The organism is Nonomuraea basaltis (assembly GCF_005893125.1).
Taxonomy (GTDB): Bacteria; Actinomycetota; Actinomycetes; order Streptosporangiales; family Streptosporangiaceae; genus Nonomuraea; species Nonomuraea basaltis.
This window is the reverse complement of record NZ_VCJS01000018.1, coordinates 1-54,705: the sequence shown is the minus strand read 5'-3', so window position 1 is coordinate 54,705 and position 54,705 is coordinate 1. Positions and strand designations below refer to the sequence as shown.

General features: G+C 70.5%; 58 protein-coding genes and 1 pseudogene. 26 read left to right on the top strand and 33 right to left on the bottom strand.

The window, feature by feature from the left end; genetic code table 11:
* Positions 1–299 precede the first annotated feature (299 nt).
* Positions 300–1,403 (top strand): sialidase family protein, encoded by a 1,104-nt coding sequence (locus tag EJK15_RS11335; protein WP_138710334.1) that lies wholly within the window; start codon positions 300–302, stop codon positions 1,401–1,403.
* On the opposite strand, the gene EJK15_RS11330 is transcribed toward EJK15_RS11335, so the two are convergent.
* On the bottom strand, positions 1,389–2,453 hold the full coding sequence (locus EJK15_RS11330) for an STAS domain-containing protein (RefSeq protein WP_240776901.1): 1,065 nt from the start codon (positions 2,451–2,453) through the stop codon (positions 1,389–1,391). The two genes, EJK15_RS11335 and EJK15_RS11330, sit on opposite strands and share 15 nt — an antisense overlap.
* A 107-nt stretch (positions 2,454–2,560) precedes the next feature.
* Positions 2,561–4,285 carry an IucA/IucC family protein gene (locus EJK15_RS11325; protein WP_138710332.1) on the bottom strand — a complete coding sequence of 575 codons (1,725 nt, stop codon included), beginning with the start codon at positions 4,283–4,285 and terminating at the stop codon, positions 2,561–2,563.
* Between the two features lie 77 nt (positions 4,286–4,362).
* Between EJK15_RS11325 and EJK15_RS11320 the strand changes: the two genes are divergently transcribed.
* Positions 4,363–5,937 (top strand): IucA/IucC family protein, encoded by a 1,575-nt coding sequence (locus tag EJK15_RS11320; protein ID WP_171074239.1) that lies wholly within the window; start codon positions 4,363–4,365, stop codon positions 5,935–5,937.
* Positions 5,938–5,990: 53 nt separating this feature from the next.
* A complete protein-coding gene (locus EJK15_RS11315) occupies positions 5,991–6,818 on the top strand; it encodes an alpha/beta fold hydrolase (RefSeq protein WP_138710331.1) in 828 nt (275 codons plus the stop codon).
* A gap of 1 nt (position 6,819) precedes the next feature.
* On the opposite strand, the gene rfaE2 is transcribed toward EJK15_RS11315, so the two are convergent.
* On the bottom strand, positions 6,820–8,253 hold the full coding sequence (gene rfaE2 / locus EJK15_RS11310) for a D-glycero-beta-D-manno-heptose 1-phosphate adenylyltransferase (protein ID WP_138710330.1): 1,434 nt from the start codon (positions 8,251–8,253) through the stop codon (positions 6,820–6,822).
* 94 nt (positions 8,254–8,347) lie between these two features.
* Between rfaE2 and EJK15_RS11305 the strand changes: the two genes are divergently transcribed.
* The 6 genes from EJK15_RS11305 to EJK15_RS11280 all read left to right on the top strand — a co-directional run bounded on the left by EJK15_RS11305 (position 8,348) and on the right by EJK15_RS11280 (position 12,974).
* Positions 8,348–9,430, top strand: a complete 1,083-nt coding sequence (locus EJK15_RS11305) for a glycosyltransferase family 9 protein (RefSeq protein WP_138710329.1) — start codon at positions 8,348–8,350, stop codon at positions 9,428–9,430.
* On the top strand, positions 9,423–9,686 hold the full coding sequence (locus EJK15_RS11300; protein ID WP_138710328.1) for a hypothetical protein: 264 nt from the start codon (positions 9,423–9,425) through the stop codon (positions 9,684–9,686). The genes EJK15_RS11305 and EJK15_RS11300 overlap by 8 nt, the downstream gene beginning before the upstream one ends.
* A 52-nt stretch (positions 9,687–9,738) precedes the next feature.
* Positions 9,739–10,251, top strand: a complete 513-nt coding sequence (locus EJK15_RS11295) for a SigE family RNA polymerase sigma factor (RefSeq protein WP_138710327.1) — start codon at positions 9,739–9,741, stop codon at positions 10,249–10,251.
* The gene (locus tag EJK15_RS11290) at positions 10,248–11,453 is read left to right on the top strand and encodes a hypothetical protein (protein ID WP_138710326.1); all 1,206 of its coding nucleotides are present in this window, start codon (positions 10,248–10,250) and stop codon (positions 11,451–11,453) included. Before EJK15_RS11295 ends, EJK15_RS11290 begins: the two co-directional genes overlap by 4 nt.
* Before the next feature lie 160 nt (positions 11,454–11,613).
* Positions 11,614–12,192 (top strand): TetR/AcrR family transcriptional regulator, encoded by a 579-nt coding sequence (locus tag EJK15_RS11285; RefSeq protein ID WP_138710325.1) that lies wholly within the window; start codon positions 11,614–11,616, stop codon positions 12,190–12,192.
* Positions 12,193–12,212: 20 nt separating this feature from the next.
* Positions 12,213–12,974, top strand: a complete 762-nt coding sequence (locus EJK15_RS11280) for an SDR family NAD(P)-dependent oxidoreductase (RefSeq protein WP_138710324.1) — start codon at positions 12,213–12,215, stop codon at positions 12,972–12,974.
* On the opposite strand, the gene EJK15_RS11275 is transcribed toward EJK15_RS11280, so the two are convergent.
* From EJK15_RS11275 to EJK15_RS11260, 5 genes are all read right to left on the bottom strand, one after another.
* Entirely contained in the window at positions 12,938–13,162 is a 225-nt protein-coding gene (locus EJK15_RS11275; protein ID WP_138710323.1) for a hypothetical protein, read from the bottom strand. The genes EJK15_RS11280 and EJK15_RS11275 overlap by 37 nt on opposite strands.
* 179 nt (positions 13,163–13,341) lie before the next feature.
* Positions 13,342–13,479 carry a hypothetical protein gene (locus EJK15_RS70440; RefSeq protein WP_171074238.1) on the bottom strand — a complete coding sequence of 46 codons (138 nt, stop codon included), beginning with the start codon at positions 13,477–13,479 and terminating at the stop codon, positions 13,342–13,344.
* 124 nt (positions 13,480–13,603) lie between these two features.
* A complete protein-coding gene (locus EJK15_RS11270) occupies positions 13,604–13,846 on the bottom strand; it encodes a hypothetical protein (protein ID WP_206060792.1) in 243 nt (80 codons plus the stop codon).
* A 21-nt stretch (positions 13,847–13,867) separates the two neighbouring features.
* Positions 13,868–14,080, bottom strand: coding sequence for a hypothetical protein (locus EJK15_RS11265; RefSeq protein ID WP_138710322.1), 213 nt, complete (start codon positions 14,078–14,080; stop codon positions 13,868–13,870).
* A gap of 7 nt (positions 14,081–14,087) precedes the next feature.
* Complete coding sequence (locus EJK15_RS11260; protein WP_138710321.1) at positions 14,088–14,501, bottom strand: ATP-binding protein; 414 nt, start codon at positions 14,499–14,501, stop codon at positions 14,088–14,090.
* 206 nt (positions 14,502–14,707) lie between these two features.
* On the opposite strand from EJK15_RS11260, the gene EJK15_RS11255 reads away from it, so the two are divergent.
* The gene (locus EJK15_RS11255; protein WP_138710320.1) at positions 14,708–15,508 is read left to right on the top strand and encodes a helix-turn-helix domain-containing protein; all 801 of its coding nucleotides are present in this window, start codon (positions 14,708–14,710) and stop codon (positions 15,506–15,508) included.
* Positions 15,495–15,719: a DUF397 domain-containing protein gene (locus EJK15_RS11250; RefSeq protein ID WP_138710319.1), complete on the top strand. Its 225-nt coding sequence runs from the start codon at positions 15,495–15,497 to the stop codon at positions 15,717–15,719. The genes EJK15_RS11255 and EJK15_RS11250 overlap by 14 nt, the downstream gene beginning before the upstream one ends.
* A 10-nt stretch (positions 15,720–15,729) precedes the next feature.
* On the opposite strand, the gene EJK15_RS11245 is transcribed toward EJK15_RS11250, so the two are convergent.
* Positions 15,730–16,569 (bottom strand): PhzF family phenazine biosynthesis protein, encoded by an 840-nt coding sequence (locus EJK15_RS11245; protein WP_138710318.1) that lies wholly within the window; start codon positions 16,567–16,569, stop codon positions 15,730–15,732.
* Between the two features lie 88 nt (positions 16,570–16,657).
* On the opposite strand from EJK15_RS11245, the gene EJK15_RS11240 reads away from it, so the two are divergent.
* The gene (locus EJK15_RS11240) at positions 16,658–17,647 is read left to right on the top strand and encodes an ABC transporter substrate-binding protein (protein ID WP_138710317.1); all 990 of its coding nucleotides are present in this window, start codon (positions 16,658–16,660) and stop codon (positions 17,645–17,647) included.
* A gap of 49 nt (positions 17,648–17,696) precedes the next feature.
* On the opposite strand, the gene EJK15_RS11235 is transcribed toward EJK15_RS11240, so the two are convergent.
* Positions 17,697–19,211 carry a golvesin C-terminal-like domain-containing protein gene (locus tag EJK15_RS11235; protein ID WP_138710316.1) on the bottom strand — a complete coding sequence of 505 codons (1,515 nt, stop codon included), beginning with the start codon at positions 19,209–19,211 and terminating at the stop codon, positions 17,697–17,699.
* A 188-nt stretch (positions 19,212–19,399) separates the two neighbouring features.
* Here EJK15_RS11235 and EJK15_RS11230 point away from each other — a divergent pair, with 188 nt between their 5' ends.
* Together EJK15_RS11230 and EJK15_RS11225 are read left to right on the top strand one after the other, a co-directional pair.
* Entirely contained in the window at positions 19,400–21,343 is a 1,944-nt protein-coding gene (locus EJK15_RS11230; protein WP_138710315.1) for a family 10 glycosylhydrolase, read from the top strand.
* Positions 21,344–21,394: 51 nt separating this feature from the next.
* On the top strand, positions 21,395–22,483 hold the full coding sequence (locus EJK15_RS11225) for a sensor histidine kinase (RefSeq protein ID WP_138710314.1): 1,089 nt from the start codon (positions 21,395–21,397) through the stop codon (positions 22,481–22,483).
* A 4-nt stretch (positions 22,484–22,487) separates the two neighbouring features.
* On the opposite strand, the gene EJK15_RS11220 is transcribed toward EJK15_RS11225, so the two are convergent.
* Together EJK15_RS11220 and EJK15_RS11215 are read right to left on the bottom strand one after the other, a co-directional pair.
* Complete coding sequence (locus EJK15_RS11220) at positions 22,488–22,868, bottom strand: YbaB/EbfC family nucleoid-associated protein (RefSeq protein ID WP_138710313.1); 381 nt, start codon at positions 22,866–22,868, stop codon at positions 22,488–22,490.
* A gap of 13 nt (positions 22,869–22,881) precedes the next feature.
* Positions 22,882–23,271 (bottom strand): YbaB/EbfC family nucleoid-associated protein, encoded by a 390-nt coding sequence (locus EJK15_RS11215; protein WP_138710312.1) that lies wholly within the window; start codon positions 23,269–23,271, stop codon positions 22,882–22,884.
* A 137-nt stretch (positions 23,272–23,408) separates the two neighbouring features.
* Here EJK15_RS11215 and EJK15_RS11210 point away from each other — a divergent pair, with 137 nt between their 5' ends.
* From EJK15_RS11210 to EJK15_RS11200, 3 genes are read left to right on the top strand one after another with little or no spacing between them, the layout of a single operon-like run.
* Positions 23,409–23,723 carry a hypothetical protein gene (locus tag EJK15_RS11210; protein WP_138710311.1) on the top strand — a complete coding sequence of 105 codons (315 nt, stop codon included), beginning with the start codon at positions 23,409–23,411 and terminating at the stop codon, positions 23,721–23,723.
* Positions 23,723–24,829: a WXG100-like domain-containing protein gene (locus EJK15_RS11205; protein WP_138710310.1), complete on the top strand. Its 1,107-nt coding sequence runs from the start codon at positions 23,723–23,725 to the stop codon at positions 24,827–24,829. Before EJK15_RS11210 ends, EJK15_RS11205 begins: the two co-directional genes overlap by 1 nt.
* A 5-nt stretch (positions 24,830–24,834) precedes the next feature.
* Complete coding sequence (locus tag EJK15_RS11200; RefSeq protein WP_138710309.1) at positions 24,835–25,521, top strand: hypothetical protein; 687 nt, start codon at positions 24,835–24,837, stop codon at positions 25,519–25,521.
* Here EJK15_RS11200 and EJK15_RS11195 read toward each other — a convergent pair.
* Positions 25,518–25,730, bottom strand: coding sequence for a hypothetical protein (locus EJK15_RS11195; RefSeq protein WP_138710308.1), 213 nt, complete (start codon positions 25,728–25,730; stop codon positions 25,518–25,520). The genes EJK15_RS11200 and EJK15_RS11195 overlap by 4 nt on opposite strands.
* A 250-nt stretch (positions 25,731–25,980) precedes the next feature.
* Here EJK15_RS11195 and EJK15_RS11190 point away from each other — a divergent pair, with 250 nt between their 5' ends.
* Positions 25,981–27,123, top strand: coding sequence for a monooxygenase (locus EJK15_RS11190; protein ID WP_138710307.1), 1,143 nt, complete (start codon positions 25,981–25,983; stop codon positions 27,121–27,123).
* A 158-nt stretch (positions 27,124–27,281) separates the two neighbouring features.
* Here the strand turns inward: EJK15_RS11190 and EJK15_RS11185 are convergent, their stop codons facing one another.
* Positions 27,282–27,641, bottom strand: a complete 360-nt coding sequence (locus EJK15_RS11185) for a DUF1801 domain-containing protein (RefSeq protein ID WP_138710306.1) — start codon at positions 27,639–27,641, stop codon at positions 27,282–27,284.
* 29 nt (positions 27,642–27,670) lie between these two features.
* Positions 27,671–28,321, bottom strand: coding sequence for a DUF998 domain-containing protein (locus EJK15_RS11180; RefSeq protein WP_138710305.1), 651 nt, complete (start codon positions 28,319–28,321; stop codon positions 27,671–27,673).
* A 130-nt stretch (positions 28,322–28,451) separates the two neighbouring features.
* On the opposite strand from EJK15_RS11180, the gene EJK15_RS11175 reads away from it, so the two are divergent.
* The gene (locus tag EJK15_RS11175; protein ID WP_138710304.1) at positions 28,452–28,769 is read left to right on the top strand and encodes a YciI family protein; all 318 of its coding nucleotides are present in this window, start codon (positions 28,452–28,454) and stop codon (positions 28,767–28,769) included.
* Positions 28,766–30,703, top strand: coding sequence for an RNA polymerase sigma factor (locus tag EJK15_RS11170; RefSeq protein ID WP_240776898.1), 1,938 nt, complete (start codon positions 28,766–28,768; stop codon positions 30,701–30,703). Before EJK15_RS11175 ends, EJK15_RS11170 begins: the two co-directional genes overlap by 4 nt.
* A 61-nt stretch (positions 30,704–30,764) precedes the next feature.
* Here EJK15_RS11170 and EJK15_RS11165 read toward each other — a convergent pair whose 3' ends face one another.
* On the bottom strand, positions 30,765–32,186 hold the full coding sequence (locus EJK15_RS11165) for a pyridoxal phosphate-dependent decarboxylase family protein (RefSeq protein WP_138710303.1): 1,422 nt from the start codon (positions 32,184–32,186) through the stop codon (positions 30,765–30,767).
* 41 nt (positions 32,187–32,227) lie between these two features.
* Positions 32,228–32,650: a hypothetical protein gene (locus EJK15_RS11160; RefSeq protein ID WP_138710302.1), complete on the bottom strand. Its 423-nt coding sequence runs from the start codon at positions 32,648–32,650 to the stop codon at positions 32,228–32,230.
* A gap of 105 nt (positions 32,651–32,755) precedes the next feature.
* Here EJK15_RS11160 and cpt point away from each other — a divergent pair, with 105 nt between their 5' ends.
* On the top strand, positions 32,756–33,286 hold the full coding sequence (gene cpt / locus EJK15_RS11155; RefSeq protein ID WP_240776900.1) for a chloramphenicol phosphotransferase CPT: 531 nt from the start codon (positions 32,756–32,758) through the stop codon (positions 33,284–33,286).
* Between the two features lie 51 nt (positions 33,287–33,337).
* Here the strand turns inward: cpt and EJK15_RS11150 are convergent, their stop codons facing one another.
* The 11 genes from EJK15_RS11150 to EJK15_RS11100 form a co-directional block, all read right to left on the bottom strand.
* On the bottom strand, positions 33,338–34,516 hold the full coding sequence (locus EJK15_RS11150) for an ABC transporter permease (RefSeq protein ID WP_138710301.1): 1,179 nt from the start codon (positions 34,514–34,516) through the stop codon (positions 33,338–33,340).
* On the bottom strand, positions 34,516–35,193 hold the full coding sequence (locus tag EJK15_RS11145) for an ABC transporter ATP-binding protein (protein WP_138710300.1): 678 nt from the start codon (positions 35,191–35,193) through the stop codon (positions 34,516–34,518). Before EJK15_RS11145 ends, EJK15_RS11150 begins: the two co-directional genes overlap by 1 nt.
* Positions 35,186–36,907 (bottom strand): peptidoglycan-binding protein, encoded by a 1,722-nt coding sequence (locus tag EJK15_RS11140; protein ID WP_138710299.1) that lies wholly within the window; start codon positions 36,905–36,907, stop codon positions 35,186–35,188. Before EJK15_RS11140 ends, EJK15_RS11145 begins: the two co-directional genes overlap by 8 nt.
* Positions 36,908–36,913: 6 nt before the next feature.
* Entirely contained in the window at positions 36,914–37,810 is an 897-nt protein-coding gene (locus EJK15_RS11135; RefSeq protein WP_138710298.1) for a hypothetical protein, read from the bottom strand.
* A 33-nt stretch (positions 37,811–37,843) separates the two neighbouring features.
* A complete protein-coding gene (locus tag EJK15_RS11130) occupies positions 37,844–38,755 on the bottom strand; it encodes a hypothetical protein (protein WP_138710297.1) in 912 nt (303 codons plus the stop codon).
* Entirely contained in the window at positions 38,752–39,075 is a 324-nt protein-coding gene (locus EJK15_RS11125) for a PadR family transcriptional regulator (RefSeq protein WP_138710296.1), read from the bottom strand. Before EJK15_RS11125 ends, EJK15_RS11130 begins: the two co-directional genes overlap by 4 nt.
* Before the next feature lie 67 nt (positions 39,076–39,142).
* Positions 39,143–41,653, bottom strand: coding sequence for a glycoside hydrolase family 9 protein (locus EJK15_RS11120; protein ID WP_138710295.1), 2,511 nt, complete (start codon positions 41,651–41,653; stop codon positions 39,143–39,145).
* Between the two features lie 166 nt (positions 41,654–41,819).
* Complete coding sequence (locus EJK15_RS11115) at positions 41,820–42,953, bottom strand: alkaline phosphatase PhoX (RefSeq protein ID WP_138710294.1); 1,134 nt, start codon at positions 42,951–42,953, stop codon at positions 41,820–41,822.
* Between the two features lie 123 nt (positions 42,954–43,076).
* Complete coding sequence (locus tag EJK15_RS76245; RefSeq protein ID WP_206060790.1) at positions 43,077–43,667, bottom strand: GNAT family N-acetyltransferase; 591 nt, start codon at positions 43,665–43,667, stop codon at positions 43,077–43,079.
* Between the two features lie 19 nt (positions 43,668–43,686).
* Positions 43,687–45,159, bottom strand: a complete 1,473-nt coding sequence (locus tag EJK15_RS11105; protein WP_138710293.1) for an APC family permease — start codon at positions 45,157–45,159, stop codon at positions 43,687–43,689.
* A gap of 29 nt (positions 45,160–45,188) precedes the next feature.
* The gene (locus EJK15_RS11100; protein ID WP_138710292.1) at positions 45,189–45,821 is read right to left on the bottom strand and encodes a GOLPH3/VPS74 family protein; all 633 of its coding nucleotides are present in this window, start codon (positions 45,819–45,821) and stop codon (positions 45,189–45,191) included.
* A gap of 182 nt (positions 45,822–46,003) precedes the next feature.
* Here EJK15_RS11100 and EJK15_RS77490 point away from each other — a divergent pair, with 182 nt between their 5' ends.
* Complete coding sequence (locus EJK15_RS77490; RefSeq protein ID WP_420847048.1) at positions 46,004–46,129, top strand: alpha/beta hydrolase; 126 nt, start codon at positions 46,004–46,006, stop codon at positions 46,127–46,129.
* A gap of 72 nt (positions 46,130–46,201) precedes the next feature.
* Positions 46,202–46,990, top strand: a complete 789-nt coding sequence (locus EJK15_RS11095) for an N-acetylmuramoyl-L-alanine amidase (protein WP_138710291.1) — start codon at positions 46,202–46,204, stop codon at positions 46,988–46,990.
* Here the strand turns inward: EJK15_RS11095 and EJK15_RS11090 are convergent.
* The gene (locus EJK15_RS11090; RefSeq protein WP_138710290.1) at positions 46,971–47,615 is read right to left on the bottom strand and encodes a TetR/AcrR family transcriptional regulator; all 645 of its coding nucleotides are present in this window, start codon (positions 47,613–47,615) and stop codon (positions 46,971–46,973) included. The two genes, EJK15_RS11095 and EJK15_RS11090, sit on opposite strands and share 20 nt — an antisense overlap.
* A 100-nt stretch (positions 47,616–47,715) precedes the next feature.
* Between EJK15_RS11090 and EJK15_RS11085 the strand changes: the two genes are divergently transcribed.
* Entirely contained in the window at positions 47,716–48,816 is a 1,101-nt protein-coding gene (locus tag EJK15_RS11085; RefSeq protein WP_138710289.1) for a serine hydrolase domain-containing protein, read from the top strand.
* A 54-nt stretch (positions 48,817–48,870) separates the two neighbouring features.
* Here EJK15_RS11085 and EJK15_RS11080 read toward each other — a convergent pair whose 3' ends face one another.
* Complete coding sequence (locus tag EJK15_RS11080; protein ID WP_138710288.1) at positions 48,871–49,056, bottom strand: hypothetical protein; 186 nt, start codon at positions 49,054–49,056, stop codon at positions 48,871–48,873.
* A gap of 296 nt (positions 49,057–49,352) precedes the next feature.
* On the opposite strand from EJK15_RS11080, the pseudogene EJK15_RS74370 reads away from it, so the two are divergent.
* Both EJK15_RS74370 and EJK15_RS11070 read left to right on the top strand, forming a co-directional pair.
* Positions 49,353–49,490 (top strand): annotated as a pseudogene (locus EJK15_RS74370) (HTH domain-containing protein); the annotation flags it as partial.
* Positions 49,491–49,686: 196 nt separating this feature from the next.
* The gene (locus tag EJK15_RS11070; protein ID WP_138710287.1) at positions 49,687–50,505 is read left to right on the top strand and encodes an SAM-dependent methyltransferase; all 819 of its coding nucleotides are present in this window, start codon (positions 49,687–49,689) and stop codon (positions 50,503–50,505) included.
* Here EJK15_RS11070 and EJK15_RS11065 read toward each other — a convergent pair.
* The 3 genes from EJK15_RS11065 to EJK15_RS11055 all read right to left on the bottom strand — a co-directional run bounded on the left by EJK15_RS11065 (position 50,495) and on the right by EJK15_RS11055 (position 54,574).
* Complete coding sequence (locus EJK15_RS11065; protein ID WP_138710286.1) at positions 50,495–51,070, bottom strand: hypothetical protein; 576 nt, start codon at positions 51,068–51,070, stop codon at positions 50,495–50,497. The genes EJK15_RS11070 and EJK15_RS11065 overlap by 11 nt on opposite strands.
* Before the next feature lie 33 nt (positions 51,071–51,103).
* Positions 51,104–52,246 (bottom strand): FAD-dependent monooxygenase, encoded by a 1,143-nt coding sequence (locus tag EJK15_RS11060; RefSeq protein ID WP_138710285.1) that lies wholly within the window; start codon positions 52,244–52,246, stop codon positions 51,104–51,106.
* Between the two features lie 87 nt (positions 52,247–52,333).
* The gene (locus EJK15_RS11055; protein ID WP_240776897.1) at positions 52,334–54,574 is read right to left on the bottom strand and encodes an ATP-binding protein; all 2,241 of its coding nucleotides are present in this window, start codon (positions 54,572–54,574) and stop codon (positions 52,334–52,336) included.
* Between the last annotated feature and the right edge of the window lie 131 nt (positions 54,575–54,705).

The window sequence follows — 54,705 nt, the reverse complement described above, 5'->3', positions numbered from 1 at the left end:
CACTCGTCCGTAGACATGCACTCTTTCACGCTGGGGCGGTCTCATGGCAGAACCCCCCGCCCGGCGGCCTGTGCCCGCCGGGCGGGGCGGTGCTCAGGAGGCGGGCACGGCGGGCTCGTCGTCGGTCCAGCCGGACGGTCGCGTCGTCGGCCTCTTTCGGTGGGTCGTCCACCTCTGGAGGAGCGGTCATACGACGTGTCCCTTCTGTCGCCTACACCCCTACTCCACCGTCGGTCACATTCGCCTTCACGTAGGTCGTATGTCGGGCTCCGTTAACCGTGGGGCCGTAGCGTGCCCGCATGGCGGATCGTTACCCCACGTCGATGCCGTACCGGCAGTCGACGGATGGCTATCACACGTACCGGATCCCCGCGGCGGTGGTGACCCGGGCGGGCACCGTGCTGGCGTTCGCCGAGGGGCGGCGCGGCTCAGCGGGTGACTCCGGCCACATCGACCTGGTGCTCAAGCGGTCCACCGACGGCGGCCGGACCTGGGGTGACCTGCAGGTGGTCGCCACCGAGCCGCGCCGCGGCACCGCGGGCAACCCGGCGCCCGTCGCGCTGGCCGACGGCAGGATCGTCCTGGTCCACGTCCGGCAGGGGCCGTCGGCCACCGAGGCGAAGATCAGGCGCGGCGAGGTGACCGCGGCCGAAGGGCGGAAGGTGTTCGTGCAAGTCAGCACGGACGACGGGGTCACCTGGACGGCTCCGAGCGAGATCACCGGCAGCGCGAAGCGGCCGGAGTGGCGCTGGTACGCGACAACGCCGGGGCACGCGATCGAGCTGCGCCAGAGCGCGCACGCCGGCCGCATCGTGATCCCCGCCAACCATTCGCTGCCGCCGACCGGCTCCGACAACGGGACCGAGGGCAAGTACAACGGCGGCCACTCGGTGCTGAGCGACGACGGCGGCCAGACCTGGCGCATCGGCTACGTCGACGACAACCCCGACGGCTACGTCAACGTCAACGAGACCACGGCCACCGAGCTGCCCGACGGGCGCGTCTATTTCAACACCCGTACCGACTCCACAGCCCCCGGCACCAGGGCCGACGCCTACTCCGCCGACGGCGGCCAGCAGCTGGAGCTGCCATTCCGCCCGCAGGCGGGGCTGGTCGGCCCGGTGGTGGAGGGCAGCGTGCTGTGGTGCGAGTCGCCGGACGTGCTGCTGTTCTCGGGGCCGGCGGCGCCCGACGCACGGGCGCTGATGACAGTGCGCGCCAGCGACGACCTCGGCGTCACGTGGCGCGTCGCGCACACGGTGTCGGGGCTGCCCGCGGCCTACTCCGACCTGGTCAGGGTGGACGGTGACACGGTGGGGCTGCTGTTCGAGACGGGCGACTTCGCCCCGTACGAGCGGATCGCGTTCCGCCGCATCCCCGTCGCCGAGCTAGCGAGCTCGTGACGAGTCCGGGCCGTCGTCGACCTCGCTCGTGCGGGCCGTCAGCGCGTCGTTGAGCCGCCGCAGCTCGTCGTACGCCTGCTCCAGCCGCCTGTTGGCCTGCTCCAGCTCGTCCCTCAGCCTGCGGTGGCGGGTGACCTCGGTGAAGTGGATGCCCATCCCCACCAGGCTTCCCGAGGCCAGCAGCGGGACGACGGAGACGTCGAAGACGCTGCCCTCCGGCAGGCCGGCGCGGTGCCAGGTGACCTCCCGCAGCTCGATCGGGCGCAGCTCGTGGCGGGCCCGCTCGATGATCGAGCACAGCTCGACGGGCCGGTAGGACGCCTCCAGGTCATGGAAGGGACGGCCGACGTCGCGCGGATCGAGCTCGAACAGGGCCTCGGCCCTGGCATTGGCCAGCGCCAGGTTGCCGGACAGGTCGAGGACGATCTGGGCCACCGGCCCGGCGGCCAGCGCCACGGACGCCAGCGCGGGCGTGCGCGAGGCCAGGTCGGATCCGCTCGTGACCTGCGGCTCGCGGGTGGTGCGCGGGCGCAGGGTGCGTGACTGGACGATGGCCTGACCCGGCGCGGCGGGGCCCGGCTCGTCGTGCTGCGGCTCCCGGCGGGCTCGTGGCCGGTCGCGCTCGACGCTTGGCACGTTCCGCAGGCGCGGCAGGTGACGGCTCAGCGGGGTCGGCGGCGCCGGCATCTCGTAGATCTCGACGTCGGTGTCCGCGAGGGCCTCCGGCATGCTGACGTACACGGGGATCGCGGGCCTGGCGTGCTCCGTCATCAGGGTGATGAGGCGGCGCAGCGGCGGCTGGGCCTCCGCCACGGCCAGGTGGCCGCCTTTCGCCTGCATGGCCCGATGGGTGATCGCGAACTGCTCGAGCCCGTTCAGATCGCAGAACCAGAGGTCCGAGGCCGCCACGACCACGTACTTCACCTGGGACCGCGGCAGCGGGTCGAGGAACGCGGCCAGCACGGGTCTGGTCGTCGAGTCGAGTTCGCCCGTCAGCGCGATGACCAGGGTGGTCTCGCCGACGGGAACGAGCCGTACGGAAAGTTGCATCACCGCACGACCTCCCTCCCCCTCACCTGACGCGATCGGCCCGGCGGCAGATGCGCGGCCAGCCCATCTTCCTCCTCCATCGCAGGTTGGGCCAGGCACTTTCCGGGTCAGATCGGTGTGGTGAGCGGGTTGGGCAGGCGCGTCCAGCTGTCGCCCGGCGGGGCACCCTCGAGCTGCGCGACCAGGTGCGCCTTCACGGTGATGTGCGGACCGAAAAGGGCGTTGCGGTCGGCCCGCGCGTCGGGTCCCCGGGGGAGTCCGTCGAACGCCTCTCGCGCGGCGGCGGCCACGACCGCCCACAGGCGCGACTCCTCGGCGCGCTCGCCCCGGCAGAAGAGCGAGATCAGACTGCCGAACGTGGTGCCGATGAGCGAGCCGAACAGCTTGGCGTGCAGCACCCCGGGGTCGTCGCTGAGCAACCTGGCGCTGACCGGCGGGACCTCGACGCCGTTGCGGGCCAGTCTGGCGGGGCTGAGCCGGACGTCGGCCAGGTCGCGGTAGATCAGCCGGGACGGGCGGCCGTCGCCGTCGAGCACCACCAGCAGGTTCTGGCCGTGGGCCTCCAGCGCCGCGCCGAGCGCCAGCAGGCCCAGGGCGTCCGTCAGAGCCAGGCGGGCGAACGCCGCCAGCCACCCGGCGGGGTTGCCGATCATTTCGCGGGTGACCGCCGCGACGGGCAGTACGGTCGCGGACCCGGCGACGGGCAGTACGGTCGCGGACCCGGCGACGGGCAGCACGGTCCCGCTTCCGGCGACGGCGGACGTCGGCTCGCGCAGCATGACCGACAGGTCGGCGCTGTGTTCGCCCTTCGCCGCGGCGGCGGCGCCGGCCAGGTAGCGCGCGACGCGCAGGCGGCCGCCGAGCCGGGTGGACAGCTCCGTGAGCAGGTGCGACAGGGCGACGCAGTCACGGATCGAGCCGGGCGAGATGTCCCTGACGTCCGAGGTCATCCGGGTGCTGAACGCTGTTTTGAGGTGCGGGCCGCCGTCGAGAGGGGCGAGGGTGCGTACGGACATGAGCGGGCGGGCCGGGATCGCCCCCGTCACGTACGGGCGCAGGCCCAGGGCGGGCAGCACGTGCCGGGTCTGCCAGGGGTGCACGGGCAGGAGCAGCCGGTCGCCGTCGGTGAGCGCGGCCGGCCACGCGCCCGAGACCAGGCAGTCCGCGGCCGGCACCGCGACCAGGTCGAGGGTGACCATGGGGCGGTGCTCCGGCATGTATGCCAGCTGCTCGGCCACGGAGACGCCCGGCCGGTTGCGGCAGCACGGGTGGTAGGGATGCCCGTCCACCACGCTCTGCTCGTAGTCCTCCGGGGTGGAGATGTCAGTGCGTGCGGCGGTGGCGTTCGCGCGGGACAGGGCCAGGGAGGCGACGCTGTTGTCCAGGTCCTCGACCAGCCGGCCGGTGCCGGGCAGTCTGAGGGCGGCCAGCAGCTCGGCGGGGTGCGTCCAGGGACGGTCGTCCAGCCACAGGGCAGACTCGCCGCAGAGGTCGTACGGCAACCGCGCCCGCCCGGTCAGGCGACGCCCGTCGCACAGCAGCACAACGGCCTCCCCTCGCCCGGTCGGCCCAGGAGGCGCGGCCGGGCCAGGCGCGGCCGGGACAGGAGGCGCGCCGGCCCGCTCGGTCTGGTCGAGAGGCGCGCCGGCCGGTCCTGGGCAGGGCAGGCCCGGAGACGCGGCCACGCCGGGCAGGGGTTCGTAGAGGAGGCTGCGCCACAGGCGGCCCAGGACGGCGGCCTGCGCACCCGGCAGCGCCGCGGCGTAGGCCGCGGAGAGGTCGGGTCGCACGGCGGCCAGTTCCGCCGCGAACGCGTCCGCCATTCGTCCCATAGCTCCCACTATTTCCAGAATCATCAGGTAGCTACCCTGTGGGCACCGATGGGTACAACAGGCAGGAGCAGGTCGCCATGGCATCCACCGACGGCCTCCTCCCGCCCCCCGGGCCGGAGCGAGAGGCATGGACAGACGCCGAAGCCCTCGCGGTGACGGCGCTGCTCAACTGCCTGCTGCGCGAGGTGGCCCACCCTCACCCGGACCCCGGAACGTTCCTGTTGCCCGCGACCGGCCACGTGCTCCGGACCTGTGGCGAACGCTTCCCGGCCGCCCCCGCGCTCCGCACGCCCGACGGCTGGTGCCCACTGTCCCTGGCCGACCTGCTCGCGCTGACGGCGGCCGAGCTGCGCGCGGGCACCGGGACGGCCAACGACGCACTGCTCGCCGAGATCCTGCACAGCCGGGACGTCACGGCCACGCTGCTGGCGGCCAGGCGGACCGCCGCGCCGCCCGCGGACCCGTACCTGCGCTCCGAGCAGGCTCTCGTCGCCGGGCACCGCTACCACCCGGCCCCCAAGGCGCGCGGTGGGGCGGGGCCTGAGGAGTGGCTGCGGTACTCGCCGGAGGCGCACGCGAGCTTCGCCCTGCCGCTGCTCGGCGTGCCCGCGGGGATCCTGGTGGAGGAGGGCGACACGGGCGCGCTGGACGGGCTCGGCCCGCCGCCGGGCGACGGCCTGGCGCTGCTGCCGGCCCACCCCTGGCAGGTGGAGCTGCTCGGCGGCCTGCGTGACGGCCCGCTGCGCCACTTGGGAGAAACAACGGTCGCGGCCGCGCCGACCTCGTCGATCCGCACGGTTTACCTGCCAGGGCCGGACCTGTTCTGCAAGTTCAGCCTGGACGTGCGGGTCACGAACGACATCCGCCGGCTGTGGCTGCGCGACCTGCGCCGGCTGGGCGTGGTCGCCGACCTGGTGGACGGGGCCTTCGACGACCTGCCCGGCCACGTCCCGCGGCCCGCCGTGCTGCGCGACCGCGGCTACCGCAGCGCGGAGCTGGGCGGGGACGGGGGCGAGGCGCTGGCCGTCATCGTTCGCGACGGGCTCGGCGAGCACCTGCGCCCGGGGCTGACGGCGCTGCTGGCGGCGGGGATCAGCGAGGGCTTTCCCGGCAATCCGCTCGACCGGCTGGACGAGTACGGGGCGCTGGTGTGGTGGGAGCGCTATCTGGAGCATGTGGTGCCGCCGGTGCTGCACGCGTACCTGCGGCACGGCGTCGTGCTCGAATGCCACCTGCAGAACGTGCTGATCGGGGTGGACGAGTACGGCAGCCCCGGCCAGGCCGTCTTCCGCGATCACGAGGGCGTCAGGATCGTCGCGGAGCGGCATCCGCGGCTCTCGGGGACGGCCGTGGTGAGCGGTGCCTACGGGTGGGAACGGCTGGTCTACTGCCTGGTGACCAACAACCTCTTCGAGATCGCCGGAGCCGTCGCCGTACGCCATCCGCGGCTGCGGGCCGAGCTGTGGGCGCGGGCCAGGGCCGTGTTCGCCGGTGTCGGCAAGGACTACGACGATCCGGAGGAGCTGCGGGCCCTGCTGTCCGGCGCGCACGTTCCGGCCAAGGCCAATCTCCTGCTGCGCTGGACGGATGCCGCCGGCGAGGCGATGCGGTGCGTGCCCGTACCTAATCCGTTGAGACTCTTTACGGCATAAGCTATCCTCTCTCACGTCAACACTTTACGGTGTATTGAGTTAGGGGGAAAGCCATGGCCGAGGCGAGACTGCACGACGGGAACACCATCGACGTCGAGGTGCACGGGTCGGGGCCGGCGGTGCTTCTGCCCGTCGATCCGCGGCCGGTCGAGGGCGAGCAGGCCGAGGAGATGCGCAAGTGGGGCGCGGACCCGGCGCTGGGGCGCTCGCTCATCGACGGGCTCAGCGACGCCTTCCGCGTCGTGGCCTTCGACTACCAGGGGCACGTCATGGCCGCGCCCAAGCCGGACACGCTCACGCCGGCCAACGTCGCGGCGGACCTGCTGGCGGTGGCCGATGCTGCGGGGGCCGGGCGGTTCGCGTACTACGGGTATTCATGGCTGGCGTTGAGCGGGCTGCAGCTCGCCATCCGGACCGATCGGCTCTCGGCGCTGGTCATGGGCGGGTTCCCGGCGTACGCAGGCCCGTACGCGGAGATGCTGCGGGTGACCATGGCCGCGTACGAGGAGTCCGGGAAGCCCAAGGCCGAGCCCGTGTCCGTGGAGCCGGGCGACTGGTCGTCGGTCGAGGTGTCCACGACCGAGGAGCAGTCCAGGCAGTTCGTCACGCTGTACGAGGCGCTGCGGGACTTCGACGACCGATCCGTCCGGCTGACCTGTCCCCGGCTGTGCTTCGCCGGGTCGGCCGACGAGATCGAATATGACGAGCGGTGGGGCGGGACGCACGTCAGCATCGCGGGCCCGCTGGTGCGGCACCGTGCCGAGCTGGCGGCACTGGGCTGGGACGTCGAGGTGCTGGACGGGCTCGATCACATGGGCGCGATGCAGGCGGGGAACGCCCTGCCCATCCTGCGGCCGTGGCTGGAGCGGGCCCTGCTCTGAGTCAGCGATCGTGGTGGGGCAGGGATCTCATGCGGCCGATGATGGCGGTGGTCGAGCGGTCGGGGACGTAGCCGAGCACGCGTACCTCGCCGCCGAGCGAGCGCACCAGCGGGGCCTCTGCCAGCATCTCCGGGGTGTAGTCGCCGCCCTTGACGTACAGCTCCGGGCGGATCATCCTGAGCAGCCGCTCAGGCGTGTCCTCGTCGAACTCGACCACGTAGTCCACGTCGTTCAGCGCCGCGAGCACGGACATGCGGTCCTCGCACGGGTTGACCGGCCGTCCCGGGCCCTTCAGCCGGGCCACGCTCGCGTCGCTGTTGACCGCCACCACGAGCACGTCGCCGAGCTGTCCCGCCTGCTCCAGGTAGGTCACGTGCCCCCGGTGCAGCACGTCGAAGCAGCCGTTGGTGAACACCACCCGCTCGCCCCTGCGCCGGTGCTCGTCCAGCAGCTGGGCCAGGCGTTCGGCCGGCTGCACCGCGCCTTCGCGCCGGCGCAGCGCGCGCAGCAGGTCGTGCCGGGTGCAGATGGCCGTCCCCGGGCGGCGCACGACGACGCCGGCCGCGGCCTGGCCCGCCTGCGCCGCCTCCTCCGGCGAGGCGCCGCTCGCCAGCCAGAGCGCGAAGGCCGCGGTGTAGGTGTCGCCCGCGCCCGTGGCCATGTGCTGGGGCGCGGGCTGGGCATAGGTCCGGTACGGCGGGCAGCCGCGCCTGTGCAGCAGCGCGCCCTCGCCGTCCAGCGTGGTCACCACGATCCCGGCGCCGGTCAGCTCCAGCAGCCGGTCGGTACGCGACGTCAGGTACGCCGGCCGGTCCACCTCCCCGTCCGCCTCGCCGAGCAGCCGTACCACCTCGGCGTAGTTCGGCAGCACCGCGGCCGGCGCGCATTCGCGCCACAGCGCCACCGCGTGCGCGTCCACCACCAGCAGGGGGACCCCGGCGAGCGCCCGGCGCACTGCCGGGCTGAACACGCCGCCCCCGTAGTCGCAGGCCACCACCACGTCGGCCCTGGGCACGATCGCCGCCAGGCGGCGCAGCAGCTCCCGCTCGGCCCATGCCGGGATGCCGTCGAGATCCTCCTCGTCGTAGCGGGCCGTGAGCTGGCCGCTGGCCACCAGCCGCCGCTTGTGCGCGGTGAGCCGCCCCGGCACGGTCAGCAGGTCCGTCTCGACGCCCAGCAGCCGCAGCGACCGCACCAGCTCGTCCCCGCACGGGTCGTCGCCCACGACGCCGACGAGCCGGATGCGGGCCCCGAGCGCGACGAGGTTGGCCGCGGTGTTGGCGGCGCCGCCCGGCGCGTTCTCGGTCGCCTCCAGGCTCATCACGGGCACCGGCGCCTCCTGGGCCAGCCGTTTCGCCGAGCCGAGCAGCCAGGAGTCCAGCATGACGTCGCCGACCACCACGGCGCTGACGGTCTTCTCGTTCGCGGTGCCCATGAGAAAGCGAGTACCTGTGAAAGCACGGCTCAAACCATTGCGGTCGGCTCATATGCCAGGTTACGGATGGGACGTCCCGGGGTAGCCGGAGCGCATGAAGGCGCTGGTCGACGGCGTGGAGCGGATCGCGGTGCTGCGCGCCAACGCGCTCGGCGACTACCTGATGGCCGTGCCGGCGCTGGAGGCGCTCAAGCGGGCCTACCCCGGCGCCCGGCTGACCCTGCTCGGCACCGCTTGGCACGCCGAGTTCCTCACCGGGCGGCCCGGGCCGGTGGACGACGTGGTGGCGCTGCCGCCGATCTCGGGGGTGTCGACGTCGGAGACCGGGCATCCGGTGCCGGACGGGCTGTGCGAGGAGCTGAGGGGGCGCGGGTTCGATCTGGCGGTGCAGATCCACGGCGGCGGCCGCTTCTCGAACCCGTTCATCCGGCGGCTGGGCGCCCGGGTGACGGCCGGGATGCGGGCCCCGGGCGCGGAGCGGCTGGACCGCTGGGTGCCGTACACGTCCTACCACCACGAGACCCTGCGCTTCCTGCAGGTCGCGGCACTGGTCGGCGGGGTCGCGGGCGCGCTGGAGGCGCGGCTGGCGGTCACCGGCCGCGACCGCGCCGAGCTGGTCTCCGAGTTCGGCGAGCCGCCTCCGGGGCTGGTCGCCCTGCACCCGGGTGCGACCGATCCCCGGCGCCGGTGGCCGGTGGAGCGCTTCGCCGAGGTGGCCGATCTGATCGACCGGCCCCTCGCGGTCACGGGCACCTGTGCGGAGCGGGACCTGGTGATGGGGGTGGTCGCCGCGACGCGCCGTCCCGCGATCCCCGTCGTGGGCACGCTCGGGATCGGCGGCCTGGCCGCGCTCTACGAGCGCTGCGACCTGGTGGTCGCCAACGACACCGGCCCGCGCCACCTGGCCGCCGCCGTCGGCACGCCCACGGTCGCCGTCTACTGGTGCCCCAACCTCATCAACGCCGGCCCGCTCTCCAGGACCCGGCACCGGCCACTCATCTCCTGGACGACGATGTGCCCGGCGTGCGGCGCCAGCGGCGTGAACGTGCACGCCGAGCGCTGCGCGCACGACCTCTCGTGGGTTGCCGACGTGTCGGTGGGCATGGTGATGGAGCAGGTCAGAGACCTGCTCACGAGTTCTTCTGACTCTCCGGATGGAGGATGCGGACATGGCTGACCACGCGGTGCTCGACGAGTTGCGGCAGGCGATCGACGAGGCGTTCCAGGGACAGGATCGGGTCGCGATGCGGGAGGTGTACGCGCGGGCCTCCGCACACGTGGCCCTGCCCGCCGACCTGCTCGCGCACCTCAACGAGCTGCCCGAGGGCGCTTACAGCAGGCAGGAGGTGACGGAGGCGATCAACGAGGTCATCCGGCGCCGGGGCGAGCAGGACAGTCTGGGATTGCTGGAGGAGCCGGGATCGGGCGCATAGCGAGACGGCCGGGCGGCGTCTGACAGGGTGACATCAATCCCTGGAGGTGATCGTGGACGCCGCGGATGAGCAACGGTTCCGCGAGTTCGTCGCCGTGCGTTCTCCTGCCTTGATGCGGCTCGGGTATCTGCTCACCGGTGGTGACCAGCACGCGGCCGAAGATCTGGTGCAGAGCGCGCTGGCGAAACTGGCGGCCAAGTGGCGGCGTGTGGACGCCCCGGAGGCGTACACCAGGCAGATCATGTACCGGCAGCAGATCAGCTGGTGGCGGGCGAGCGGGCGGCGCGGCGAGGTGGTGCAGGCGAGCCCGCCCGAGCTGGCCGGCCGGGACCTGAACCACCAGCGCGAGCTGCGTATGGTGCTGCGGTCCGCGCTGGCCAGGCTCACCCCGCGGCAGCGCACGGTGGTGGTGCTGCGGTACTTCGAGGACCTGCCCGAGCAGGAGGTCGCGCAGGCGCTCGGCTGCTCCGTCGGTACGGTCAGGAGCACCGCGCACCGGTCCCTGGCACGCCTGCGCGAGATCGCTCCCGAGTTGGCCGAGGAACTGCTGGAGGTGGCCAGGTGACCCGACTGCTTCACGACACCCTGCATGAGTGGGCCGGCGAGACCCGCGTACCGCATGATCTGGCCGACCGGGCGCTACGGCGGCGCGCCTGGAGGCCCGCCGCGGCGGCCATGCTGGCGGTGGGGGTGATGGTGGCGGCCGTCGCCGTGTTCGTCTCCGGCGTGCGCGAGCCCGAGGTGACGGTACGCCCCGCCAACGGCATCACACTGCCCGCCCGGCCCTCGCCCGCGCCCACCGACGTGGGGGCCGACACCGAGAACCGCCCGCCGGCCAAGCTGATCGCGGCCGGCAGTATGGCCGTGTCCGCCTACTACGTGTACAGCAGGGAGCAGGTCTCCGAGAACCAGGAGCGCATCCGGCGGACGTGGTCGCTCTACGACCCGCGTACGGGCGGGTACGAGAAGACCTCCTGGGCGTGGGTGGACGCCGCCCCCGGCCTGCAGGTCGCGGCGGTGCTCGAAGGCGAGCTGATCAGTAAGCGGCTGGGCATCCTCGACATGAACACCCGGAAGATCCTGAAGTGGTTCGACCTGGAGCATCCGGCGGGGGCCGTCTCGTGGTCCCCCGACGGCACGAAGGTCCTTGCCACCACCTACTCCAGCTATCCGGAGACCCTGGAAGGCAAGGGCGACCAGGCGATGACCCCGGGTAGCCCGCGGACCGGCTACTACATCATCGACGTCGAGGCGGGCACGGCCGAGCACCACGAGCTGGGGCCGCTGCCCGACTGGAGGACGTCCATGGAGAACGAGGGGCCCTCCAACAGCAACGCCCGCCAGGACCTCGGCTGGACCCTGGACGGCGGCATGCTCTGGGCCCCCACCAACACCATGCCCGACCGGGTCTTCTACAGCCTCGGCGGCGAGCCACAGGACGCGCCCAAGGGGCAGCAGTACGTGGCCTATTCACGCATCTCGGCGATCTCGCCGAACGGCCGCCTCGTGCTCGGCCCCGACGGGCTGCCGACCCGGATCACCGATCGTGAGACCGGCGAGATCGTCGGCCGGCAGAACGTGCTGCAACTGCACGCCTGGGCGGACGACGACAACGTGATCGGGCTGGGCTGCGCGGGCACGTGCGGGGACGAGTTCAACAACGGCCTGGTCCTGGTGAGCGTGGACGGGAAGAGGATGACCCAGCTCGCCCAGTACGGGGACTCCGACAAGGACGGCTCCTGGCGCGCGGTCCTCACACCCAGGTAACGCATCACGGGGCACTTACCGGGCAGCGCACCGGTCATGAAGCGGACCGCCCGCTTCCTGACCGGTGCGCAGCGCTGGATGATCTCGGGCGTCCCATGGGGAGCTGTGAAGTAGTGGAAATTTTTGACCGATCGTTCTAGATAGTGCTAGCTTTGCCGCCATGGCACGGAGCAAGGAGTTCGATCCCGGGGCCGCGCTGGAGAAGGCGTTGGAGCTGTTCTGGGAGCGCGGCTACGAGGCGACCTCGATGGCGGACCTCGTGGCGCATCTGGGCATCGCGCGGGCGAGCATCTACGGGACCTTCGGCGGAAAGCGCGAGCTCTACCTGAAGGCGCTGGAGCTTTACCTGGCGGGACGCGACGTGGTGGAGCCGCTGTCCCAGCCGGGTCCCGCGCTGCCCGCGCTGCGCGCGTTCCTGGACTCGTACGTGGCGGAATGCCTGGCGGACGAGCTGCGGCGGGGTTGCATGGTGGTGAACACGGCCGTGGAGTTCGCCTCGCGCGACGCGGCCGTGTCGCGGAAGATCGCGGCGAGCTGGGCGGAGCTCGAGACCGCCATGGCATCCACCCTCGTCCGGGCCCGCGCGCAGGGGGAGATCCCGGCGGGCAAGGACCCGCACGCGCTCGCCAGGTTCCTGCTCGTGCTGCTGCAGGGCGTCAGGGTGCTCGGCCGGGCCGACCCGGACCCGCGCCGGCTTCGCGATGCCGTTGATCAGGCCATGACGGCCGTCCAAATTTGAGAACGATTGGTATGGAATTCATGACAGGTCATTTCGCAGAGAAAGTCGCACTCGTCACCGGCGCCACCGGGGTCGTGGGCAGGGCGGTCGCACGGGCGTACGCGAAGGAGGGCGCCGCCGTGCTGGTCGCCGGCCGCGACGCGGGCCGGCTCGCCGCGCTCGTGAAGGGGATCGAGGAAGACGGTGGCCGGGCGAGCGCGTTCGCCGGGGACGTCACCAAGTCTGGCGAGGTCGCGGCGATGGTGGACGCCGCCGTCTCCCGGTACGGCGGGCTCGACGTCGCCTGCAACGCGGCCGGGATCTTCGGCATGCTGGCGCCCGTGGCGGACTACGACGAGGGCGTCTGGGACGACGTGCTCGCCGTGAACCTGAAGGGCGTGTTCCTGTCGATGAAGCACGAGATCGCCCACATGCGCACGCACGGCGGCGGTGTCATCGTCAACGTCGCCTCCAACCTGGGCGCGCACTGGCGGTTGCCGGGAGCGGCCGCGTACGCGGCGTCGAAGGCCGGGGTGAGCTTCCTGACCCGCACCGCCGCCCGCGACCACATCGCGGACGGCGTGCGCATCAACGCCGTGAGCCCGGGACCGATCGACTCGCCCATGTCGACGCGCCCGGGGGAGACCCGCGAGCAGCGGGACGAGCGCCTTCGCGATGCGCTGCCGATCGGCCGGGTAGCCACTCCGGAGGAGATCGCCGCCGCGGTGTTGTGGCTGACGTCTCCGGATTCGAGCTTTGTCGTGGGTCAGGACCACGTGATAGACGGCGGCGCGACCGCCTGACCTTCACCGTCCGGCGCGGCGACGAGGGTGACGCACACGACGACGACCCAGTAGTCGATCAGAAACGCCCCCGTCCAGCGCGTCACCAGGCTGACCGGCGCGGCGGGCGGCTCCTCGGCCGGGCCCAGCACCTGCGTCGCGAGCAGCACCAGCGCGGCCGCGATCAGGAGGGTGTCAATGAGCTTCACCCCAGGCCAACGAGGGCGCCCCGGAGGCCAGGGCGATCCAGTCCGCCACGACGCGCTTGGACGAGAGGATCTCGCCCAGGTCGTCGGCCGTGAGCGCGTCCGGGTCGACGGCTCCGTGGCTACCCGTGCGTGACCCCGAGCAGGAAGCCGCCGAGCTCGCGGGTCCGGTCCCGGATCGGTTAGGACACCTGCCACTCGGTGGCCTTGCCACCGGTGGTCCAGCACACGGTCAGTCGGCCGCCGGCCACGTCGCCCAGCTCGGCGTCGGTCAGCTCGGCACCGTCGATGGCAAGGTCGTTCAGCGAGATCTTCGACATTTCGTTTCCCCTTCCACCGCTTCCGCGGTGTGTCTTCGTTCCCCCGGTGTTCCGTGGAACCTGTCGTGCTTGTGATGACCAAGTTAGGGCTGACGACTTGAAGAGCACTTGTAGCGGACTGGGATCATGACTTGTGAGTCTCTGGAAGCGCTCTGAGCTGTGCGAACACGGCGACGGAACCTCCGGGAATGATTAGCTTGCGGGCGATGTCGGGAACAGCCACGCCGCGGGCGCGGAGGGTGCGCGCGTAGGCGACCAGGTCGTCGTCGAAGACCTTGGGGCGCCCGCCGTGGCGGCCGCGTTCGCGGGCGGAGGCCTGGCCTTCGAGGGATTTCTCGCGGATGTACTCGCGTTCGGATTCGGCCATGCCGGCGAAGAAGGCGGACCCTTATGCCGCGCCCGGCAATTTCCTTGTCGGAGACGGCCGTTCTTGGCGGCGCATTTCCTGCTCCAGGTGCTTGTACAGCTCGAGCAGGGTCGCGCCGCAACGTATGTTGGAAAGTCCGCTGTTTTCGGGCACTAGAACGGTACGGATGGCGATGTAGCCGCCCCCGGCGCCATCGATGATGTCCCAGCCGGGAAAACTCCTGGTTGCCGTCACGGCGCGATCACGCGCTTACGGCGATGTCGGCCCACACGACGCGATGGCCGTCCTTGATGACGTGCGTTCCACATCGGATGCTCAGCCGCGCCACGATGCCAAGGCCGCGGCCGGACTCCTCCATGGGGCCCACCCGGCGAGGGGCGAAGGACGGTTCCGGTTTTGGAGTGCCGGGGTCGATCACTTCAAGACGCGCGAAGCCGTCGCCGAAGCCCAGCCTGACCTTGAGCCAGTCGCGTCGCCGACCCGCCGGGACGTGCTGGATGACGTTGGCAACCAGTTCCGCGACGATCTGCAGGGCGTCGGCCCGGACCGATGGATGGCTGTCGGCCAGCCATAGCCCGGTAGCCTGACGCGCCTGCCATGGCGTCCTGTCGTTTCGGCGCAGGGTAGTACTCCGCCATACGACGACATCTGGCATCTCCGTTGGTGTGGTTCCTGCTCGCACGAAATCACCGACTTTGTTTGCTATGCCGCTATTTGGTCCGGACAGGAGGCTGAGCGCGAAGTCCGGAACTACTTACGAGAGTGCCGCTCGCCTACTAATCTGTAATCGGCTTGCGACTGTCCGTATCCAGACAGACGCGTGGCAGCGTTGTCGGGGTCCTTCGAAGGGGCGTGAGATCCATGGCCGAGGACACACAGACATACGGGAAATTGCTGAAGAAGGCGCGCAACACAGCCGGGCTGTCTCAAATGGCGCTAGGACACCTGCTCTCATGCAGCGAGAGCCTGGTCGGCCTGATCGAGCGCGGTAAGCGGAGGCCGACCAAGAAGTTCACGCTTGCAGCCGAAGCGGTCCTGGGGCTCAACGGGGAGCTCCTTCGGCTCCTGCCCAACACAGCGGTCATGTCCGTGCCGAAGTGGTTCAGCGAATGGCCGAAAGCGGAAGAGAAGGCGCACACCATACGAACGTGGCAACCGCTCGTTGTCCCGGGGCTCCTCCAGACAGCTCGCTACGCGCGGGCCATGCTCTCGGCCGCGCCGGGGGCCACCGAGCAGTGGATCGAAGAGGCCGTTGAGACGCGGCTCCGGCGGCAGTCCGTGTTCGAGCGCGAGGATCCGCCCATGTACTGGGCGCTGCTCGACGAATGCGTTCTCCTACGGCCCGTTGGAGGCAAAGACGTGATGCGCGAGCAGCTAAAGCACCTGCTGAAGATAGCTGAGCGGCCCAATGTCTCGTTCCAGGTCGTGCCGCTGGAGGTGGGCGCCACAGCAGGTGTCCTCGGGGGCTTCGCCCTGGCCCAGGGTGACGGCATGCCGGACCACGTCTACCTCGAAGACGCTGTCCAGGGCTCCGTATCCGCTCGCGAGGAGACGGTAAGGCGCGTTAACGTCATATATGACGCAATTCACAAATGGGCGCATCCCATTCACGTGAGCCAGCGACTAGTGCGTGAGGTGGCGGCGAAGTATGAAGATCACTGACGAGCTCCGTGCCGAACTGGAGGCCGCACAGTGGGCGAAGTCCACGCTCTCCGGCCCGAACGGAGGGGACTGCCTCTATGCGGCCAAGCTGAGCGGCGACCGATACGCCATCAAAGACTCCGAGCAGCCCGACGTCGCACCGATGATCCTTCGAGGCAGCGTCTTCCGCGCCTTCGTGGGCGGCGCGAAACTCGGAGAATTCGACTTCTAATACGCCATCCCTACTGGATGGGCACCGCGGTGCCAGAGACCTTGGCGCGGGTGTCGCCAGGGATGACGGTGCACGTCAGGAGGCTGGGCCGCCCCATGTCGACGCCCTGGTGAATGGTGATGACGGCGCCGTCTTCGAGGTGTCCCAGGGCGCGTAGGTAGCCGGTGAAGGCGGCCGCCGCCGCGCCGGTGGCCGGGTCCTCGACCACGCCGCCGGGCGGGAACGGGTTGCGGGCGTGGAAGACGGTGGGGGATTCGGCCCAGAAGAGGTGGACCGTGGTCCAGCCCAGCTCCGCCATGATCTTGCCGAGGGCGTCGTAGTCGTAGTCGAGGTCGGCCAGGCGGTCCCGGGTGGCCGCGGCCAGGACGAGATGGTCGTTGCCGGCGTTGGCGACGTGCGCTGGGTAGGCAGGGTCCAGGTCATCGGCCGACCAGCCCAGCGCGGCAAGCGCCAGCCGCACCTCCTCCTCGGAGGCTGGGCGGGTGGAGGTGGGCGGACTCGTCAAGGTGGCGGTGATGCCACCGGCCGGACCTGCGACGATCTCCACCGGGACCGGGCCTGCCTGGGTGGCGAGGTGCACGGTTCCTGGACCGGCCCGCTCGCCGAGCGCGACCGAGGTCGCGATCGTCGCGTGACCGCAGAAGGCGACCTCGGCCAGAGGGCTGAAGTACCGGATCCGATACTGGCGCTCTCCCGTGGGCAGCAGGAAGGCCGTCTCGGAGTAGCCGAGCTCGGCGGCGATGGCGAGCATCTCCGCGTCTGACAACCCCTGGGCATCCAAGACCACTCCGGCGGGGTTGCCGCCAGAGGGAGTGGTGGTGAAGGCGGCATATCTGAGGATTTCGGTCACTCGGCCATCATCGCGCAAATCCGCTGTTCACGTCCGGGCGTACGCCAGGCTAGTGGCGTGACCTGCTTCTTTCTCGAAGGAGAACCAGATGAGTCGGCTCAGGCTCGGGGTGCCTTTGTCTCTGTCGGGGAAGCATGCCCGTTTTGGTAAGCAGGCCGGGCTAGGCCTCGACATCTGGCGGTCCGTCAACGAGTCCGTGGAGTTGATCGTTGAGGACGACCGCAGCGACCCGGAGGTGCTGGAGCGCGTTCTTCGGCGGCTGTCGTCGCGGTGCGACCTCCTCCTTGGGCCGTACTCCACTCAGCTCATGCGCCGGGCAGGGCAGGTGGCCGCGGAATTGGACCGGCTGATCTGGAACCACGGTGGTTCGGGGGATGACGTGGAGACGGCTCAACCCGGTCATGTCGTCTCGGTTCTGACGCCGACGAGCCGGTACGCGGAGCCGTTCATCCGCCGGGTGGCCCGTGATCCGCTTTGGGTTGCGGCGGGGAAGGGGAGCTTCGGGCGGCAGGTGGCCGCGGGGGCGGAGAGCTGCGCGAATGAGCTTGGAATCCGGGTGGTCCGGATCCGGCCTGGCGATGCGCTGCCTTCCGCACAGGATAATCCGTGGAGTCTGTTTTGTGCTGGGTCCTTCGCCGAGGACGTCGAGGTGATCAAGCGAGCTCTGGCAGGCGGCCCGCAGGTGATCTGCGCCGTGGCGGCGGGGGTGCGGGAGTTCGGCGAGGCGGTGGACGATCCTCGTGGGATCTATGGCGTCGGGCAATGGTTTCCGGAGAGCGGTGGAGGTGCAGTGGAGGTTGGAATGGCCGAGGGGGATTTCGTTGGCGCATATCGGGATAGGGCCGGAGCGCCGCCTGATTATCCCGCCGTGCAAGCCGCTGCCGCCGCGATCATCGCGAACCACTGCGCTGCTCAAGCGGGAGGTGCCGGACGGGAGGAGCTGTGGGCCGTCGCGAGCGGCCTGGAGATCACCACGTTGTTCGGGGTCTTCAAGATCGATCCGCGCACCGGCGCCCAGGTGGGGCATCGGGCGGTGCTCACCCGATGGGAAACCGATGGCCCGGTCGCGACGGGATGAGTACGGCCCGCGCCCCCCGCCAGAGACGGACGCGGGCCGTACGGGAATCTCAGACCCGGCTGATGCGGACCGCGTCGGCGATGACGAGGCCCGTGCCTGAGGTCCACCTGCTCACGCCGACCACGTTGTACGTGCCGGCGTTGAGCGAGAATGTGCCGATGCTACGCCACGTTCCGCCGCCGGAGCGTTGGTCGACATATACCGTCTGGTTTCCGCCCGATGCCGCAACGATGTACGGCGCCGAGCTGTTGTACCCGGCATCCGCCGGATGCCAGACCTCGACGCGGTACGTGCCGGCGCTGGGGATCGCGGCCGAGTACCACGCCGCGTCGCTGGCGGCGACCGGGTCGGCGAAGCGGTAGTCGGTCCCGTGGCGCTGGCTGGAGTAGGTGGAGGTGCCCCAGTTGGCGCTGGCGGTGAACTGGCCGGAGGTGGCGTTGTCGACGGTCGTCGTCCACGACGGGGTGCCGCCACCGGTCACGTAGTTCATGTACGTGGTCCAGTTCCAGTGCGAACCCGGGTCGGTGTGGGTCGCGCCGGGCACCTCGTTGTGCCCGATGATGCCGGTCCTGGTCTTGGGGATGCCGTACTTGTCGCAGAGGGCCTTGGTCAGGGCCGCCGAGGCCCGGTACATGGCGTCGGTGAACCACGAGGCGTCGTTGACGAAGCCCTCGTGCTCGATGCCGATGGACCGGTTGTTGTAGGTGGAGTTCCCCGCGTGCCAGGCGACGTCCTTGTCGCGCACCATCTGGGTGATGGCGCCGCTGGAGGACTTCACCACGTAGTGCGCCGAGACGTTGGCGCTGGGGTTCTGGAACCAGGAGATGGTGCCCGCGTACGAGCCCTGGGTCACGTGGATGACCACGCGGTCGATGTTGTAGTCGGTCTCGCGGTTGGCGACGCGGTAGTTGCCGGAGTTGGCCGGCACCCAGGCAGCCGGCGGGTAGTCGGGGCTGGCGACCTCGGCCTGCGCGTTCAGGTCGCGGGTCTTGGCGTACGCGCCGCGGTCGGCGGTGATCTCCTGCGGCTTGATCTGCACGCCGCGGGCGTCGATGCCGAGGCCGAGCTGCTCGTACACGGCGTCGGCGTAGAGGCGGGCCAGCTCCGGGGAGGAGGCGTTGGCGTACTTGGCCACGGCCTGGTACCAGCGGCCGATGTCCTTCCTGGCCGTCTCGTCGAGGCCCATCGCGTCGGCGTGGGAGCGCAGGACGGCGGCGCCGCCGAGGATGTTGGCCTCGTCGTCGGCGCGCAGCTTCTCGACCGGGAGCTTGGTGAGCTCGGCGGCCTTCTCGAGCGAGTGGTTGGTCGGGTTGCTGACCAGGTGCATCAGGCCGTAGCCGCCGCTGGCGCTGGGCTCGCCGTTGTGTCCGTCGAGGTGGGTCTCGGCGTAGGCGAGCGCGACCAGCAGGTCACGAGGTACGTCGTGCTCGGCCGCCGCCTTGGCGAAGGCCGCGGGCAGCGGGGCCTCCTTGGCCGTGGCCAGGGCGGGCTGGCCTGCGGCGATGAGGAGGACGGCGAGGATCGAGGTGGCGAGGGCTGCTAATCGCGTGCGGGCGAGAGTCATGAGTGCTCCTCGGTACAAGGGTGACGGGTGCACCGTACGGCATTTTCTGACTCAATGTCGATAATTGACATTACTTGTCTGTTGGGTGAAACTTTCCGCCCTCCGCGGCGCCTCGCGCCCCATGCTTGTTGGGATTGGCTGCCTGAAAACTATTGCGCTTTGATCTGATTCCGCTGAAACTTCCCTTCGTGACCGCGCTTCTGCGTACTGTCCTGGCGGCCCTCCTCGCCTTAATCGCCAGCATCGTGGCCCCGACCTCCACCGCTGCCGCGGCCTGCACCACCGATCCCGCCACCCCGAAGCGGCAGCTCAGGGCCATGTGGATCTCCTCGGTCGCGAACATCGACTGGCCCAGCCGCACCGGGCTGAGCGTGTCGGCGCAGCAGGCCGAGTTCCGTGCCTGGCTGGACCTGGCCGTCGCGAAACGGATGAACGCCGTGGTCGTGCAGATCAGGCCGACGGCCGACGCGTTCTGGCCCTCGCCGTACGAACCGTGGTCACAGTGGCTGACCGGCACCCAGGGCGGCAACCCCGGGTACGACCCGCTGGCGTTCATGGTCAACGAGGCCCACGCCCGCAACCTGGAGTTCCACGGCTGGTTCAACCCGTACCGGATCGCCAACCACGACGACCCCACCAAGCTCGTTTCCACGCACCCCGCGCGGCAGCACCCGAGCTGGCGCTTCGCCTACGGCGGCAAGCTCTACTACAACCCGGGCATCCCGGAGGTACGCGACTTCATCGAGGACGCGATCATGGACGCCGTCGCCCGCTACGACGTGGACGGCGTGCACCTCGACGACTACTTCTACCCCTATCCGGTGAGCGGCCAGAGCATCCCGGACTCCGCCACCTTCCAGCAGTACGGCGGCTCGTTCGGCAACATCGCCGACTGGCGGCGCAACAACGTCAACCTTCTGGTGCGCGAGCTCGGCCAGCGCATCCACACCGCGAAGCCGCACGTGTCCTTCGGCATCAGCCCGTTCGGCATCTGGCGCAACGCCGGCACCGACCCGCTCGGCTCGCGGACGTCGGGCCTGCAGTCGTACGACGCCATCTACGCCGACAGCCGGCAGTGGGTGAAGCAGGGCTGGGTCGACTACATCGCGCCGCAGATCTACTGGCACATCGGCTTCTCCGCCGCCGCCTACGAGGTGCTCACCGCCTGGTGGTCCGACGTGGTACGGGGCACCGGCGTGCAACTCGTCGTCGGCCAGGCCGCCTACCGCGCGGGCGCCTCCGGCCAGGAGGCCGCCTGGCAGGACCCGGACGAGCTCAGCGACCACCTGCACGACAACAGGAAGCACCCCGAGGTCGCCGGCGACGTGTACTTCAGCGCCAAGGACGTCAAGGCCGACCGGATCGGCGCGATCACCAGGCTCGTCAACGCCCACTACAGCAGGCCGGCGCTGCTGCCCGCCCGCGGTTCGGCAGCCGCCCCGGCCGCGCCCGCGATCACCTCCGCCACCCAGGTCTCGAACGGCGTCCAGCTCTCCTGGACGGGCTCGGGCACGTCGTACGCGGTCTACCGCGTCGCCGGCGCCCAGTCCGCGGCCGACCCGTGCTTCCTCGCCGACGCCCGCAACCTGATCACGACCACCAGGCAGAAGACGTTCACGGACACGACGGCCAGTGGGACGCAGACGTACTTCGTGACCACGCTCAACAGGACGCACCAGGAGAGCGCGCCGAGCGCGGGCAAGGTCGCGGGGGCGCCGGGCGGCTCGTTCAGCGTAGTGATCGACAACGCCGGATCCGGCTTCACGGCCGGCGCGGAGTGGGGCACCTCCACGTACTCGGCGCAGCTGCACGGCACCGACTACCGCTTCGCCGGCCCGGTCTCGGCCAGCGATCCCGCCTGGTTCCAGGCGGCCATTCCGAGCGCGGGCAACTATCAGGTGGAGGTGTGGTATCCGGCCAACTCCGGCTATAACAGTGCGACGCCGTACATCGTGGCCGCGTCGGGCGGCAGCCAGACCGTCACCGTGGATCAGCGGTCGGGCGGAGGGCAGTGGCGGGTGCTGGGCACGTATGCCTTGGCGGCCGGGACTTATAACGTGGTCGGCGTGAGCCGCTGGACCTCCGCGACCGGCTATGTCATCGCAGACGCGGTCCGCATCACGAAGGTCTGAGCCGTCCGGCGGAGGCTGGGCAGGCCGGGCGGGCGATCGTACGATGAACGCGTGGACCGTGCCCGACCGCGACCTGCCGACGCGGTCGCGGTCCTGGTCGCGGAGGGCTTGACGCTGGCGACCGGCTACTCGGGCCCGGTCCTGGTGATCCTGCTGGCGGCGGCGCTGCCGGTGCTCTGGATGCGCAGGGCGCCGCTCACCGTCGCCTGGATCACCGCCGGCACGGCGATCGCCCTGCTGGCGCTCCAGGTGCTCGCCCCGTCCGCCGCGCCGCTGCCCGGCGACGTGCTCATCTGGCCGCCTGCCTGCGCCTTCGCCGTCTACGGCGCGATGGCGTACGCGGCGGAGCGGCATCTCGGGGTCCCGCAGTGGTTGCCGGTGATCGTCCTCGCCCTGGCCGCGCTGTCCCTCGCCGACTGGCTGCCGCTGGTCTTGCGCACCGAGGCGGCGATCGCCTTCGCGGCCCTTTATGGCAGGTACGTGGCCGTCAGGGAACGGCTCGACCGCCAGCTGGTCGAACGGTCGCAGCGGGTGGAGCGGGAGCGGCTGGCGGGCGAGCTGCACGACGTGGTCACCCATCGCGTGAGCCGGATCGTGCTCCAGGCCGGGGTGCTGGCCGTGGCCTCGGACGACGAGCGCGCCAGGGCGGCGGCCGAGGAGTTACGCGCGACGGGGTGCGCGGCGCTGGACGAGCTGCGTCACATGGTGGCGTTGCTGCGGCGCGGCACCGGGGAGGGGTTCGACCTGGGGCTGCCCTTGCCGGACCTGCGTCCGCTGCTCACCGAGTCGGCCTGTGCGGGCATCTCGGTGGAACTGGCGGTGGACGGCACGCCGGAGCCTGTCCCTGGTGTCGTGGGGCGTACGGCGTACCTGGTGGTTCAGGAGGCCCTCGCCAACGTCGGCAAGCACGCGCCCGGGGCGGACGTGCGGGTGCTGGTGCGTCATCTCCCCGGATCGGTCCGGATCAGCGTCAGCAACGGTCCCGGGCTGCCGGGGGCCTGGGCCGCCGTCCCCGGTCCCGGTCCCGGCATGGGACTGCTCGGCCTGCGGCAGCTCGTGGAACTGGTCGGCGGCGCGGTGGAGGCCCGTCAGGAGGAGGACGGCGGCTTCCGTGTGGAGGCGAGCCTTCCCACGAGCTGACCGGTCAGTCCCACGTGCCGTTCACCAGGCGTTCGAACTCGGCTTTCGCCGCGGCCGGGTCGTAGCCTGGCAGGGCCTCCCGCATCAGGTCATGGGCCTGCCGCTCGGCGTCCGCGCTCGCCGCCCGCACCGCCGCGAGCGTCTCGTCGGCCAGGTCCCTGCTGCCCAGCCGCAGAGCGCGGGGGCCGTACGCGATGTCGAGGACGCGGCCGTTCGGGTCTACGCTCGCCTTGACCTGGCCGGACGGCCCCGCACCGGTGCCGACTATCTTGTCGAGGTCCTCCCGCGCCGTCTCCAGCCAGGCCAGCATCCGCTCGCCCTCGCGGACGGACTCGTCGAGATCCTGGTCCCTGATGTTGGCAGGGTCGATGTTCGGGCCGAACAAGCTTGCCTCCAGCCTAAAGAAGATCGCGGGTCACCTGCTCGACCCGCTGGCGCACGAACGTCTCGTCGAGCGGCTCCGGCAGGGCCGCGCTCCTGGCCGCGGCCCTGCCGGCGATCTCCTGCGCCTGGCGGCCCGCGTCGTCCTGCGCCGCCTGGAGCACCGCCGCCACCTTCTTGCCGAGCGCCGCCTCGCCGAGTCGCAGCGCTCGCGGGTCGATGCGCAAGCGAGTGGGGCCGCTCATGCCGTCGGCGGACGCCTGAACCAGCCCGTCATCACTCTCGGCCCGGCCCTCCACCTGTTGGATGGCGGCCCGCGCCGCCTTCAGGTCGCGCATGATCTGGCGGCTCTGGGCGATGTACTGGGCCAGGTATTCGGCGTCGTCTTCCGGCGCAGGTGACCGCATGTAGACCTCCGTCGGTCAGAGAGCGGGCAGAGTCGCCCAGTGTGGACGGATCCTTAACGATCTTGACAGTGAGATGTGTGTCTCATGAACAGGATGTGTTGCGTGGGTCATATTATGTCGCGATATCGTCACTTGGCATGACGGGGTATGAAATCGCCTCGGGAGCGGTGGGGCGCGAGGGCACGAATGTCGGCGACCAGAGGACGGTCTACGACGCGGCGTTACAGCGGCTCAGTGAACGAGGGTACGGCTCATTGTCATGGGGCGACGACGGGCTGTTCGGCACGTTCGCCGCCGCGTACGCCGCGTGCACCCAGGTCTCGCTGACGGCGCTCACCGGAGTCTCGGGGGAACTCGACGGCACGGGCCAGGGCCTGACGGGCGTGGCCAGGAACGCGCGCGACACGGAAGACTTCAACGCCGAGGACGTCGGCGGTATCACATGGGCCTGATGCTCCCGCCCGAACTGAACGGGTTCTTGGGGATGCTCGGTGTGCACTACCCGAACATCAACGAGGAGGAGATCAAGAAGGACGCCGCCGCCTGGCGCATCGTGAACGCCGGGGCGCAGCCTGCGGCCGTGGAGGCAGACACGTCGGTACGCAGGACGCAGCAGGCCTATCGGGGCGAGTCGGCCACGGCTCTGACGAGCCATTGGAACAAGGTGGGCGGTGACGGCGGCCACCTCGCCCAGGCCGCGGCGGCGGCGAAGTACGCGCCGGTGCTGCTGGACGGCACGGCCTCCATCGTGAGCGCGGTGAAGGTGGTCACGGGCACGCAGGCCGCGGCCGCACTGGCCTTTGTCCTGAAAGCGCTGGCGGTCGGCGGTGTCGCGGGCGTGACGGCTGCCTACGCGCGTATGAAGCTCACCCGCGGTGCCATAGGAGGGGCACAGCGTGCGGGCGGTGATGCCGTCAACAACGAGATTCGTCGGCTATTGGCCAAATATGTGAGCGACCCAATGCACCGCGTCTCGGCGGGCCTGAAGCGCCCGATGGGCCCCGGCAGTCCTGCGCTCGCCGCCGGCCCTCGTGGCGGAATCCCCTTGCGGCCCTCAGGCTTGCGGAATCCGTCCGGACCTCGGTCCCTCAAGGACGGCATCGTCCAGATGGGCCGCAACAACAGGAGGAACAACAACAGAGGCAACGGCCGCGGGGGTGACGACGGCGGCCGCAGAAGGGGCGGCGGCTTCTTCTCTCAGAACTCGAACAATGGCTCACGCCATGACGGAAGAATCCACGGTGATCCGCTCAACAGCGCCAGGGGCATGACGGAGAAGCAGGCGAAGGAAGCCCAAGCTAAGCTCGAGAAGAGCATCAAGGCGAGGAAGAGAGAGGAAGAGAGAAAGGGCTACGAGGTCGGGCACGCGGAGCGGATCAGAAGGGAAGAGAAGGCTCTCAGAGAGCTCAAAGACAGCATACGGCGAAAGCAGTACGACGCGGACGTGCCGCCCACCTCGTCCAGCAGTGGCACGTACAACGGGGGCTCACAAGCCAGCGCCGACCGCTATCCCACTGATGCCGAGTGGGAGCAGCAGAAGAAGACCAGGAGGTGGTAGAGCCGATGCAGACGCAAGCAGGCGAGGATCTGATCGAGCGCATCCTTGCGCATCCGGCCGACGGCGACCTCGTGGGCTCGGCGGCCAACGACCTGCTCAGCGAGCTGTACGCGGGATACCCCGTCGAGAAGCTCACCAGACTGCTCCACAGTGGCGATGACCGGATCCTGCCGACGGCGACCTGGTTGCTTTCGGAGCTGGCCGAACTCGCCGCGCCGCTGATGGACGAGGTCCCGCCCCTCCTGTCCAGCCCGATCCGCACTGTGCGATACGACGCGATAGCAGTGGTGCTGGAGATCGCCGACGAGCGGCACGGGCCGATCATCGCGCAGGTCATGAACCTGAGCCGGGACCCCGAGAGCGCCGTCCGCTGGAAGGTCCTCGATTTCCTGTCCGAGGCCTCGGTCGATCAGCTTGAGGCGGGGGCGTCATCCCTGCCCTCCGGTCAGATCAAGGAACTGACCGAGTGGCTGATCCTACAGGACACCGAGGAGCCCGACCTGCCCGGCATTGTCATCCGGCTGGAAGAAGGCGACCCGGTGACCAGGCTGTTCGCCGCGGCGGCCGCAGCGAGCCTGTCCGACAAGGAGGATACGAACCTCCTGGAGCACGCGGCCATGGTCGAGGAAGAGGAGATCCGCTCGTTCGCCCAGCAGCGGCTGAGCGAACTGCGCGAGGACGGAACCGGCTAGCGCCACTCGGCATTCATCAGGGCGGCCGCGCGACGGAGGCCGCCCTGCTCATGGAGCAAGCCGGCCGCGCGCTGCACGCGGCCGCCATCTGGTCCGATGCTGTGGGTGATGAGGTCGCGGCGCTGGCCCCTGCCGTCGAACGCCTCGGCGCCCGCTTTGATCTCTCCCATCTCTTTGAGTTCTCTGATCTCATAGATGAGAGGTTGCATCGCAGCTGTGATTTCAGCGTGCAGCTTGGGATTTGATCAGCCAATAAGGAACCGACCCATCCTCGGTCATGAGATCCCCTCACGGACAAATCCCCAAGAAGCCCTTAGCGGATGATAAGGCCGGACGTTCGGTATGGGAGGCATAAAGTCGAACACGACTGAGGTCAGAGACGCGGGTCATCCCAGCGGACGAGCGGAAACGTCCTGAGGAAGGATGTCCGGCGGCAGTCATCGCGCGAGTGTTGATTCCATGAATCGACTTGCCCAGGCGGTCGCCTTACTCGTCGCGGTCGTCCTGCTTGCCGCATGTGGGAGCACCGCTTCCCCGGCCGCCCATTCGGGTCACGCCACACCGCCCGGCCACTCCGGCCACGCCACCACGTCCACGCCGGCGGCGTCCCCGCTGCGGGCGGGCGAACGGTTCGTGAACCTGACGATGGCGGAGCCGTACACGCCGGGGCCGCCCAACGGCGGCACGGACGACTACCGCTGCTTCCTCATCGACCCGAAGCTGGCCAGCCAGGTGTCCCTCACCGGCGCCCAGTTCCAGCCGCAGAACACCGACCTCGTCCACCACGCGATCTTCTTCAGGCTCGGTCCCGAGCAGGCCAAGCGGGCCGCCGAGCTCGACGCCGGAACGCCCGGCCAGGGATGGACCTGCTTCGGCGACGCGGGCGTCGAGGAGGCGTCGTGGGTGGCCCACTGGGCCCCGGGCACGAACGAGGCGCTCCTCGACCCCAAGTACGGCTACGACCTGCCGCCGGGCAGCCGGCTCGTCATGCAGGTCCATTACAACCTGCTGGGCGTCGAGGGCAAGCCGGGCACCGACCGCTCCGGGATCCGGCTGCGGCTCACCGACCAGCAGCTGACGCCGCTGGAGACCGCGCTGTTCCCCGCGCCGGTCGAGCTGCCCTGCACGCCGAAGGAGTCCGGCCCGCTGTGCGACCGGACCGCCGCCGTGAAGGACGTCGGCAGCAGGTTCGGTGACGACGCCACGGAGCAGGTGACCGAGCTCGCCGAGTTCTGCCCGGCCAAACCGGGCCCGACCCAGCACTGTGACCTGCCCGTCGAGGGCCCCGCCACCATGCACGCTCTGGCCGGCCACATGCACCTGCTCGGCCGCGCCATCAAGGTCGAGCTCAACCCCGGCACCTCGAAGGCCCGCACGCTCCTGGACGTGCCGAACTACAACTTCGACGACCAGTCGCTGCAGCTGCTGCCCGAGCCCGTCCAGGTCAAGAAGGGCGACGTCGTACGGGTGACGTGCACGCACGACGCCGGCCTGCGCGCCCTGCTGCCGCAGCTGCAGAAGCTGCCGCCCCGGTACGTGGTGTGGGGCGACGGGACCAGCGACGAGATGTGCCTGGGCATCGCCATCGTCTCGGCCACCTAGCGGGTGTCTGGACCGGACGCTCCGTGCGGGATCACCTGAGGGGATTTGGTCTACTCCTACGCCAGCGGTGCCCGTGAGCCGGAGCCGACGGCCGGCCGTGACCGGGAAGCACAAAGCCCGTTCCGGAGGTTTCCGGAACGGGCTCGGGCGGGCCTGGGTCAGTTTTCCAGGTCACGGGCGGCGCGCAGCCAGGCGGTGAACAGTTCGGCGTCGATCTCGGCCAGAGTGCGGAGTTTGACGGCGGCCATCTGCCGGGCAGCGGGTTCGAGCCGACCACTGAGGTCGGAGATCTGCTGGCCGCGCCATAGGCCGAAGGTCACGTAGGAGGAATAGGCCTTGACGTAGGCGACCGGGGTCTTGCCCGGGGCCTGGCCGAGGCTCCAGACCGGGTGGCCGTGCCAGACCACCCCCGGCTGGGGAAGTGCGGCGTCGATGATGGACTGGAGCTTCTCGGCGATCCCGCGGAGGGGCTGGTCGAGGGTGGCGGCGTACTCGGCGACGGTGGTGGGCTTGCTCATTGGTGTGCTGCCTCGTTCATGTAGGGGGTTCAGGCGGACTTGCGGAGGCGGGCGGCGACCAGGGAGACCCAGGCCATCGCGGTCGTGACGCCCACCGCGAGCGTCAGGGAGCCGGCGCGGCCGCCCGTCATCGCCCAGCCGTCGCCCACGATCACGGCCACTCCGGCGGCTCGGGAGGCGATGGCCATGCCACGGGCGCCGGCGCGGCTGAAGTAGCGGCCCAGGACGAAGCCGGCCGCGGCGAGGGCGATGAACGCCACCGACCCGGACGCCATGTGCAGGATGCTGTGCCAGCTCATCGCGGCCGGCATCCCGGCCGGGGTGCCGACGGGGAAGCCGTCCGCCGGGTCCATGACGAAGACGCCCGCTGCGAGCATGCCTATGCCGTTGACCAGTATCAGGCGCGGTGCCCAGGTCCCGCCGGGCTTGCCGGACAAGACACGGCGGAGACCGAACGAACCGGCGATCACCAGCGCGCCGACGATCAGGAAGTTGACGATTTGGATCCAGCCGAGCGAGCCGGTGGACAGCGCGCTCAGTGGGTGGCGGGTCAGGTCGAAGCCTTCGCGGGTGAGCACCTGGCCCAGAGACACCAGCGCCCAGACGGGGGTGGCGGCGGCCGCGGCGGTGAGCAGCGTGCGAGTGGAGATGGAGGCACCGGTGGTGGCGATGGCGGTCATTATCTGCCCTCTTCTTTCGTGGTTTTGCCTACACGTCGTCTGGACGATGTGACAGGGAACGCAGGGACGCGTTCCCTGTCACATAGGGTTGATCGACGTTTGGGCAAAGACCCAGAACAAGGAGCACAACATGCGATTTCTCATGACGAACGTGGCTGAGAAGACGGCGGACGAGACGCTTCAGATCGAGATGGGCAAGTTCATCGAGGAGCTGTCCAAGGCCGGAGTGCTGCTGGCCACAGGCGGGATGGAGCTGGGCGGCAGCGTGATCAAGTCCACCGGCGGCGAGATCACTGTGATCGACGGCCCCTTCGCCGAGGCGAAGGAGATGGCCGGCGGGTTCGCACTGATCGAGGTCAGGTCCCGAGAGGAGGCGCTGGAGCTCACGCGCCGTTTCTTCAAGATCATCGGTGATGGTGAGGGCCGGATCCAGCAGATCTACGGGTGACAGTGGCTCACGACGCCCACGCGGCGATCGACGCGGTCTGGAAGCTCGAATCCGCGCGGATCGTCGCGGGGCTCACCAGGATGGTCGGGGACGTCGGCCTGGCCGAGGAACTCGCCCAGGACGCGCTGGTGGCTGCGCTGGAACAGTGGCCCGGACAAGGCGTCCCGGACAATCCCGGCGCGTGGCTCATGACCACCGCCAAGCGCCGTGCCATCGACCACATCCGCCGCAACGAGCGGCTGCAGCGCAAGCAGGAAGAGATCGCCCACGCTCTGGAGCAGCCGGGCCTCGACGAGGGCGTGGACGACGATGTGCTGCGCCTGATGTTCATCTCCTGCCATCCCGTTCTGCCTGCGCAGGAGCGGGCCGCGCTGACGCTCCGCCTGCTCGGCGGGCTGACCGCCCCGGAGATCGCCCGGGCGTTCCTCGCTTCTGAGCAGGTCGTCGCCCAGCGCATCGCGAAGGCCAAGCGCACGCTCGCGCAAGAGCAGGTGCCGTTCGAGCTGCCCCCGGGGCCGGAAGTCGCCGACCGGCTCGCCTCCGTGCTCGAGGTCATCTATCTGATCTTCAACGAGGGATATTCGGCGACGTCCGGCGACGACCTGATGCGCCCGTCGCTCTGCCTGGAGGCGCTGCGTCTCGGCCGGCTGCTGGCCGAGCTGGCGCCTCAGGAGGCCGAGGTGCACGGGCTGGTCGCGCTGATGGAGATCCAGCAGTCGCGATCGTCCGCGCGTACCGGCCCGTCGGGCGAGCCCGTCCAGCTTCACGAGCAGAACCGGGGCCGCTGGGATCAGCTCCTGATCCGCCGTGGGTTCACCGCGATGCTGCGGGCCAAGGAGGCCGGCGGCCCGCTCGGCCCCTACGTGCTGCAGGCCGCCATCGCCGTCTCGCACGTCCAGGCGAAGACCGCGGAGGAAACGAACTGGGCGCAGATCGCGGCCCTCTACGACGCGCTGGTACGGCTGGCGCCGTCGCCCGTGGTGCAGCTCAACCGCGCCGTCGCCCTGGGCATGGCCCACGGGCCCCAGGCAGGCCTCGACCTCGTGGATACGCTGGCCGCCGACCCGGCGCTCAAGGACTACCACCTGCTGTCGGCCGTCCGCGGCGACCTGCTGACCAGGCTCGGACGGCACGACGAGGCCAGGACGGAATTCGAGCGCGCCGCCGCCCTCACCCGCAATGAGGCGGAACGCGCGTTCCTCCTCAACCGCGCCGTCACCGGCACGACCCAGGCGGCGGGCGTCACACTGGGCCGGGCCGCGCAGGACTTCCTGGGCCGCGAGGACCTCGGCCCCGCGACCATCCGCTCATACGATCAGACCCTGCGCCGCTTGTGCCTGGATCTCGGTCCCAGCATCCCGCTGGCCGACGTGACCGCCGAGAAGGTGGCCAGGGTCTTCGCCGTCGCCTGGGGCACGGCCGCGCCCAAGACCTGGAACCGGCATCGCGCCGCCGTCCGCTCTTTCTCCGCGTGGGCGTCCGTCGCGGACCTGTCGGCGGAACTGCCCAGGAAGCCGGAGAGCCGCGAACGCCGCCCCGCCGTCGGCGGTACGAACCTCGAAGCTCTCTGGCAGCATCCGTCGCTGCGCGAGAGGACGTTCTGGCGGCTGCTCCACGAGTCGGGCGCCGCCGCCAAGGCGGTCCTGTCGCTCAACGTGGAGGACCTGGACCTGGAGGCTCGGCGTGGCCGCGTCACGACCAGGAACGGCACGGTGTGGATCTCCTGGGAGCGCGGCACGTCCGCCCTGCTGCCCGAGCTGGTGACGGGCCGGACCCGCGGCCCCCTGTTCCTCGCCGACCGGCGCCCGGCTCCCGCCCGCATGCCCAAGCTGGCCGACCTGTGCCCGGAGACCGGCCGCGGCCGTCTGTCTTACGAACGCGCCGAGTACCTTTTCAAACAGGCCACCGGCTGCACTCTTAGCCAACTCTCCTGATGAAAGTTCAGCGGGATGTCCATGCGGTTTGGCGGGCCAGGCGCGGCATGAAGCCGAGCCCCTACAAGCCGTAGATGACCGACAGGAAGCGCACCAGCACCGCCTCCCTGCCGGCCGCGGGCAGCGCGTCCAGGACCGCGTTGACCACCGCCATCTCCGGCTGCCCCGCCCCCGGCCGCAGGTCCACCCCCACGGAGGCGGCCAGTTCGGCGAACGTGGCGTCGTCCAGCGCCTCCAGGTCCATCCCCGCCACCAGCTCCACCAGCCCATCAGGCAGCACAGCGGGGCCGCGCTCCCTGGCGGCCGCGGCCGACTCGGCGATCACCTTCAGCATGGCGTCGACCCCGGCCAGCGTCACCCCGGTGACCGTGATGTGCAGGTTGGCCGGGATGCCGGCGTACGACAGCTGCGGCTGCAGGAACCAGCCTCGCGCCCGCGCCTCGTCCGCCAGCACGAACACGTCGATCCCGTCCCCGGCGAACGCCACCAGCGACGAGTCCGGCTCCCCGAGCACCCGCAACCCCGGGATCGCCGCGATGCCCGCGCGCAGCCGGGCCGTCGCCTCCAGCGTGGCCCGGCCGAGCTCCACATAGCCCTCCCTGCCGAGGGCCTGGAGAGTGGCCCACGCACCGCCGAGCGGGCCCGCCGACCTGGAGCTCTGCACGGTCGCGTTGATGATCGTGTACCCGGGCCAGGCGGCCGAGGCGAAGTACGCCTTGCGCCGCATCGCGGGATCGGCGAACAGCACGACCGAGGCGCCCTTGGGGGCGTACCCGAACTTGTGCAGGTCGCAGGAGATCGACGTGACCCCGGGCACCGACAGGTCGAACGGCGGGATCGCCGCGCCCGCCTCCCGCAGCCACGGCAGCAGCCACCCGCCCACGCACGCGTCCACGTGGCACGGCACGCCCGCCGCCGACGCCACGGCGGCGACCTCCTCGATCGGATCGATCACACCCTGTGGATAAGAGGGCGCCGAGGCGACGACCAGGATCGTGTTCGCGTCGATGGCCTCCCCGACGTCCCGCGCCCGCACCCGGTACGTCTCCAGGTCCACGGGCACCGCGACGACCTCGACGCCCAGGTAGTGCGCCGCCTTGTGGAAGGCGGGGTGGGCCGTGACCGGGACCACCAGGTTCGGGCGAGCACGGGAGGCCGCGTCGCGGGCGGCCTTGACCGCCAGCATGATCGACTCGGTGCCGCCGCTGGTGAAGATGCCGTGGCCGCCCCCGAGCAGGTCCGCGACCGCGCCGACGACCTGCCGCTCCATCTCGACCACGCTGGGGAACGCCGTCGGGTCCAGGCAGTTGACCTCCAGCATCTCGAAGTACGCACGGGAAGCCGCCTCGTGCACCTCGGCCCGCCCGGTGTCGTAGACGTACGCGGTCACCTGGCCGCCGCGCACCGGTAAGTCGTGCTCCTTGAGCCTGGCCACCTCGGCAAGCAGGTCCTCGGTGGTCCTTCCGGTCAGTGGCAGGTTCACGCGGCCTCCTAGGCATGAGCGCGGTGCTCGATGGGGCAGTGTCAGTCAGGAGCCCAGTACTTGTCGAGGGCCTTCTCCAGTTGCCGCACCACGGGCTGCCAGGTGCTCGGCAGCGTGTAGCGCGTGGTGCGCCGTCCCTTGTAGGCCAGCGTGTACGCGATGAAGTCCGCTCCGGGCGGCGTCGTCTCCGACCGGCCGAGCTTCAGGCGCTTCAGGTGGCCGCGTAGGGTGCGCTCCTCCTTGTCCGTCAGACACTTGTCCACGGTCGGCCCGGTACGGCGGCTCAGGCGTACGCAGCCGTTGGCGTAGACGATCACACGATTGTTGAGCCCCGCGAAGCCGCCCTGCTCGCGGAGGGTGACCAGCACCCGCTTGCGCAGGGACACCTCCGCCTGCGCCGGCGCCATGGACGCGGTCAGGGCCAGCACGAGCAGCGGCAGGAGCACGATTCGCCAGATCTTCATACCTACTTGGACGTGCGGGGGCGGCGAACGGCTCGCGGCGGGCGGCGTGGCGTCCGCCTAAATTCGTTTCAGATTGTTGCAAGGCGCCTCTACTGTGGCGCGGTGATGACTCAGATGATCGTGCTCAATGGTGGCTCCAGCTCGGGGAAGTCCGGGATCGCCCGATGTCTCCAGGCGGTCTTGCCGGATCCTTGGCTGGCCTTCGGCGTCGACACGCTGATCGAGGCGATGCCCTTGTCAATGCGGACATCGGATGCCGGAATCGTGTTCACCGCGGACGGCGAAGTGATCGTAGGACCGGAGTTCGGGACGCTGGACGCCGCGTGGATCCAGGGAGTCGTCGCGATGGCGCGTGCGGGCGCTCGGATCATCGTCGATGAGGTCTTTCTGGGTGGTGCGGCGTCCCAGCAGCGGTGGCAGAAGGTTCTTGGCGATCTGCACGTGCTGTGGGTGGGCGTCAGGTGCGAGAGCGCGGTGGCCGCAGGCCGCGAGGTCGCACGAGGCGATCGGGTCACCGGGATGGCCGCGTCGCAGGCGGATGTGGTCCACCGAGGCGTGCACTATGACCTGGAGGTGGACACGACGCATGTCGAGTCAATGGAGTGCGCGCGGACCATCGCCGCTCATGTCACGTGATGGACAGCGAGACGTCGAGGAGGGCGGGCGTCGGCGTCGCGCCGCGCGGGTTCATCTGAGTGCGTCCACCGGCTCCATTCTCGCCGCCCGCAACGCCGGGTAGAGCCCGGCCAGCAGGCCCACCACCGCGCCCGCGACCGGCGCCGCGACCGCCAGTCGCACGTCGAGGAGCGGGGTCCACTGCTTGGCGGCCGACACGGCGACGACCGTGACCACGCCCAGGCTCGCCCCGATCACCCCGCCCACCAGCCCGATCAGCGTCGACTCCAGCAGGAACTGGGCGGCGATGTGCCGTCTCGCCGCGCCGAGCGAGCGGCGCAGGCCGATCTCGGCGACCCGCTCCATCACGGTGACGAGCGTGACGTTCGCGATGCCGACCGCGCCGACGACCAGCGAGACCAGGCCGAGGATCAGGAAGAGCGCGTTGACGTCGTCCTGCGCCTGGTCGCGCGCCCTGGTCGGGCTGGGCGGGGCGACGACCTGCAGCATGTCGCCGTTGCCCGGGCTGAGCGCGGCCGGGGCCTGCCGGGCGATCAGGCCGGACGCGCCCAGGCTCGTGTTGACCAGCACCCTGGTGACGTCGCGCAGCCCGAACTGCGTGCCCACGGTGGGCGGCACCATCACGGCGGTGCTCAGGTTCCGCTCGCGACGCAGGTCGCCCAGGATGCCGATGACGGTGTACGCGTGCTTCCCGATGAAGATCGCCGGAGCCCGGTCGAGCCGGGTGACGCCGAGCAGCTTGGCCGCCTGGTCGCCGATCACCGCCACCCGGTCGTGCCGCTCGATGTGCCCGGCGTCGTAGAACCGGCCCTGCACGATCCGGCCGCGCGCGGCCTCGGGCAGCCCGGTCGTGGCGGCCAGCACGGTCAGGGTATGCGTGGTGACCCTGGTGGGGTCCACGATGTCATTGGAACGCACGGAAAGGTTGGCGCTGTCCTTCGACTCGGCCACCGCGGCGGCGGACTCGACGCCGCGCAGCCTGGTCAGCCGGTCGATCGCGTCCCAGGCCACCAGCGGTGCGTTCTCCGTCTCCGGCACCTCCACCGTGATGGCGGTGGCCACCAACTCGTCGAAGCGGCCGACGATCTGGTTGCCCGCGGTGGCGGCCACGCCGAGCGTGACGACCAGCGTGGTGATGCCGAGCACGGTGCCGAGCGTGGTGAGCGCCGCGCGCACGGGCCTGGCGAGCAGGCCGGCGAGGGCCTCGGCGGCCAGGTCGCGTACGTCCATCAATCCTCCTCCACCAGCACGCCGTCGGTGATCCGGACCCGCCGCCCGGCTCGCGCGCTGACCTCGTGCTCGTGCGTGATGACCACGATCGTCAGCCCCTGTGCCCGCAGCCCGTCGAACAGGTCGAGCACCGCCTCGGTGTTGCGGCTGTCGAGGTTGCCGGTGGGCTCGTCGCACAGCAGCAGCGTCGGCTCGCCCATAAGGGCCCTGGCGATGGCCGCGCGCTGGCGCTCGCCCCCGGACAGGCGGCCGGGCGAGAAGCCCGTCCGATGTCCGAGGCCGACGCGGTCCAGCGCCGCCAGGGCCCGCTCCCGCCTTCCCCCGCGCCCCTGCTCTCCGTAGATCTCGGCGAGCATGACGTTCTCCACCACGCTGCGGTGGGAGAGCAGGTGGAAGGACTGGAAGACGAAGCCGATCCGGTCGCCGCGCAATCTGGTCCTCGCCCCGTCCCCGAGGGTGGTGGTCTCCGTGCCGTCGAGGCGGTAGCGGCCCGTGCTCGGCCGGTCCAGCAGGCCGAGCACGTTGAGCAGCGTGGATTTGCCGGAGCCCGACGGGCCCACGATCGCCAGGTAGTCGCCGCGGTTCACCTGGAGCGAGACGTCGTCGAGCGCGCGGACCGGCGGCTCGCTGGGGAAGTCCCTGTGGACTCCGGCCAGCTCGATGACCGGCTCAGGCACCGCCGACCACCACCCTGTCGCCCTCTTTGAGCGCGCCGGTGACCTCGACGCTCCCGTCGGCGGTCAGGCCGGTTCGGACTTCGACGTCCTTGGTCTTGTCGGGGGCGTACTCGACCTGCACCCGCGCCCGGCCGTCGGCGCCGGTGATCACGGCGGCGACCGGCACCACGAGCACCGGCTCCTTGGTCGCACCCACCGTCACCCGCGCCGTCACCGCGTCGCCCGCCCGCAGCCCCTTCGCCGAGCCGGGCGTGAGCAGGATCGGCTGCGCGCCGTCCGCGTCCGCCTCGGCGCCGGGCATCCTGGCCTTCTCGCCGACCGCGGTGAGCCTCGCCGGGTGCGTCTTGCCGGTGTCGAGCTCGATCTCCGCCTCCATGCCCACGCGCAACAGCTCGGATTCGGACACGTCGACGGCTCCCGTCACCATGAAGGTGGAGCTGGTCACGGTCGCGACCGTGACCTCGATGCGCTGCCCCGCCTTCACCTCGCTCTTCTGCACCCGGGCGGGCAGCTTGGGCAGGAACACCATCTCGCCGGGCGGGATGGACGTCCCGTACGTGCGCGCGAACTCGGCCAGCATCGCCTTGGCCGCCGCCACGTCCTTCCTGGCGTTGGCCACCTTGAGCCGGGTCGGGGAGAGCTGCCTGGCCTGGCGCAGCCCCTGCTCGGCGGTGGCCAGCGCCTCCCGCGCGGTGCGCATGGCCTTGCGCAGCTCTTCCAGCTTCGTCTCGCGGGCCTGCTCGGCCTCCTCCAGGATCCGGGCGCGGGCCTCGCGGGCGGCTGCCAGATCCGCCTCGGCGTTGGCGACCCGCAGCTCCAGCAGCCGCGTATCGGTGGTGGGCTGCGGCGTGGCGGTGGCCCCGGGAGTGCCGGAAGGGGAGCCGGTGGGCTGGTTCCTGGCCGTGGCGAGCGCCTGCTCGGCCTCCAGCAGCTTCTCCTCGGCCGCCCGCACCGCCGCGTCGGCGGCCGCCAGCTTGGTCTGGTCCTCGGGCGTCAGCCGACGCTCCGAGGTCTCCCTCAGCGCGCTCTGCGCCGCCTTCAGGTCCACCTTGGCGTTGCTGACCTTGAGCTTCAGCGGCAGCACGTCACGGCCCTGGTCGAGCGCCTTCTTCTCGGTCGCGAGCGTCTCCTCCGCCGTCTGCACGGCCTTGCGCAACGTGTCGTACGCCTGCCGGTCGGTCAGCGTGGGCTGCTGGGCCTCATACCCCTTCTTGGCGTACATCCTGGTCACCGCGGCGATCGTGGCGCGGTCGAAGACGCCGGAGCGCGGACCGCCGTACCCGAGCCTGCGCAGCGCACGCTGGAGCTGCTCGACGTCGTCGCCCTTGGTGCCGGGCGCGATCGTGCGGTGCATCGGCACGGCGCCACGTAGCGCGAACACCGGACGGCCGTTGACCTCCATCAGCACGGCGCCTTCCCTGAGCCTGCCCTGGCGCGGGGCCCGGGTGGCCCGCTGCAGCTCGGACGCGCCGCCGACCACCCCGGCCAGGCTGATGGGCAGCGGTGAGCCGTACTCCAGGGTGCCGCTGACCACGACGGTGCTGACCAGCTTGCGGCGCTCGACGGCGGCGGTGACGAGCGAGGGTTCCGGCGCGGCGCGCCGGGCCGCCTCGTCGGCCGGCGACCGCAGCCGGGTGCTCAGCACCCAGCCGACGGCCGCAATGATCACAACGCCGGCGACGATGCCGGCGAGGAGCTTGCGCGGCGACTTCATGGCGGATCACCACATGCCGAACTGGTCGTCGACCTGCTTCTGGATCGCCGAGTCCCGCGGGATGTAGACGGGGTAGAAGTCCTTGCCGCACTCCAGGTCGTCGAGCGCCGCCTTGATCTCCTTGGTCAGGTACGGCCTGGCCTGCTCGGGAGTGAGCGTCGGCGCGTAGTACATCGGCAGCTCGTCCTCCTTCAGCGGAGGCGCGACGTCGGGCACGTCGTCCCGCTGCTCCCGGCCCAGCTTGTCCTCCTCGGTGCGGAACGCCTCCGGGCCGCGCTCGGACATGGCCGTCGGCGTGGTCTGGCCGATCGCATAGCCCTTGCCCTTCAGGCACGTGGCCATGGCGGTGGCCAGCTCCACCAGCTTGGGATCGCTGTTGAGGCTCGCCCTGAGCATCCGGTTGGAAATCTTGTTCCGCTCGGCGTAGTAGTCCATGTCCGACTTCACCTCCAGGCCGAGCACCTGCTTGACTCCCGCGGCCATGCAGGCGTCCGACGCCTTCCGGTACGCCTCCATCTGCGTCTTGGAGAACTCCGACTGGATCTTCCAGTTGGGGTTGATCTCGGGGTTGTCGGGCTTGACCGCCGGGTTGCCCATCTCCTTGGGGTAGACGTGCATCGCGAACACCCCGAAGCCATACTTTTCGCGATATTTCCGCATCGCCTGGTAGTCGCCCGAAGCGCGCCTGCGCTCTTCCTCGCTCTCCTGCTTCTGCGGCATGACGTACGCGACGTACTTGAAGCCCTTCTGCTTCATGCAGTCGGCCTTGGCCGCTTCGAGCCGGTGCTTCTTGTCCTTCGCCGCGCTCGGCGACGGGGCGGCGCTCTCGGCGACGCCCCCGCAGCCGGAGAGCGTGGCCAGGGCAAGCAACGCGGCGGCGGCCACGTGGGATCTCGTGAGCATGGCGACGACTATACTCTGTTTAACGAAGTATGGTCAATCCAGGCAGTGCCGGCGCTGGCGGAAGGGCGCGAAGGCGGCGCCCAGGGTCAGCACGAGCAGCACGCCCCAGTAGGCGAGGTGCTGCCTCGTCAGCTGCTCGGCGTGGATGATCGGCTGCCCCGCGGACACCAGCAGGTAGATGCCGGCCGCCAGCGCCCAGCGGTGGTCGCGCGTCACGTAGCAGCACGCCGCCGCCAGCCCGAACCCCGCCGCCTCCACGGCCATCCTGCTGAGGCTGAGCGCATACGCCGTGTCCTCGGCCATCCACTCCGGACCGGCCCACGCGGCGGCCACCACCGCCGCGAACCACCCCCATGACCTGGTCAGCGGCGCTCGCCGGCGCGAGGCGAGCACCAGCAGGCCGATCAGTGCGACCGCGTACCCGGCCGCCACCGTGATGGGACTGTCCTCCTGGAAGAGAGCCTGCTCGGCGAGCCACGACGGGGAGACCGGCAGCAGGGTGACGTCGAACGGCTGCTCGCCGCTCGCGATCGCGACCGCCTTGAGGCCGGTGACGAGGGTGAGGGGAAACGCCGTGAGCGCCCATCCGCGCAGGACTGCCAACAGCGCGAGCGCGGACAGCAGCGTCCACAGCGGCAGTGCGCCCGCGTACGGCAGCAGCGCCGCCAGGTTCGCCACCGCCAGCGCCGTGACGGCCAGGTGCAGGCCGTCCACCCACGCCGGGCCCGCCGCCTGGTGGGCGATGCGGCTGCGCACCCCGCCGGTCAGCAGGCCCCACGCCTCTCTGGGCACCGGGACCGTCCTGCCGGGGGGAGCCGAATCCAGCAGGACGTCGAGCAGCTCGTCGCCGTGCGCCGCGCGGTACTGCGGCGGGTAGGCCAGCAGCAGTCTGCGGTAGCGCCGCTCCAGTGCCGCCATGGCAGGGGCCGGCTCGACGGCCGTCATGTACTGGACGGCCGCAGAACGAGGGAGGCGGCCGCCTGCATCCGCCTGGCCTCGGCCTCCACCAGGGCCTGGCCCTCGTCGGTGATCCGGAAGTAGCGGCGGTTGCGGCCGTTGACGACCTCCTCGCGGTCCACGGCGATCATGCCTCGCTCGTTCAGGCGTTCCAGGATGCCGTAGAGGGTGCCGACCGACGGCTGCACCCGGCCCCCCGACAGCTCCTTGATCGACTTGCTGATCGCGTGTCCGTGCAGCGGTCCGGCGCGGAGCGCGGCGAGCACGAAGTACATCGGCTCGCTGACTTCAGACGTTCCCCTCGGCATGGGCTGACATTATTCCGTTGAACGGAGCGTGTGCAACGCCCAGCGGACTTCCGCTGGGCGTCACAGATCACCTGCAGCGGTCGCCGTTCAGGTGGAACACCTCGGGCGCCGGATTAGGGCCCCAGAGGTTGACCGCGGTGAAGCCGAACGTGACGGACCTGCCCGGCTTGATCTTGCCTGAGCTCTTGGCCGTCACCACCGAGCCGGACTGCGACAGCGAAGCTCCCAGGCCGTGCCCGACGCGTTGGCCGCCCAGGAAGGACCAGCGCAGACTCCAGCCGTCCACGGTCCGCTTGCCGGTGTTCTCGATCACGACCTGGGCGGTGAAGGCGCCCGAGCCGCGCGCCGAGTAGCGGACCCGGCAGTCCGACCGCCCGCTCTTGTCGGCCAGGAACGCCGAGACCCAGGCCAGCGGGGAGTTCCAGTTGATGGTCAGCTCGTTCGTCGCCCACGACTCGATGTGGTCGATGTAGCAGAACTGCGGCTCGCAGCCCTGGAGCAGCCGCTGCGCGAGCGGGTCCTGAATGTGGGAGTTCGGGCCGCCGGCCAGCGTGCCGCGCGGCGGGTTGGGCAGTGCGGGGTCGAGCTGGCGGGCGTACCAGCGGCTGTGCTGGTTCTTCGAGGCCACCTCGCCGTAGCCGGTCACGTACGACTGGTTGAGCGCGTTCCGGCCCAGGATGTAGTCCATGCCCTCGCGCACGGCCGCCCGGTACTTCTCCTGCCCGGTCAGGTCGAACGCCGTGGCCATGACGACCATGTTGTTCAGCACCAGGTTGTTGGAGCCCCAGTCGAAGTCCGGCGGGTTGTACGGCAGTCCGTACGGGTGCGCCCGCTGGATCGTGAGGTATTTCTCGGCCCCTTCGACCACCGACTGCCGCACCCGCGCCCGGTCCGGCAGCCCGTTGGGCACGGTCGCCAGGTCCAGGCGGCCGAGCTGGGCGGTGTTGCCCCAGTCGAAGCCGCGATCGCGCCAGATGTCGCCGGTGTGGTGCGGCGAGGCCAGCACGAAGTCCCTGAACTCCTTCTCGCCCGTCGTGATGTACAGCTCCGCCGCCGCCCAGTAGAACTCGTCGCTCACGTTGTCGTCGCTGTAGGAGCCGCCGCCGGTGCCGTCGTTCGGGTCGGCGTACCTGGCCGGGTTGGCCTTGGCGGCCGCCCACGCCTTGCGGGCCGCCTCGAGGTTCCTGGCGGCGAACGCGGCGTCGTAGGGGGTGAACAGCCGGGCCGCCTGCGCCGCCGTCGCGGCCAGGTTGAGCGTCGCGGCCGTCGAGGTCGGGTGCAGCTCGCGGAGCTGCGGGTCCAGGTGCGGCAGCAGCGGCAGGCCGGTCCAGTTCTGGTCGTGGATCTTGTGGTGCGCCATCCCGGCGAACGGCTTGCCGTCCGGCACCTGCATGCTCAGCAGGAACTCCTGCTCCCACCTTGCCTCGTCCAGGATGTCCGGCCTGCCGTTGCCGCTCTCGGGGATGTTCAGCCGGCCGTCCTTGAAGGCCGCCTTGTCCCGTTCGTAGGCGGCCATGAGCTGGTAGACCGAGATGCCGCCGTTGACGACGTACTTGCCGTGGTCGCCGGCGTCGTACCAGCCGCCCTTGACGTTGAGCGAGTAGTCGCAGACGCCCGGCTGGCACGGAACGCTCACGTCGCCCTGGTTCGGCGCCACGCCGACGTGGCCGGCGGGCCTGCCGTATCCCGGCCTGAGGCTGTCGAGGATCTCGATGCCGCTGCGCTGCGTGTAGTAGAACTTCAGCGCGTCTGCCGGGAGCTGGTCGTAGATGCCGTCGGCGATGTCGAACGGCCGGCTCGTCTCGCCGTCCGCGCTCAGCGTGTAGTCCCGGCCCGTCTTGCGGTACGAGCTGAAGTCGAGCGTGTGGACGTTCTGCCCCGAGCTGGAGTCCACGCCCCTCGGGGTGGTCCGGCCCTTGGCGACCGTCTCCTTGGCGGCGTTCTTGAGCTCCCAGTCCAGCGCGGTGGTCGCGGTGGTGACCACGGTGGCCTTCTTGGGCCCGGAGGGGAGGTAGCCGACCATGTTCACGCGGACGCGCGGGCCCGTGTCGGGCTCGTACTCCTCGGGTTCCGCGCCGCCCTTGAGCGACACGTCGTCCATGCAGAACCTCCAGGGCTCGGCGCTGCCGCCCAGCTGGAACGCGACCTGGGCGTTGGGCAGCGAGACGGGCGCGGTGAACGTGTAGGAGTAGTCGCCGCCCGAGACGCTCAGCTCGGGGTTCGCCGCGAAATACTGCGTGTACGGGTCCACGGGGAGCTGGATCAGCGCCCTGCCGACCTTGGCAGAGGTCGCGGTGGCGAAGAACCCGTAGGCGTACGTCTCGCCTTCCACCAGCGGGATGTCGTTCTGGCCGATGATGACGTCCCACGGGTTGGCGGTGCCGCCGGGGATGTCGGCGCAGAGCCGTCCGTCGCCGACGGCGAGAGTGAGGTTGCCGGTGCTCCACCACGGGGCGGTTCCGGCGTCGAAGGTGCCGTTCACGATCTGCTCGGGTCCCTCGTCCGCGTGCGCCGTCGTGGCGGGGGACAGGGCGACCATGGTGAGGAGGGCCAGTAAGGCGGCCCGGCATCGGGTCATGGAGGTCCTTCGGGGGGGTTGGGAGCGCTCCCAATAGGAGCGTTCCGATCCTCCTTTCCCGCCGCCGCCGCGTCAACGGGTACGCACCATCGGTCCTCGAAGACTGTGAAACTTTCATCCCTGGACTCTTCCGGCCACGCGCGGACGGGCCCCTTCCGCGCGCTGGTCAGCGGCGGAAGGGGCCGGTCACCTCGTACGTGATGCCGCCCGTTCCCGCCGACTCGCCGCTGGTGCCGCGCTGCGAGGAGAAGTACAGCCGGTTGCCGTCGGGCGAGAACGCGGGCCCGGTGATCTCCGATTTGCTCTGCCCGTCGAGCCGTACGATCGGGGCGACCACACCGTCCGGCGTGATGATGTTGATCTCCATGTTGCCTCCGTCCTCGGCCACGTAGAGATCACCGGACGGCCGCCCGGTGATGTTGTCCACGCCGTCGAGCGTGCCGGTGCCGTCGTAGATCGCGGTCACGGTCTGGTTCGCGGTGTCGTACGCCCACACCTTGCGGTCGCCCTTCGCCGTGAAGTAGCAGACCCCGGCCGCGTAATAGCAGCCCTCGCCGCCGTTGAAGTGCCGGGCGGCCGAGACCTGGTGCCGGGTCTGGCGTTCCAGGGTGCCGGGCGTCGGGTCGGGGACGGGCCGCCATTCGACGCTGTCCCCGCCGGCTCCGCACAGCACGTCGAGTCGGCCGCTGGACAGGTCGCCCCAGGTGCCGGGCGTGAAGCGGTAGAAGCAGCCGTCGGTCTCGTCCTCGGTCAGGTAGACCACCCGGTGGTCGGGGTCGCACGCGGCGGCCTCGTGCTTGAACCTGCCCATGGCGGGGCGCGGCCAGGCGGAGCCACCGTACGGGTCGGTCTCGTAGACCCGGCCGCGGAAGATCTCCTCGCACGACAGCCAGGTGTTCCACGGCGTGGCGCCGCCCGCGCAGTTGAGGTTGGTGCCGTTCAGAATCCGGTAGGCCCGGTCGATCGTGCCGTCGGCGTTGAACCTGATCGCCGACGCCCCGCCGACGAGTGGCACCTCGGAGTTGGACACGTAGATCCAGCCGGTGCCGTCTGCGAAGCAGGCGCCGCCGTCCGGGGCCGGATGCCAGAGCGTGCCGCCGACGATCCGGCCCGACCTGGCCACGATCCGGCCGCTGAACCCGGCGGGTAACGCCATGCCGTTGGCATCGGGCGCGCCGAGCGGCCCGTACGGGCTCTCACCCGCCGAGACGGAGGCCACCGCGTCGTGCCACACGGCGCCGGAGAACGCCACCGCCCCAAGCCCTGTCGAGACTGTCCTGATGAAGGTACGGCGGCGCATCACGGCTCCAATCGTCGAGGTCGGGTTCGCGGCTGTGGACGCACGATTCCACGGCCGCCCCGCCGCGCGGTGAACGCGGGCGGTCGAATCGGTGACGCCTCACGCTGTCCCATCCGTGATCCCTCATGGGGCGCCGGGCCGCCACATCGGCCAGAACAGCGTCCCGTCCGGCAGTGCGAACGGCTCGCGGGCCTGGTAGCCGTGTCGTGCGTACAGGTCCCTGCTGCCGGTGCTGCTGGCCTCCAGGTACGCGGGCGCGCCGTCCAGCCGGGCGTGGTGGTGGCGCAGCAGCGCCGAGCCGAGCCCCTGATTCTGATGGTCCGGGTGCACCGCCAGGAAGGCCAGGTGGTGGTGCGGCTCGGCCGGATGGTGCTCCTCGAACAGCGCGTCCAGCACGCGGAAGCGGTCGGCCCACTCGCCGGTGCATTCCGCCAGGCGAATGTCGTAGTCCCGCGGCGCGGGCATCGGTGCGGCGAACCAGACGGCGGCCGCGGAGCCGCCGTCGATGAGGTGGATCTCGCCGTGCTCCAGCGCGTGGTCCACGTAGATCTGGAAGTTCGCGGTGAGGATCCTGTGCCGTTCCCTGCGGTCGGGCACGAGGTAGCTCACCACCTTGAGCTGCGCGAACGCGGTCGCGATGAGCTCCGCGACCGCCCCTGCGTCCTCGGCGGTCGCGTGCCGGACGTCCGGCCGCATCGTGAAGGTCTCTCTCATGGCCCAGGTCTCCTCTCGGTCAGGCGGTGTCCTGGACGGTGGCCGCCTTGGCGCCCTTCCCGACCGCAGCGTAGATCGCCGGCTGCCCCGCCCGAAGCACGAGAGCCCACACCACTCCCACGACGGCGGCGACGCCGTAGATCGCGGGCAGGATCCAGGCGATCGGGTCGTCCTCTGGTACGCCCAGCAGCGTCGGGAAGTTCACCAGCGCCAACCACACCATCACGGCCAGCGCGATCGCGGCGGGCACGGGCGCGACGAGCCGCCGCGCGAACGTCTCGCCGCTCGGCTCGCGGCGGAAGAAGGCGACGATCGCGATGGAGGTCACGAAGATCAGCAGAAGTACCCCGAACCCGCCGAACGAGCCGCCGTAGAAGAACAGCTGCACCAGCGGATCGAGGCCGAGCGCCGCGTACAGCACGATGACGACCAGCCCGAACACGCTCTGCGCGATCGAGCCGGCCTTGGGTGCCCCGCTGCGCGCCCGGGTGCGGCCGAAGACCGCGGGCAGCACTCGCTCGCGCCCGAGTGCGAAGAAGTAGCGGGCGGTCGTGTTGTGGAAGGAGATCATCGCCGCGATCACGCTGGTCGCGAAGAGCACCCTGGCGATGTCCACCACCGTGCCGCCCAGGTGCTGCGCGGCGAGCACGAAGATGGTGTCCGCCTGGTCGCGCTGCGCGGTGGCCACGACGTTGGCCGGGCCGGTGGCCACCGTCATCGCCCAGGACGACAGCGCGTACAGGCCGGCGATGATCGCCACGGCCGAGTACGTGGCCAGCGGCACGGTACGCCGGGGCTCGCGGCTCTCCTCGGAGAACACCACGGACGACTCGAACCCGACGAACCCCAGTGTCGCGATCACCAGCAGCGCCCCCACGCCGGGCTCGAACAGCGCGTTCGGCGACAGCGCCGCCATCGAGAACCCGGACGGGCCAGGATTGATCAGGTCGGCGAAGTCGAACAGCAGGATGACCGCCACCTCGGCGGTGAGCAGCACGCCCAGCAGGCGGCCGTTGACGTCCACCCGCATCACGCCCAGCGCCGCCACCAGTGCCCACGCGGCCAGCGAGACCACCCACCAGGGCGGTGTGACGCCCAGCCACTGTTCGAGCAGCGGGGTCGTCGCGGCGCCGAACGCGCCGTACAGGCCCACCTGCAGCGCGTTGTACGCGAGGAGCGCCATCCAGGCCGACGCGATGCCCGCGGGCCGCCCGAGCCCACGGGTGATGTAGGTGTAGAAGGCGCCGGCGTTCGCCATGTGCCTGGCCATGGCCACGTACCCGACGGAGAACACCGCCAGGACGATGCCCACCACCACGAACGCGATCGGCAGGCCCGTGATGCCGGTGACCGCGTACGCGGTGGTGACCACTCCGGCGACGACGGTGAGCGGAGCCGCGGCGGACAGGACGAAATAGACGACCGAGGGCGCGCCGAGCCGGTCGGCGGCAAGGGCGCCGGAAATCGGATCGGGCCGGGTGGCGGTGCGCATCGCGTTCCTTTCAGGGGGTGTGTGAGGCGTCAGATGCGGTACGTGAGCACGGCGTCGCCCACGGCCGCGCTGACCTGGCGGCTCAGGTCGCTGAGCGGCTGGGGCATCGCGGCCAGCAGCGTGGTCAGGTACTGGCGGGCCACCCGCCGGTCGGACGGCTCGTCGAGCACGGTGTCCGTCATGTCGCACGCGTCCACCAGCGTGGCCAGCGCCATGTCCTGCGGCGACAGCGGCTCGCACCTGACCAGCCCCAGCCGCAGCCGCGTCGCGGGCCACATGGCCCGGCTGAAATCGGTGGAGAAATAGCGGCATTGTTTACGCTTGAGCAGTTTGGGGGTTTCACGTTGAAGCAGGCCGGCCGCCGCCAGCCGCCCGCTCACATCCGCTATCGACCGTTGTGCGAGATACGCGAGCCACGTACGGACATCGGTATGCTGAGGCGAATTACTGACTTCGGACAGCACTTTGTCGGCCACGTTCTCCTGGACCGGCCGCCGGTCGGCCACGCTCAGCCGCACCCCGCGCACGGCGATCCGCTGCGCCAGCACCAGCTCCGCGATCAGGGCGCCGGCCAGGCCCAGCGCGATGCCCTGGACGTACAGCCGGGGTTTGCCCGAGCCCGTCGTATCCCACGAGACGAGGAAGAAATCATCGGCAAGCACCTTGAATCGGTCCGCTCACTATCGTCTTTTAAGGATGACCGGCTTAGGGAGCAGCGTGTGACCGCCAGCCGAAATATCTATCAAGAACGACATCGCCCGGGTAGGCCCTATTTGTGGAAAGTCCGGATAATGACAGGAAATAGCGCTTAGCGTGATGATTTATCGGCTATGGGTGATGTCCGATTCATGACGAGGCCACCTCCCGCGGGCTGTCGGACGTGCTGCTCGTTCAGGACCTGCGCGATCCGTCCACGCCGCACACCGGGGCCGCTGAAGCCGCAGGCGGCGCGCGACATGACATGCCGTAACGCACCGCGACACGAAACAGCAGGTCAGCCGGGTGTTGGGTGTGTCGCACGCCGCCCGGTACGGTCGTGCCCATGCGCGCGAACCTCGTGGCACTCACCGCACTGACCGCGCTGTCCACCGCGTGCGGCGGCGCCGTGCCGGCCGCGCAGGAGGAGGCTGCCCCGCCCGCGGCACCGTCGCCCACCAAGTCGCCCACCAAGGGGGCGCTGGCCGGGAAGACCGTGGTGATCGACCCCGGCCACAACGGCGGCAACGCCGCGCACCCGGAGGAGATCAACCGCCAGGTCGACATCATCACCGGCCGCAAGGCCTGCAACACGACCGGCACCCAGACCGACGACGGATATCAGGAGCACGCCTTCACCTGGGACGTCGCCGGGCGGCTCAAGCCGATTCTGCAGGGCATGGGCGCCAAGGTCGTGCTCACCCGGCCCAACGACAAGGGCGTCGGCCCCTGCATCACCGAGCGGGCCGCCCTCGGCAACGAGGCCAGGGCGGACGCGGTCGTGTCCATCCACGGCGACGGCGCCGCGCCGAACGGACACGGATTCCACGTGATCATGCCCGGGCTGCTCCCCGGGCACAACGACGAGGTGGTCGAGCCGTCCCGCCGGCTCGGGCTCTCCATCCGCAAGGCCTACCAGGCCGGCACCGGTCTGCCGTACTCCACCTATATCGGCAAGGACGGGCTGCAGACCCGCACCGACCTGGGCGGGCTCAACCTGTCGAAGCGGCCGGTGGTGTTCGTCGAGTGCGGCAACATGCGCAACAGGGGCGACGCGGCCAAGCTGTCCGACCCGAAATTCCGCGAGCGCATCGCCACCTCCCTGGCCGACGGGATCAAGCGTTTCCTGAGTTAGAGGCTCCATAGGCGCGCAGGAACGCCGCGACGGCCGCCTCGGAGAGCCGTTCGAGGTCGGCCTGCGTGTAATGGTCACCGCCGCCCCAGAACATGACCTTGTTCACCGGGACCCACAGCAGCAGGCCGACGAAGTGCTCGGCGGCCAGTCGCGGGTCGTCCAGGCGCAGCAGGCCGCGGTCGGCCAGGCGCTCGAAGGCGGTGGTCAGGGTCGTCAGCGAGCGCTCGAAGCCCTGCTCGTACCAGGTGCGGCCGAGGTCCGGGAATCGGTCGGCCTCGGCGATCACCAGCCGGCGCAGCCGCAGCAGGTCGGGCCGCATGAGCGCGTCGAGGAACTGCCTGGCCAGCTCGCCCAGGTCCCTCTCCAGGTCGTCGCTGTCGTCCAGTGCCACCGTGATCATCTTGGCCAGCCCGTCCACCTGACCGGTGGTGTCGAGGATGATGCTGGTGAAGAGCTGCTCCTTGTCGGTGAAGTGCTTGTAGACGGTCTGCTTCGACACCGCCGCCAGCGCCGCCACCTCGTCCATGCTCGTGCCCACGTAGCCGTTGCGCAGGAACACCGGCCGCGCGGCCTCCAGGATCTGCCTGCGCTTGCGTGCCGTTCGGGTGTCCTCTTCCGCTGCCATGGCGTCCCTTCTCGTCTTACGGAACAGAGTACTAGACAGTTCCGTACCGACTTGAGTACTGTACCGTCTAGTTCCAATGGCGAGCAGTGAAGGACGCACCATGACCGACCTCCAGAAGCAGGTGCAGGAAGCCGCCGACAGACTCGTCGAGTCCGGGGATGAACGCGGGCTCCAGGTGGCCGTCTATCGCGACGGCCGGCAGATCGTGGACGTGGTGGCGGGCGTCGCCGACTTCGAGACCGGGCGGCCCGTCACCTCCGACACACCCTTCTACAACTTCTCGATCGGCAAGGGCGCCACCTCGACCGTCGCGCACGTGCTGGTCGAGCGGGGGCTGTTCGGCTATGACACGCCCGTGGCCGAGCTGTGGCCGGAGTTCGGCCGGCACGGCAAGCAGGGCGTGACCGTACGGCACGTGCTGTCGCACACGGCGGGCGTGCCTGGCGTGCCGCTCGACACCACACCGGAGGACGCCTGCGACTGGGGCAAGATGATCGCCGCGCTGGAGGACGCCGAGCTGTGGTGGGAGCCGGGAACCAAGATGGGCTACCACGCCTACACGTTCGGATACCTGGTCGGCGAGATCGTCCGGCGGGCCACCGGCAAGCCGATCTCGCAGGTCCTGCTGGAGGACGTGGCCGGTCCGCTGGGTGTGGGCGACGAGCTGTACTTCGGGATGCCGGAGAAGGAGCACGCCCGGGTGGCCAGGCTGGAGGATGCGCCGATGGACATGTCGGCGTGGGGCGAGATGCCGGCGGACCTGCCGATGTTCAAGGCCGGGCCGATGACGCTGATGCCGTCAGCGGAGCTGGGCAACCGGTCCGACTACCTGTCCGCCGACATCCCCGCCGGCGGCAAGACCTCGGCCAGGGCCATCGCACGCATGTACGCGGCGCTGCTCGGCGAGGTGGACGGGACGCGGCTGATCTCCGCCGAGCGGCTGCGCGAGGTGACGGCCGTCGCCTCCAGCGGCGTCGACGAGATCTTCGGCATGCCCTCGGTGTGGGGGCTCGGGTACGGCATCGGTGGTCCCACGTCGACGGCCGAGGAGAGCCCGACGGTGTTCGGGGTCGGGGGCGCGGGCGGCAGTGCGGCCTGGGCCGACACCGCGACCGGGGTGGCGTTCGCGATCACCAAGAACCGGTTCACCAACGACTTCGCGGCGGCCGGGCGGATCGGCGACCTCGTCGCGCGCGGCTGACCCCGGAGGATCCCGGAGGACCCGCAGCGCTCAGCCGTCGGTGCCCCGCAGGGCTCAGCCGTCGCGGCAGAGTGGCTTGCCTCCGACCACGCAGGCGATGTCGTCGAGTTGGCAGCTGAGCAGGGTGCCGTCCATGCCGAGCACGAGCACGAGGTCGCGCCGGTAGGAATGGGCCAGCATGACCCTGCCGACGACGCCATTGTCCAAGATCACGGTTGGGCGGCCTGCCGCGTTCTCCATGCCCTCGTGGCTCCTCTCCGATCGGACCGGGCCCCGCGCCGGATCCGTCCCCCACCAGGATGCACAGGTCCGAGCCGCGAGCGCATCGGTCATCCGGTTGTATTTCTGGTACGACCCCCGGATTAGGGCTCCAGCCGCGCTTTTCCGGTCCCCACCCGGATCTCCCGTTCCCGCCCGTTAACCTCCGGTCTCCACCCGTTCGCCTCCAGTCTCCACCTGTTCACCTCCGGGCCCGTCTTTGGCCCCCGGTGTCAGCGGCTGCCGAAGAGCTCGCGGAGGATCAGCGGCGGAACGGGATGATCCGGCTCCTGTCCCTGCTGCAGACCCCTCGCGACTGGTCGGGCGCCGAGCTGGCGGGGCGGATCGGCGTGACCGCCCGCACCGTGCGCCGCGACGTGGACCGGCTGCGCGAGCTGGGCTACCCCGTGCCTGCGGGGCGCACGAGCTGGTCGAGCACGTGCGCGGCCTGGCCGCGCGCCTGGCTGAGGCCGTGCCCGGCAGGTAAACGAGAACGTGTTCTTTTTGGCTCCCCGCCCTGATGAAGGGGGTGATCCCGTACCGCGCCATTCGGTCCGGCAGAGCCGAGTAGTATGTCCTCCACGTTGTACGTGGCTAAGGAGACGGCCCCTAGTGACCGAGCTAGAACGCGTTCCGCCCGGTGTCGACCCGAGTGTCCCGAGTTCTGCCCGGGTTTACGACTATTTGCTCGGCGGCAAGGACAACCTCGCGGTCGATCGCGCGATCGCCGAGAAGCTGCTCGCCGTCGCCCCGGACACCCGCCTGGTGGCCAGGGCCAACCGCCGCTTCCAGATCGACGCCGTACGCCACCTGGCCGAGCAGGGCACACGGCAGTTCATCGACCTGGGCACCGGCATCCCCACCTCGCCGAGCATCCACGAGACCGTCCGCGAGGTGAACGCCTCCTGCCGGGTGGTCTACGTCGACTACGACCCGGTGGTGCGGCTGCACGCCCAGGTGCTGCTGGCCGACGCCCCCGGCATCGCCTCCGTCCAGGCCGACCTGCGCCGCCCCGCGGAGACTCTCGCCGATCCGCACGTCATCGGCCTGATCGACTTCGAACAGCCGGTCTGCGTGCTCATGGTCGGCGTGCTGCACTTCGTCATGGACGAGGAGGATCCCGCCGGGATCGTGGCCGCCTTCAGAGAGCGGATGGCGCCGGGCAGTCACCTGGTCATCGCGCACGCGATGGCGGAGAGCCACCCGGAGGCGATCAGTCAGCTCACGATGGCGACGGCCGGCACGTCGGCCCAGGGCAGATTCCGCACGCACGAGGAGGTGCTGCGGCTGTTCGACGGGTTCGAGCTGATCGGGCCCGGCCTGGTGCCGGTCCAGGACTGGCACATCGGCCCGGACGAAGCCCACCTCCCCTTGATCGACGGCGTGCCCCGGGTCCTCATCAAGGGAGGCGTCGGGCGGCTCACAGCCTGATCCCCTTGATGATCTTGCCGAGCTGAGGCACGAGGGGCTCGGAGGCCATCACGGTGACGACCACGCCCTCGCGCTGGACCCAGCCGGCGTACCTGCCGTGGCCCAGCGCCCCGTCGCCCACCTGGGTGAGCACCTTGCGGCCGCCGATCTTCGCCGCCTTCGCGTCGCCGGAGAACGTGCCCAGCTCGAACGGGGCGTTCTTCAGCTGCGCGAGCTTGCTGGCCGCCGGCCAGCACACCACCCGCACCCACAGCCACCTGTGCTTGCGGTCCACGTCGTCCCGTTCGTCCGACCACTGGTAGCCGTACTCGGTGATGCCGTCGTGCTTGTTGACCACGACCCCGCCGTACGTGAAGCCCTTCGGGATGTGGTTGACGCGGACGCCCTTGATGGCCGTCGCGCCCCTCGGTGGCTGGTCGGTCTCGGTGTCCTGGGAGCGCTTCGCCTCCGCCTTGGCCGGGGTCGGGCAGGAGGGGCGCTCGGCGGCCTGAGCGGCGGGGACGGCGATCACGGTCGAGGCGATGACGGTGGCGGACAGAGTGGTGAGCTGCTGAAATTTGATCACGTTGGGGTTGGATGCGGCCGATGGGACGAAGGTTCAGTAGTTCTTCAGATCGATGTCCGTCGCGAACTTGTCGCCTATCTTCATCATCAAAGCCAGCAGGAAGCGGTACTTGAACATCCAGTTGCGCATCCGGATCCTGGCCGGGGTCGCGGGGGCGAGGAAGGGGCCTGCGTTGCCGTTCTTGGCGATCTTGGCGTACCCGCGGAGCTGCCGCTCGTACTCGGCGAAGGCCACGTGGTGATCGCCGCCGGCCGCGGCCAGCTCGCCCGCCAGCACGTACGCCCCCACCACGGCCAGACCGGTGCCGAAGCCGCCCAGGGTGTTGCCGTAGGCCGAGTCGCCGAGCAGCACCACGCGGCCCTGGTGGTAGCGGTCGATCCTGACCTGGCTGAGCGAGTCGAGGTAGACGTCGCCGGCACGGCGCACCGCCTCCATGACGGCGGGCACCTGCCAGCCCATGCCCGCGTAGACGCGCGCCAGGATGTCCTTCTGCTGTCCGGCGTCGTAGCGGTCGTAGTCCAGCCGGTCGGAGGCGAAGGTGAAGAACGCGTCCGCCTTCGGCCCGCCGACGGCGACCAGCCGGCCGGGCTCGTTGTACATCTTCGGGACCGCGCCGAAGTCCTCGTCGAGCTCCACCAGGGCGTAGTAGTGGCCGAGGTGCCGCACGTAGCCGTCCTCGGGGCCGAAGGCCAGCCGGCGCACGTTGGAGTGGATCCCGTCAGCCCCCACCACCAGGTCGAACGTGCGGGGCGCGGAGCGTTCGAAGGTGACGTGGACACCGCCCGCGGTCTCGGTGAGCGAGGTGATCGAGTCGCCGAAGACGTACTCGCAGGCCGGGGCCGTTCGCTCGTACAGGATCATGGATAGGTCGCCGCGCCCGATCTCGAGGTCGCCGCCGGTGAACTCGCCGGGCATGACCGCCAGCGTGCGGCCGTTCGCGTCGACGATCAGCTGGTCGGTCCCGCCGGTCTGGAGCTTCCGTACGTCCTCAAGGATCCCCATGCGGGTCAGGACCGTGCGGTGCGTCTCGCCCTTGAAGTCCACGGCCTGACCGCCGGGGCGCAGACCCGGGGCCTTCTCGACGAGGGTCACGTTGAACCCGTACCGGATGAGCCAGTGGGCGAGGGCGGGGCCGGCGATGCTGGCGCCGGAGACGAGGATGTTCGCGTTCTTCATGCCCGAGAGCTTCGCCACCGCCGCTGACAGCGTGGCGACTACCGGCTGACAGCCGCGCCCTCGCCTGTCAGGGGGGCGACTGCCGGTTCACCGCCGGGCCAGCGCCGCCAGCGCATCGTCCCTGCCCATGGCCGCGCCCCTGGCGAACGCCGTAGCGAACGCCTCCGGGCCCAGGACCTCCGTGGCGGCGGCGGCGATCCTGGCGACGTCCCGATCACCGGTCACCGCCATGCCACGTAGCGCCACGCCTATGCCGAGCAGCAGCGCCGCCCGCTCCATCTCGCCGGGCGCGTGCCTCGCCTGCCCTGTCGCCTGCTCTGCCGTGCCGCCGGGCAGCGGGGTCGTACCGGTGAGGAGGGCGTGGCCGGCCAGGCCCTCGGCGGCGTCGGCGAGATCGGTGATCATCGGCGACCTGAGCGCGACGGCCAGCGCCTCGTGGTGCCTGCGCCCGGCCTCGGCGGTGTGGCCGGTCGCCTCGGCCAGGCGGCCCAGCGCCGTCAGCACGTGCGACCTGGTGCCCGTGACGGTGAACCCGCCGTTCTCCGCCAAAGTGCGCAGCGCGGCGCTGAGCCGCCGAGCCGCCTCCGTCAGATCGCCCTCGAACCGGGCGATCTCGCCCAGCGACAGGTTGACCCGAGCCGTCAGCTCCGGCCACCCGAGGCGGCGCGCGGGTTCGGCCGCGCGCTCGCAGTCGACGCGCGCGGCCAGGAGGTCGCCGGCCCGGCAGTGCGCGTCGGACCGGCGTACCAGCACGTCGACCAGTTCCTCCAGCGCGCCGAGCTCTTCGAGCAGCTCGATCGCCTCCTGCCACAGTCCCATGGCGTGCGCCCACTCGCCGCGCCATCCCGCGATCAAGGCGAGCCAGTCGAGCGCCTGAGCCTTTCCCCAGCGCTCGCCCACCTCACCGAAGGCCGCCAGCACCGACTCCAGCTCCCGCTCGGCCTGCGCGACCTCGCCGCTCAGCAGCGCCATCAGCGCCTCCCCGAGCGTGCCGAGCGCCTGGCTCCACGGATCGGAGCCCAGGGCCTGATACCGCCGTCCGGTCGTGGCGGGCGGGCCCGCGATCATTCCCCACAGGGCCACGCCGAACCGGTAGCGCATCGGCCGGTCCAGCGACTCGACGATCGCCCGTGCCCGTTCCCAGTGCGACGACCCGGCGTCGGGTACGGCGTGCAGCACGGTCAGCACGTATTCCTCGGCCATCCCGGCGGGCGGTTCCTGGCCGATCGCGTCCAGGAGGCGTACGGCGGGTCCGGTGGCCTGGTCGCGCCGCCCGCTCAGCCACCAGTACATCCCCAGCGCCGCCACCAGCCGCAACGCCGTCGTCCTGGCGCGCTCCACGCTCCAGCGCAGCGCCGCCAGCAGGTTGGCGTTGTCGGCCGACAGCCGCGCCATCCAGTCCAGCTGCTCGGCCCGATAGAGGTGATCGTCGGCGCGCTGGGCGAGCTCCAGGAACCAGGCGGCGTGGGCCTGCCGCAGCCGCTCGTCCTCGCCCGCCTCCGCCAGCCGTTGCGCGCAGAACAGCCGGATGGTGTCGAGCATGTGGTAGCGCTCGCCGTCGGTCTCGACCAGTGACTTGTCCACCAGGCCCATGAGCGCCTCGGCGGGGTCCACGCCGCAGATCCCCTCGACCGCCGCCAGGCTCGCTCCCCCGGCGAACACCGAGAACCGCCTGGCCAGCGCCTGCTCCTCGGCGTCCAGGAGGCTCCAACTCCACTCCACAACCGAGTGGAGCGTCTGGTGGCGGGCGGCGGCTGTGCGATCGCCGCGCGAGAGCAGCCTGAACCTGCCGTGTTCGGCCAAGCGGGCGGCGATCTCGTCCACGCCGAACGTACGCACCCGGGCCGCCGCCAGCTCGATGGCCAGCGGCAGGCCGTCGAGCGCCGAGCAGATCCGCAGCACCGCATCCACGTTGCCGGGCCCGACCGAGAAGCCCTGCCGCACGGTCGCCGCCCGGTCAGCGAACAGCCTGACGGCGGGATAACCGTACGGATCCTCGGCGTCCGGCGGCGGGGTGGACAGGGGAGCCAGCGGGACCAGGTGCTCGCCGGTGATGCCCAGCGGCTCCCTGCTGGTGGCCAGGACGGTTAGGCAAGGGCAGGCGGCGAGCAGACGCCGGACGAGCGTGGCGGCCTCGGCGATGACGTGCTCGCAGTTGTCCAGGATGAGCGTCAGGTCCTGCTCGGCTAGCGCCGCCACCAGCCGCTCGGCCGGATCGGGCCGCCCGGCTGCCGCGAGGGGCGGCCAGAGCGCCGACTCCCGCAGCCCGAGCGCCCCAAGGACGGCCAACGCCACCTGCCCGGGGCCGTCCACGAGTGACAGGTCCACAAAGCACGCTTCCCGAGAACGACGTCCTTCGGCTGCGTCGGCGACACGCCCTGATGCGTGCGCGGCCGCGTCGGTGGCGCGGTCCGGTGCCTGGCCGCGTGCTTTGCCGCCTGGTGCGTGGGCGGGTGGGC

Excerpts from the sequence above, each read along its gene's own strand:
- EJK15_RS11095 (WP_138710291.1), top strand. The coding sequence starts at position 46,202 with ATGCGCGCGAACCTCGTGGCACTCACCGCACTGACCGCGCTGTCCACC.
- EJK15_RS11150 (WP_138710301.1), bottom strand. The coding sequence starts at position 34,516 with ATGGACGTACGCGACCTGGCCGCCGAGGCCCTCGCCGGCCTGCTCGCC.
- EJK15_RS76245 (WP_206060790.1), bottom strand. The coding sequence starts at position 43,667 with ATGAGAGAGACCTTCACGATGCGGCCGGACGTCCGGCACGCGACCGCC.
- EJK15_RS11135 (WP_138710298.1), bottom strand. The coding sequence starts at position 37,810 with ATGCTCACGAGATCCCACGTGGCCGCCGCCGCGTTGCTTGCCCTGGCC.
- EJK15_RS11175 (WP_138710304.1), top strand. The coding sequence starts at position 28,452 with ATGCGATTTCTCATGACGAACGTGGCTGAGAAGACGGCGGACGAGACG.
- EJK15_RS11060 (WP_138710285.1), bottom strand. The coding sequence starts at position 52,246 with ATGAAGAACGCGAACATCCTCGTCTCCGGCGCCAGCATCGCCGGCCCC.
- EJK15_RS11335 (WP_138710334.1), top strand. The coding sequence starts at position 300 with ATGGCGGATCGTTACCCCACGTCGATGCCGTACCGGCAGTCGACGGAT.
- EJK15_RS11105 (WP_138710293.1), bottom strand. The coding sequence starts at position 45,159 with ATGCGCACCGCCACCCGGCCCGATCCGATTTCCGGCGCCCTTGCCGCC.
- EJK15_RS11210 (WP_138710311.1), top strand. The coding sequence starts at position 23,409 with ATGACGGGGTATGAAATCGCCTCGGGAGCGGTGGGGCGCGAGGGCACG.
- EJK15_RS11115 (WP_138710294.1), bottom strand. The coding sequence starts at position 42,953 with ATGCGCCGCCGTACCTTCATCAGGACAGTCTCGACAGGGCTTGGGGCG.
- EJK15_RS11200 (WP_138710309.1), top strand. The coding sequence starts at position 24,835 with ATGCAGACGCAAGCAGGCGAGGATCTGATCGAGCGCATCCTTGCGCAT.
- EJK15_RS11215 (WP_138710312.1), bottom strand. The coding sequence starts at position 23,271 with ATGCGGTCACCTGCGCCGGAAGACGACGCCGAATACCTGGCCCAGTAC.
- EJK15_RS11125 (WP_138710296.1), bottom strand. The coding sequence starts at position 39,075 with ATGCCGAGGGGAACGTCTGAAGTCAGCGAGCCGATGTACTTCGTGCTC.
- EJK15_RS11320 (WP_171074239.1), top strand. The coding sequence starts at position 4,363 with ATGGCATCCACCGACGGCCTCCTCCCGCCCCCCGGGCCGGAGCGAGAG.
- EJK15_RS11190 (WP_138710307.1), top strand. The coding sequence starts at position 25,981 with ATGAATCGACTTGCCCAGGCGGTCGCCTTACTCGTCGCGGTCGTCCTG.
- cpt (WP_240776900.1), top strand. The coding sequence starts at position 32,756 with ATGACTCAGATGATCGTGCTCAATGGTGGCTCCAGCTCGGGGAAGTCC.
- EJK15_RS11270 (WP_206060792.1), bottom strand. The coding sequence starts at position 13,846 with ATGGCCGAATCCGAACGCGAGTACATCCGCGAGAAATCCCTCGAAGGC.
- EJK15_RS11300 (WP_138710328.1), top strand. The coding sequence starts at position 9,423 with ATGGCTGACCACGCGGTGCTCGACGAGTTGCGGCAGGCGATCGACGAG.
- EJK15_RS11240 (WP_138710317.1), top strand. The coding sequence starts at position 16,658 with ATGAGTCGGCTCAGGCTCGGGGTGCCTTTGTCTCTGTCGGGGAAGCAT.
- EJK15_RS11250 (WP_138710319.1), top strand. The coding sequence starts at position 15,495 with ATGAAGATCACTGACGAGCTCCGTGCCGAACTGGAGGCCGCACAGTGG.
- EJK15_RS11085 (WP_138710289.1), top strand. The coding sequence starts at position 47,716 with ATGACCGACCTCCAGAAGCAGGTGCAGGAAGCCGCCGACAGACTCGTC.
- EJK15_RS11185 (WP_138710306.1), bottom strand. The coding sequence starts at position 27,641 with ATGAGCAAGCCCACCACCGTCGCCGAGTACGCCGCCACCCTCGACCAG.
- EJK15_RS11325 (WP_138710332.1), bottom strand. The coding sequence starts at position 4,285 with ATGGGACGAATGGCGGACGCGTTCGCGGCGGAACTGGCCGCCGTGCGA.
- EJK15_RS11140 (WP_138710299.1), bottom strand. The coding sequence starts at position 36,907 with ATGAAGTCGCCGCGCAAGCTCCTCGCCGGCATCGTCGCCGGCGTTGTG.
- EJK15_RS11285 (WP_138710325.1), top strand. The coding sequence starts at position 11,614 with ATGGCACGGAGCAAGGAGTTCGATCCCGGGGCCGCGCTGGAGAAGGCG.
- EJK15_RS11120 (WP_138710295.1), bottom strand. The coding sequence starts at position 41,653 with ATGACCCGATGCCGGGCCGCCTTACTGGCCCTCCTCACCATGGTCGCC.
- EJK15_RS11260 (WP_138710321.1), bottom strand. The coding sequence starts at position 14,501 with ATGCCAGATGTCGTCGTATGGCGGAGTACTACCCTGCGCCGAAACGAC.
- EJK15_RS11090 (WP_138710290.1), bottom strand. The coding sequence starts at position 47,615 with ATGGCAGCGGAAGAGGACACCCGAACGGCACGCAAGCGCAGGCAGATC.
- EJK15_RS11180 (WP_138710305.1), bottom strand. The coding sequence starts at position 28,321 with ATGACCGCCATCGCCACCACCGGTGCCTCCATCTCCACTCGCACGCTG.
- EJK15_RS11255 (WP_138710320.1), top strand. The coding sequence starts at position 14,708 with ATGGCCGAGGACACACAGACATACGGGAAATTGCTGAAGAAGGCGCGC.
- EJK15_RS11195 (WP_138710308.1), bottom strand. The coding sequence starts at position 25,730 with ATGCAACCTCTCATCTATGAGATCAGAGAACTCAAAGAGATGGGAGAG.
- EJK15_RS11305 (WP_138710329.1), top strand. The coding sequence starts at position 8,348 with ATGAAGGCGCTGGTCGACGGCGTGGAGCGGATCGCGGTGCTGCGCGCC.
- EJK15_RS11080 (WP_138710288.1), bottom strand. The coding sequence starts at position 49,056 with ATGGAGAACGCGGCAGGCCGCCCAACCGTGATCTTGGACAATGGCGTC.
- rfaE2 (WP_138710330.1), bottom strand. The coding sequence starts at position 8,253 with ATGGGCACCGCGAACGAGAAGACCGTCAGCGCCGTGGTGGTCGGCGAC.
- EJK15_RS11280 (WP_138710324.1), top strand. The coding sequence starts at position 12,213 with ATGACAGGTCATTTCGCAGAGAAAGTCGCACTCGTCACCGGCGCCACC.
- EJK15_RS11235 (WP_138710316.1), bottom strand. The coding sequence starts at position 19,211 with ATGACTCTCGCCCGCACGCGATTAGCAGCCCTCGCCACCTCGATCCTC.
- EJK15_RS11315 (WP_138710331.1), top strand. The coding sequence starts at position 5,991 with ATGGCCGAGGCGAGACTGCACGACGGGAACACCATCGACGTCGAGGTG.
- EJK15_RS11330 (WP_240776901.1), bottom strand. The coding sequence starts at position 2,453 with ATGCAACTTTCCGTACGGCTCGTTCCCGTCGGCGAGACCACCCTGGTC.
- EJK15_RS11160 (WP_138710302.1), bottom strand. The coding sequence starts at position 32,650 with ATGAAGATCTGGCGAATCGTGCTCCTGCCGCTGCTCGTGCTGGCCCTG.
- EJK15_RS11205 (WP_138710310.1), top strand. The coding sequence starts at position 23,723 with ATGCTCCCGCCCGAACTGAACGGGTTCTTGGGGATGCTCGGTGTGCAC.
- EJK15_RS70440 (WP_171074238.1), bottom strand. The coding sequence starts at position 13,479 with ATGTCGAAGATCTCGCTGAACGACCTTGCCATCGACGGTGCCGAGCTG.
- EJK15_RS11130 (WP_138710297.1), bottom strand. The coding sequence starts at position 38,755 with ATGACGGCCGTCGAGCCGGCCCCTGCCATGGCGGCACTGGAGCGGCGC.